Source organism: Allobosea sp. OK403, assembly GCF_900113835.1.
In the GTDB taxonomy this organism is placed as follows: Bacteria; Pseudomonadota; Alphaproteobacteria; order Rhizobiales; family Beijerinckiaceae; genus Allobosea.
This window is the reverse complement of the sequence record NZ_FOQV01000002.1, coordinates 1118567-1159948: the sequence shown is the minus strand read 5'-3', so window position 1 is coordinate 1159948 and position 41382 is coordinate 1118567. Positions and strand designations below refer to the sequence as shown.

The 41382-nt window shown below is 66.4% G+C and carries 36 protein-coding genes (1 of these 36 running past the window's edge); 20 read left to right on the top strand and 16 right to left on the bottom strand.

Going from position 1 to position 41382, the window contains the following annotated elements; all coding sequences use genetic code 11:
* Together BMZ97_RS11360 and BMZ97_RS11355 are read left to right on the top strand one after the other, a co-directional pair.
* Positions 1–351 (top strand): ABC transporter permease (locus tag BMZ97_RS11360; protein WP_139221198.1); only part of this gene is annotated, 351 nt, incomplete at its 5' end.
* 44 nt (positions 352–395) lie between these two features.
* Positions 396–782, top strand: a complete 387-nt coding sequence (locus BMZ97_RS11355; protein WP_210188233.1) for a GNAT family N-acetyltransferase — start codon at positions 396–398, stop codon at positions 780–782.
* A gap of 6 nt (positions 783–788) precedes the next feature.
* On the opposite strand, the gene BMZ97_RS11350 is transcribed toward BMZ97_RS11355, so the two are convergent.
* The 4 genes from BMZ97_RS11350 to murA all read right to left on the bottom strand — a co-directional run bounded on the left by BMZ97_RS11350 (position 789) and on the right by murA (position 4862).
* Positions 789–1556 (bottom strand): GntR family transcriptional regulator, encoded by a 768-nt coding sequence (locus tag BMZ97_RS11350; RefSeq protein ID WP_092168601.1) that lies wholly within the window; start codon positions 1554–1556, stop codon positions 789–791.
* Positions 1556–2449, bottom strand: coding sequence for an N-acetylmuramic acid 6-phosphate etherase (locus tag BMZ97_RS11345; RefSeq protein ID WP_092168598.1), 894 nt, complete (start codon positions 2447–2449; stop codon positions 1556–1558). Before BMZ97_RS11345 ends, BMZ97_RS11350 begins: the two co-directional genes overlap by 1 nt.
* 272 nt (positions 2450–2721) lie before the next feature.
* Positions 2722–3597, bottom strand: coding sequence for a glucosamine kinase nucleotide-binding domain-containing protein (locus BMZ97_RS11340; RefSeq protein ID WP_092169035.1), 876 nt, complete (start codon positions 3595–3597; stop codon positions 2722–2724).
* 5 nt (positions 3598–3602) lie between these two features.
* Entirely contained in the window at positions 3603–4862 is a 1260-nt protein-coding gene (gene murA / locus BMZ97_RS11335) for a UDP-N-acetylglucosamine 1-carboxyvinyltransferase (protein ID WP_092168594.1), read from the bottom strand.
* 98 nt (positions 4863–4960) lie between these two features.
* On the opposite strand from murA, the gene nagA reads away from it, so the two are divergent.
* The 7 genes from nagA (at position 4961) to BMZ97_RS11300 (ending at position 15396) form a co-directional block, all read left to right on the top strand.
* Positions 4961–6121: an N-acetylglucosamine-6-phosphate deacetylase gene (gene nagA / locus BMZ97_RS11330; RefSeq protein WP_348272109.1), complete on the top strand. Its 1161-nt coding sequence runs from the start codon at positions 4961–4963 to the stop codon at positions 6119–6121.
* Positions 6122–6195: 74 nt separating this feature from the next.
* The gene (locus tag BMZ97_RS11325; RefSeq protein ID WP_092168591.1) at positions 6196–7131 is read left to right on the top strand and encodes a 2-dehydro-3-deoxygalactonokinase; all 936 of its coding nucleotides are present in this window, start codon (positions 6196–6198) and stop codon (positions 7129–7131) included.
* A gap of 8 nt (positions 7132–7139) precedes the next feature.
* A complete protein-coding gene (locus tag BMZ97_RS11320) occupies positions 7140–7751 on the top strand; it encodes a 2-dehydro-3-deoxy-6-phosphogalactonate aldolase (RefSeq protein WP_092168588.1) in 612 nt (203 codons plus the stop codon).
* 439 nt (positions 7752–8190) lie between these two features.
* On the top strand, positions 8191–8940 hold the full coding sequence (locus BMZ97_RS11315) for an IclR family transcriptional regulator (protein WP_280141736.1): 750 nt from the start codon (positions 8191–8193) through the stop codon (positions 8938–8940).
* A 5-nt stretch (positions 8941–8945) separates the two neighbouring features.
* A complete protein-coding gene (locus BMZ97_RS11310) occupies positions 8946–12794 on the top strand; it encodes a hydantoinase B/oxoprolinase family protein (RefSeq protein ID WP_092168582.1) in 3849 nt (1282 codons plus the stop codon).
* Between the two features lie 53 nt (positions 12795–12847).
* Positions 12848–14518 carry an OPT/YSL family transporter gene (locus BMZ97_RS11305; RefSeq protein WP_092168579.1) on the top strand — a complete coding sequence of 557 codons (1671 nt, stop codon included), beginning with the start codon at positions 12848–12850 and terminating at the stop codon, positions 14516–14518.
* Between the two features lie 191 nt (positions 14519–14709).
* Positions 14710–15396, top strand: a complete 687-nt coding sequence (locus tag BMZ97_RS11300) for an AroM family protein (RefSeq protein WP_092168576.1) — start codon at positions 14710–14712, stop codon at positions 15394–15396.
* A 119-nt stretch (positions 15397–15515) separates the two neighbouring features.
* Here BMZ97_RS11300 and BMZ97_RS11295 read toward each other — a convergent pair whose 3' ends face one another.
* The 7 genes from BMZ97_RS11295 to BMZ97_RS11265 form a co-directional block, all read right to left on the bottom strand.
* Complete coding sequence (locus tag BMZ97_RS11295; RefSeq protein ID WP_092168573.1) at positions 15516–16487, bottom strand: succinylglutamate desuccinylase/aspartoacylase family protein; 972 nt, start codon at positions 16485–16487, stop codon at positions 15516–15518.
* Positions 16488–16519: 32 nt separating this feature from the next.
* Positions 16520–17341, bottom strand: a complete 822-nt coding sequence (locus BMZ97_RS11290) for an ABC transporter permease (RefSeq protein ID WP_092168570.1) — start codon at positions 17339–17341, stop codon at positions 16520–16522.
* A 76-nt stretch (positions 17342–17417) separates the two neighbouring features.
* Positions 17418–18353 carry an ABC transporter permease gene (locus BMZ97_RS11285; RefSeq protein ID WP_092168567.1) on the bottom strand — a complete coding sequence of 312 codons (936 nt, stop codon included), beginning with the start codon at positions 18351–18353 and terminating at the stop codon, positions 17418–17420.
* Between the two features lie 67 nt (positions 18354–18420).
* Positions 18421–20022, bottom strand: coding sequence for an ABC transporter substrate-binding protein (locus tag BMZ97_RS11280; RefSeq protein WP_175525509.1), 1602 nt, complete (start codon positions 20020–20022; stop codon positions 18421–18423).
* A 110-nt stretch (positions 20023–20132) separates the two neighbouring features.
* Positions 20133–21764: an amidohydrolase gene (locus BMZ97_RS11275; protein ID WP_092168561.1), complete on the bottom strand. Its 1632-nt coding sequence runs from the start codon at positions 21762–21764 to the stop codon at positions 20133–20135.
* Between the two features lie 89 nt (positions 21765–21853).
* Positions 21854–23326: a M81 family metallopeptidase gene (locus BMZ97_RS11270; protein ID WP_092168558.1), complete on the bottom strand. Its 1473-nt coding sequence runs from the start codon at positions 23324–23326 to the stop codon at positions 21854–21856.
* Positions 23327–23537: 211 nt separating this feature from the next.
* Complete coding sequence (locus BMZ97_RS11265; protein WP_092168555.1) at positions 23538–24662, bottom strand: saccharopine dehydrogenase family protein; 1125 nt, start codon at positions 24660–24662, stop codon at positions 23538–23540.
* A 122-nt stretch (positions 24663–24784) separates the two neighbouring features.
* On the opposite strand from BMZ97_RS11265, the gene BMZ97_RS11260 reads away from it, so the two are divergent.
* From BMZ97_RS11260 to BMZ97_RS11225, 8 genes are all read left to right on the top strand, one after another.
* The gene (locus BMZ97_RS11260; protein ID WP_092169029.1) at positions 24785–25216 is read left to right on the top strand and encodes an Lrp/AsnC family transcriptional regulator; all 432 of its coding nucleotides are present in this window, start codon (positions 24785–24787) and stop codon (positions 25214–25216) included.
* A 152-nt stretch (positions 25217–25368) separates the two neighbouring features.
* Positions 25369–26196, top strand: a complete 828-nt coding sequence (locus BMZ97_RS11255) for a phosphogluconate dehydrogenase C-terminal domain-containing protein (protein WP_092168552.1) — start codon at positions 25369–25371, stop codon at positions 26194–26196.
* Between the two features lie 415 nt (positions 26197–26611).
* Positions 26612–27304 (top strand): GntR family transcriptional regulator, encoded by a 693-nt coding sequence (locus BMZ97_RS11250; protein ID WP_210188232.1) that lies wholly within the window; start codon positions 26612–26614, stop codon positions 27302–27304.
* 49 nt (positions 27305–27353) lie between these two features.
* Positions 27354–28061, top strand: a complete 708-nt coding sequence (locus BMZ97_RS11245) for a type 1 glutamine amidotransferase (RefSeq protein WP_092169023.1) — start codon at positions 27354–27356, stop codon at positions 28059–28061.
* 28 nt (positions 28062–28089) lie between these two features.
* Positions 28090–29127 (top strand): ABC transporter substrate-binding protein, encoded by a 1038-nt coding sequence (locus BMZ97_RS11240; protein WP_092168550.1) that lies wholly within the window; start codon positions 28090–28092, stop codon positions 29125–29127.
* Between the two features lie 2 nt (positions 29128–29129).
* Positions 29130–30260, top strand: coding sequence for a M24 family metallopeptidase (locus tag BMZ97_RS11235; RefSeq protein WP_092169020.1), 1131 nt, complete (start codon positions 29130–29132; stop codon positions 30258–30260).
* Positions 30261–30270: 10 nt separating this feature from the next.
* On the top strand, positions 30271–31956 hold the full coding sequence (locus BMZ97_RS11230) for an ABC transporter permease subunit (protein ID WP_210188231.1): 1686 nt from the start codon (positions 30271–30273) through the stop codon (positions 31954–31956).
* Between the two features lies 1 nt (position 31957).
* Complete coding sequence (locus tag BMZ97_RS11225; RefSeq protein ID WP_092168547.1) at positions 31958–32956, top strand: ABC transporter ATP-binding protein; 999 nt, start codon at positions 31958–31960, stop codon at positions 32954–32956.
* 84 nt (positions 32957–33040) lie between these two features.
* On the opposite strand, the gene BMZ97_RS11220 is transcribed toward BMZ97_RS11225, so the two are convergent.
* From BMZ97_RS11220 to BMZ97_RS11210, 3 genes are all read right to left on the bottom strand, one after another.
* On the bottom strand, positions 33041–34234 hold the full coding sequence (locus tag BMZ97_RS11220; protein WP_092168544.1) for an ABC transporter substrate-binding protein: 1194 nt from the start codon (positions 34232–34234) through the stop codon (positions 33041–33043).
* 84 nt (positions 34235–34318) lie between these two features.
* Positions 34319–35359, bottom strand: coding sequence for an N-acetylglucosamine-6-phosphate deacetylase (locus BMZ97_RS11215; protein ID WP_092168541.1), 1041 nt, complete (start codon positions 35357–35359; stop codon positions 34319–34321).
* A gap of 9 nt (positions 35360–35368) precedes the next feature.
* Positions 35369–36112: a glucosamine-6-phosphate deaminase gene (locus BMZ97_RS11210; protein ID WP_092168537.1), complete on the bottom strand. Its 744-nt coding sequence runs from the start codon at positions 36110–36112 to the stop codon at positions 35369–35371.
* Positions 36113–36230: 118 nt separating this feature from the next.
* Between BMZ97_RS11210 and BMZ97_RS11205 the strand changes: the two genes are divergently transcribed.
* Entirely contained in the window at positions 36231–37415 is a 1185-nt protein-coding gene (locus BMZ97_RS11205; protein WP_092168534.1) for an ROK family protein, read from the top strand.
* A gap of 10 nt (positions 37416–37425) precedes the next feature.
* Here the strand turns inward: BMZ97_RS11205 and uxuA are convergent, their stop codons facing one another.
* Together uxuA and BMZ97_RS11195 are read right to left on the bottom strand one after the other, a co-directional pair.
* Positions 37426–38625, bottom strand: coding sequence for a mannonate dehydratase (gene uxuA / locus BMZ97_RS11200; protein WP_092168531.1), 1200 nt, complete (start codon positions 38623–38625; stop codon positions 37426–37428).
* A 55-nt stretch (positions 38626–38680) separates the two neighbouring features.
* Positions 38681–39376: a GntR family transcriptional regulator gene (locus BMZ97_RS11195; protein WP_092168528.1), complete on the bottom strand. Its 696-nt coding sequence runs from the start codon at positions 39374–39376 to the stop codon at positions 38681–38683.
* A gap of 377 nt (positions 39377–39753) precedes the next feature.
* Here BMZ97_RS11195 and BMZ97_RS11190 point away from each other — a divergent pair, with 377 nt between their 5' ends.
* On the top strand, positions 39754–40824 hold the full coding sequence (locus tag BMZ97_RS11190; RefSeq protein ID WP_092168525.1) for an ABC transporter ATP-binding protein: 1071 nt from the start codon (positions 39754–39756) through the stop codon (positions 40822–40824).
* Positions 40821–41382, top strand: partial view of an ABC transporter permease gene (locus BMZ97_RS11185; protein ID WP_092168521.1) — the 5' portion only. 329 nt of this gene lie beyond the right edge of the window; only the first 562 of its 891 coding nucleotides appear in the window; it begins with the start codon at positions 40821–40823; its stop codon lies off the right edge, out of view. Before BMZ97_RS11190 ends, BMZ97_RS11185 begins: the two co-directional genes overlap by 4 nt.

Below are 41382 nucleotides of genomic sequence, written 5' to 3'. Positions count from 1 at the left end.
GTGGCCGAGAGCGATTTCGTGATGAATGCGCGCGCGATCGGGGCCTCCGATGCGCGCATCATCTTCATCCATATGCTGCCCAATCTGGCGAGCGTACTCTTGGTGCAGACGAGCCTGTTGCTCTCGGCCGCAATCCTGGTCGAAGCCTCGCTCTCCTTCCTCGGGCTCGGCACGCAGCCACCGGCGCCATCGCTGGGCACCATGCTGTCGGAGGGGCGCAATGTGCTGCTGCTCTCGCCCTGGAGCGCGGTGTTCTCAGGGCTGGCGATCCTGATCCTGGCCTTCGCGCTCAACCTGCTCGGCGATGTCCTGCGCGACACCCTCGATCCGCGCCTGCGAGGCGAGCAGTGATCTGCCGAAACGCTACTGCCCGAGATCTCGCATGGCTGACAGAGGTGGCGCTCGACAATTATCGCGCCGTCTTCGCGCCGCTCTTGCCGGAATGCGATTGGTCGCCTTTCGACGAGGCGCATTTCCGGGCGCGCTTCAGCGAGGCCTGGCCGCGTATCAGGATCGTCGCCGATGCCGTTCCGCTTGGCTTTGCGCTGGTCACGGATGGGCATATCGACATGTTCTTCGTCGATCGCAGCGCGCAGGGCAGGGGCGTCGGGGCGAGCTTGCTCGGCGAAGCGCAGGAACGTGGCGCATGCTCGCTCGAAACCTTCGCGGTCAACCAGGTCGCGCGGCGTTTCTATGAGCGCGCCGGCTGGCGCATCGCGGCGCGCTATTCCCGGCCTTTCGCCGGGGCGGAGTGCGATTTCCTGCGCTACGAGCGGTCCTGACCGCCGTCAGCTCGCGCTCTCGAGCTTAACGCCCTCGCTGCGCAATTCACGGACCTCGACGACGAAATCGTAGCGGTCGCCGCGATAGGCCGAGCGGGTGAACTCGACTGGCGTGCCATTGGGCAGGAAGCCGCGGCGCTCGATCCGCAGGATCGCGGCGCCCACCGGCACGGATAGCAGTTTCGCTTCGGGCGCGGTCGCGAGCGAGGCTTGCAGGCGCTGCAGGCCGCGCACGGGCTTGGCGCCCCGCGCCTCCAGTGCGGCGTAGAGCGAGAGGCCGACCTCGTCGAGCGAGGGCAGATGACGCGCGGGGATGACGGCGCGCTCGATCGCGAGAGGCTCGTCATCGGCGGTGCGCACGCGCGTCAGGCGATGCACAGGTTGGTCGAGCGAGAGCGCCAGCGCCATGGCCTCGTCGGGCGTGGGCAGGCCGGTCGCTTTTTCGACCCAGATCGAGCCCGCAGCATGGCCGCGGATCGCCATGTCGGCCGAGAACCCGGCCAGCAGCGCCGCCGGCTGTTCGATGCGCGGCGCGATATAGGTGCCCGAACCATGCTTGCGCGAGAGCAGGCCCTCCCGCAGCAATACGTCCACCGATTTGCGCACGGTGACACGCGAAATCCCGATTGCGTCCGATAACTCGCGCTCCGAGGGCAGCGCGTCGCCAGTCTTGATCGCGCCGTCGCGGACCTGGGTTCGGATCAACTCGGCCAATTGCAGATAGAGCGGCGTCGGGCTCGCCTCGATGAGTTGGCCCTTGGTGATGCGCAGCATCAGAGCGCCCCATCGGCGATATCGGAGAGCGCGACGCGCAGATTGCCGCCGCTGCGCGCGAGAATGCCGGCCGCGGTCTCGGGCGCATAGCCGAGCACGACCAGCGTCGCGAGCTTGATGTCGCCATGCGTGATCTGCAGCGCGGCGGCCGCCTCCTCGACACCGCAGCCGGCGATGCGCGCGACCATCTGCTGCGCCCGCAGCTTCAGCTTGGCATTGGCGGTGCGCATATTGACCATCATGCCGCGATAGACGCGGCCGAGCCGGAGCATGATGCCGGTCGAGACCAGATTGAGTACGACCTTCTGGGCGGTACCGGCCTTCATCCGGGTCGAGCCCGCGATCAATTCGCTGCCGGTCTCGACCAGCACCGGAAACCGCGCCGCCGCCAGCAATGGCGCGCCCGCGTTATTGGCGATGCCGATCGTCACCGCACCGCGCTCCGTCGCGCGCTGGACCGCCGCGACGGTGAAGGGCGTCGTGCCGCTGGCCGCGACGCCGATCACCACATCGGCGGGGCCGATCCGCGCTTCTTCCATGCGCCGGATGCCGTCGGCGGTGTCGTCCTCGGCACCTTCGACGCTGGAGATCAAGGCGTCCTGGCCGCCGGCCATGGCGAAGACGATGCGTTCGAGCGGCCAGTCGAAGGTCGGCGGCAATTCGGCGCCGTCCTGCACCGCGACGCGGCCCGAAGTGCCCGCCCCGACATAGACCAGCCGCCCGCTCTCGCCGAGAACTTCGGCTGCCGCAGCGGCTGCTGCGGTCAGCGCGGGCAGGGCGCTGCGGACAGCGGCGACAGCGGCCATCTGGCCGTCCCACATCGCTTCCATGGCGCTGGCGAAGGGCCAGGCGTCGAGGTCTGTGAATCGAGGATCGACGTCTTCGGTCGCCATTTTGCGGCAAGCTCTCAAGATACCAGTTAAATGCCTTTTGCGAATTCAGAGATACCAATTAGTCCAAGCTATCGCAATCGCCAATCCGCTCCAGCCGGGTGTGATGCATCGCCAGGGGCAGCCTGATCGCTCGGTTTCCCTTCATCGTCGCCTGCTTCGACATGGCGCTGCTGACCGGCATGGACCGGGGAGACGCCGCCGCTCTCCGTCTGGCTTGGCATCGGCCTGATGATTGCGGGTTGTTTGGTTGTCCTTGGAGGCCATGACAACCTCTAAGCTGCCATCGTCCGCGCCAGGATGATCGCGCCAGAGACTGCATCGCCATCGGCGGGCTTGAGGCGATGGCGGACATCGGGCGAGAGCCAGGGTTCGATCGCGCTGGACAGGCCGCCGAGTAGCGTGACGCGCGGCGCGCCCTGGTCGAACAAAGCGCGCACGAGCCCGTCGATCTGCTCGGCCGCGCTTTGGACGATGCGCCGGCCGGCCACATCGCCCTGATTGGCATGACGCAGCACCAGGGGAGCGAAGGTCGCGTAATCCGTCGCCGTGGCGTGGTCCATCCAGGCGACAGCCTCCGCCGGCTCGTTCTGGAAGCGCTGCATCACCTCGCCGAGCAAAGCGGTGCGTTCATGGCGGCCGTCATGGGCGCGTAAGGCGAGCCTGACGGCTTGTAGACCGAGATCGGCGCCGCTGCCTTCGTCCGAGATCGGGAAGCCATAGCCGCCGACACGCAACTCGCGCCCTTCGACGCGGCCGATCCCCATCGAGCCCGTGCCGGCAATCACGATCGCGCCGTCCTGGCCGGAATGCGCGCCGAGGCAGGCGGCGAAGCCGTCGCTGGTGAAAGCGATGCCGGCGAAGGGGTGGGGCAGGGCCTGCAGAGCCTCCAGCGCGCCCTTGCGACCGAGCCCCGCAAGCCCGATGCCGGCACGGATGGCGCCACGTGCCTCACCGGCAATACCAGCCTCCTGCAGGGCGGCCTCGACCGCCGTCATGATCGAGCTCCAGGCCTTGTCGATGCCGAACCGCGTCGCCGCCGGTCCCGACAGACCCTGGCCGAGCACCTCGCCCGTGTCCGTCTCGAGCCGCGCGCGGCAGCCCGTGCCGCCGCCATCGACGCCCAGATAATGACGCGCTTGCCCCGACACCGCGCTCAATCCTTCAATCGGGTGATGTCGGCGCCGCAGCGGCGCAGCTTGACGTCGAGCTGCTCATAGCCGCGATCGAGATGGTAGACGCGGTTGATGATGGTCTCGCCCTCGGCGACCAGCGCCGCCAGAACCAAGCAGACCGAGGCACGCAGATCGGTCGCCATCACCTGCGCACCCTTGAGGGGCGAGCCGCCGCGCACCAGCGCGGTCGTACCCTGCAGCGTGATGTTGGCGCCGAGCCGCTGCAACTCCGGCACATGCATGAACCGGTTCTCGAATACGGTTTCGCGGATCATCGCCGCGCCGGCGGCCTGCGTCATCAGGACCATGAACTGCGCCTGCAGATCTGTCGGGAAACCCGGATAGGGCTCGGTGCTGATGTCGACGCTGGTGAGGGCACCGTCGCCGGAGACGATAAGGCCGCGATCGCCCGGCCAGATTCTGACGCCGGCTGCCTCCAGCACCTGCGCGACCGAGGCTATCTGTTCGAGCCTGGCATGGGTCAGTTCGAGCTGGCCGCCGGTGATGGCGGCGGCGATGGCATAGGTGCCGGTCTCGATGCGGTCGGGGATGATCTGGTGTTGCGTTGCGCGGAAATCGGTATCGCCGGCAATCAGGATGCGGTGCGTGCCGGCACCTTCGATGCGCGCGCCCATGGCGATCAGGCAATCGGCGAGGTCGGTGACCTCCGGCTCGCGCGCCGCGTTGACGATTTCGGTTTCGCCCTTGGCGCGGGTCGCTGCCATCATCGCGGTCTCGGTCGCGCCGACCGAGGGCGAGCCGAGCACGATGCGTGCCCCCTTCAGCCCCGCCTTCGCCTCGGCGACGATCGAGCCGCCTTCGATCTCGATCCTGGCGCCCAGCGCCATCAAGGCCTTGACGTGGAGGTCGACCGGACGCGCGCCGATGGCGCAGCCGCCGGGCAGCGAGACCCGCGTCGCGCCGAAGCGGGCGAGCAGGGGGCCGAGCACGAGCACTGTGGCGCGCATGCGCCGGACGGTGTCGTAGGGCGTCTCGCCGCCATTGGCGGCACCGGCGTCGATCGTGGCGGAATGGAGATCATGGCGTGTGACCGTCGCGCCATGGGCGGTGACGACCGCCAGCATGTTGTCGATATCACTCACCGCGGGAAGGTTGGTGAGCGTCAGCGGCTGGTCGCTCAAAAGGGCTGCCGCGATCTGGGGCAGACTCGCATTCTTGGCGCCGGCAATGGTCACCGCGCCTTCCAACCGCTTGCCGCCGATGATCCTGAGCCGATCCATGAGCTTCCTCTTGTGATGAGCTGAATGGTGTTATACTGGTCTTGTCAAGACAAGACCACAACAAGGCGGCATCGCGCCGCGCGAACGGTCCTCAGCCCTTGCATCGCGATCCCTCTCCTTCTTGGCAAGACCCCCATCTGATCGCGGCGCCGCAGCTTTTCGACGGCGAGCGGATGCTGGGACCGCGCTCGGTCGAGATCGCTGCTGGCATCATCGTCGCGCTGCATGAGCCGAACGAGGCGCCGGTGGGGCTGCCTACGAGGCAACTGCCCGCCGGCAGCCTGCTCGCGCCGGGCTTCATCGACATCCAGGTCAATGGCGGTGGGGGCGTCCTGCTCAATGACGATCCGTCCGTGGAGACGGTTCGCACGATGGCCGCCGCGCATCGCCGTTTCGGCACGACAGGGCTGCTGCCGACATTGATCACCGACGCACCGGACCGTTTGACCAGGCTCGCCGCGATCGCCGGCGAGGCGCTGGCGGTCCCGGGCGTGCTGGGCTTTCATCTCGAAGGCCCCTTTTTGAATCCGGCGCGCAAGGGCATCCATCCGCCACAGCATGTCCGTTTGCCGGGCGAGGCAGAGATCGCGCTGTTGACGCAGTTCAGCCTGGCGGGCCGTTCGTTCTTGACGCTCGCGCCGGAACGGGTCGACGGGGCTGTCCTGAAGCGGCTCGCTGCTGCCGGCCTGCGCATCGCGATCGGGCATAGCGATGCAAGCGCTGCCGAGGTTGCGGCTGCGATTGGCGATGGCGCGACGGGTGTGACGCATCTCTTCAATGCGATGTCGCAGATGACGCCGCGCGCGCCGGGCGTGGTCGGCGCGACGCTGGCGGATGAACGCCTCTTCGCCGGGATCATCTGCGACGGTCTGCATGTCGACCCGGTCAATCTGCGCGCTGCCTTCCATGCTATGGGGCGCGACAGGCTGATGCTGGTCACCGACGCGATGTCGCTTGTCGGCTCCGACAATGCATCCTTCCTGCTGCATGGCCGCACGATCACCTTGAAAGACGGGCGCCTGACCGATGCGCAAGGCACGCTCGCGGGCGCGCATCTCGGCATGATCGAGTCGGTGTGCAATGCGGTCAGGCTGATGGGCGTGACGATCGAGGATGCGCTCATCATGGCCTCGCGGACGCCAGCTTGTTTTCTCGGGCTGGACAAGGAACTTGGGCGGATCGTGCCCGGCTACCGGGCTGACCTCGTCGCCTTCGACGCGACAGGCGTGCTCGCGACCTGGATCGACGGCCGGCCCTGACGATCCGCGCTTGCGGCTTTGCCCGCAGGCTGCATAACTCCGGCCGCCTGATTTTCCGCCGGACCCTTACGCCCATGAGCCCAGCCTCGCATCTGATCGCCATCGACTGGGGCACCTCTTCGTTGCGGGCGGCGCTGATGGACCGCGACGGCGCCATCCTCGACCGGCTGCAATCGGGCGACGGCGTCATGGCGATGCTGGGGCGCGATTATGCCGAGCGCTTCGAGAGCCTGTTCGGCCCCTGGCTCGACCGCCATCCCACAGCGACCGTCCTGGCATCGGGCATGGTCGGCAGCCGACAAGGCTGGCGCGAGGCTCCCTATGTCGCCTGCCCCGCCAGTTTCGAGGATCTGGCGCGCGGCATCGCTTATATCGACGTGGAGGGGCGCGGCCGGATCGGCCTCGTGCCGGGCCTTGTCAGCGATCAGGCCGGGCCGGCGCCGGACGTCATCCGGGGCGAGGAGGTCCAGGTTTTCGGCGGCCTGCGCCTCAACGGGCAAGCCAGCGGCGTCTTCGTGCTGCCGGGCACGCACAGCAAATGGGTCGTGGTCGAGGAGGGGAAGATCGCGCGCTTCCACACCTTCATGACCGGCGAGCTTTACGGTTTGCTCAAGCGGCATTCGATCCTGGGCAAGCTGATGCCGGAGGATAGCGAGCCGCCTTTCGCTCCCGCAGCCTTCGAGGCTGGCAGCAGGCTCGCGCTCTCCGACGAAACGGGGGCGCTGCTGCACAGGCTATTCTCGGTCAGGACGACCGGGCTGTTCCACCGATTCACAAGCGAGGACTTGCCGAGCTATCTCTCCGGCCTGCTGATCGGGGAGGAGGTCCGCGAGGCAAAGGCGCTGATCGGGGGGCATGCACCGGGCCCCATTCAATTGATCTGCCGCGAGGATCTGGCGCGCTCCTATCGGCTCTGCCTCCAGGCGGGCGGGATCGACAGTGCCTGGATCGATGACGCGGCCTTTCTCGGCCTGTTCGACATCGCCCGCCGCAACGCTTTGATCGCCTGAGGTCCAGCATGAGCTTTCACGACGCGCTCCGCGCCTTTCCGTTCATCGCCATTCTGCGTGGGGTGAAGCCCGACGAGGTCGTCGGCCTCACCGAGGAGCTGGTCGCGGCGGGATTTCGCATCGTCGAGGTGCCGTTGAACTCGCCCGAGCCGCTGCGCAGCATCGAGGCGTTGGCGCGTGCCTTTCCCGACATCCTGATCGGCGCGGGCACGGTGATGAACGCTGACGCCGTGGCTTCCGTCCAGCAGGCCGGCGGGCGCCTGATCCTGATGCCGCATAGCGACGGGGCGGTCGTGCGCGCCGCCAAGGAGCGTGCCCTGACCTGCGTGCCCGGCGTCGCGACGCCGACAGAGGCGTTCGCGGCGCTCGCCAACGGGGCCGACGCACTGAAGATGTTTCCGGCCGAGCAGATGCCGCCTGCCGTGGTCGGCGCCTGGCGCGCCGTGCTGCCGCCGGGGACGCTGCTCGTCCCGGTGGGTGGAATCAGCCCCGACAAGGTCGAGGCCTATCGCAAAGCCGGTGCCGGCGGCTTCGGCCTCGGCTCGGCGCTCTACAAGCCCGGCATGACGCGCGAGCAGATCCGCGCCACAGCGCAGGCTTTTGCGCAGGTGTTGGCCTGAAGCGATAGGCTTGACGCCGGCCGCGAGAGCCGCGACGCCATCCTCCTTCTCCCGGATGGGAGAAGGTGGCGCGGAGCGCCGGATGAGGGTGTGCCCTTTCAATAGAAAGCGCAGCGGCGCAGTCGCGCTCTAATAATCAGCGGCAGGCCCTCATCCCTGCCCTTCTCCCATCCGGGAGAAGGGTTCCCCGCGCCCTTCGCTGCTACGCACCCGAACCTCGCGGCAGAATCCTGCAGAGCCGCGCGTCTCCTCGTGCGGCTTTTGCATGTGGCTGGCCGCGTGAAGCACTGCTGCGGGCGAGCGGGACATGTCGGGCCGTCATGGCTCGATTGACTCCCGATCGCAGCGCCGTGTATGTTCCTGTTATTGCAACTTAAGTTCCATTTAATGGAACTTTTTGAGATGCGCTCGATTGTCCATCCTGCTCGCAGCCGCTGATGTGCTTCGTTGCTTCTCCAGCACGCGTCACGATGTGACGGTGACGGATCTGGTTGCTTTGCTCGACATGCCGAAAAGCAACGCGTCGCGCCTGCTGCGGACGATGCGCGATGCCGGGCTTCTGGAAACGGTCGGCGACAGCAAGCGCTACCGGCCCAGCGTGCTCTTGCATCAGGCCGGGCAGGTCTACCGCTTCTCCGCTTCCTTGATCGATCGCGCCGACGCGGTCGTTGCGCGGGTCTCGGCCGAGATCGGCCATACCGGCTATATCAGCGTGCGCCAGGGCACCGATATCATCGGCGTGACCGCTCATCCCGGCCGCCATGCGCTGCGGGTGGTCACCGCGATCGGCGACAGGATCGCGGCCTTTGCCTCCAGCACTGGCCGGGCTTTGCTGGCGCGGCTGCCCGATGACGAGATTCGCCGCCTCTATGCCGGCGGTTTCACCCCGCCATCGGCCACGGCGCCGCAGGGTTTCGACGAGTTGTTCGCCCGCCTCGCGGCGGCGCGTGCCCGCGGCTATGCCGAATCCGAGGACGAGGCCGTCCGTGGCGTCGGAGCGATTTCGGTCGCGGTCGGCGATCCCGTCAGCGGCGACGAGGTCGCGCTCTGCATTTCCTTTCCGGCGGCGATGGCCAGTGCAGCCGAGCGGGCCGCCATCATCACCTCCCTTGGACAGGGGGCGGCCGAGATCGCCGCCATCACCAAGGATCCCCGCTTCATCCCCCTCTCATCCTCTATCGCGGAGTGAGCTCCATGAGCACGCGTTGGCGCATCGGCTTCGACATCGGCGGCACCTTCACCGATTTCATCCTCTATGACGCGCAGGAGCGTTCGGTCCGGCTGCACAAGCGCCTGACCACGCCGCACGACCCGTCCGAGGCGGCGCTGATCGGCCTTGAGGAACTCGTCGCCATGGCCGGCATAACGCTGGCCGAGATCGGCGATATCGTCCACGGCACGACGCTGGTGACCAATGCGGTGATCGAGCGCAAGGGCGCCAAGCTCGGGTTGATCACCACCCAGGGCTTCCGCGACATCCTCGAAATGGGGACCGAGCAGCGCTACGACATCTACGATCTGTTCCTGACCTTCCCGGAGCCGCTGGTCTCGCGCGAGCATCGGCTCGAAGTCGCTGAGCGCATCGATCGCGACGGCAAGGTCGTCACCGCGCTTGACGCAAATGCCGTGCGCAAGGCCGCCAGCGAACTCACTGCCGCCGGCTGCGAAGCGGTCGCGATCTGCTTCCTGAACAGCTATCGCAACACCGCTCATGAGCGCGAAGCCGGCCGCATCGTCCGCGAGGCCTTCCCGGAGCTGATCGTCTCGATCTCCAGCGAGGTCGTCGCCGAGATCTGGGAATATCAGCGCTTCGTCACCACGGCCGCCAACGCCTATGTCCAGCCCTTGATGGGGCGCTATCTCGAGCGGCTGCAACGCGAACTCGCGGCCCGTTCATTTACTGGTGCGCTGCGCCTGATGCATTCGGCCGGCGGCCTGGTCTCGCCGGAAACGGCACGCGCTTTCCCGATCCGCCTGCTGGAGAGCGGCCCGGCGGGCGGCGGGCTGGCGACGGCCCTGTTTGGTGAACTCGCCGGCCACAAGGATGTGATCTCGTTCGATATGGGCGGCACCACAGCCAAGGCTTGCATGATCGAGGACGGCCGCGCCGAGATCGCGCCGATGCTCGAGGCCGGCCGCGTCAACCGCTTCGCCAAGGGTTCCGGCCTGCCGATCAAGGCGCCGGTCATCGACATGATCGAGATCGGCGCCGGCGGCGGCTCGATCGCGGCGATCGACGAGGTCGGCCTGCTCAAGGTCGGCCCGCATTCGGCCGGCTCCGATCCGGGCCCGGCCTGCTACGGCATGGGCGGCACCAAGCCGACCGTGACCGACGCCAATCTCGTGCTCGGCTATTACGATCCCGGCTTCTTCCTCGGCGGGCGCATGGCGCTCGATCTCGAGGCCGCGCGCAAGGCCGTGGCCGCGATCGCGACCCCGCTCGGCCTTTCCATCGAGGAGGCCGCCTGGGGCATCCACAAGGTCGTGACCGAAAGCATGGGCGCCGCCGCCCGCGTCCATCTCGTCGAGAAGGGCAAGGACCCTCGCCGTTACGCCATGGTCGGCTTCGGCGGCGCCGGTCCGGCGCATGCGGTCGATGTCGCGCGCGTGCTCGGCGTCAGCCAGGTCATCATCCCGCCGGCCTCGGGCGCGGCTTCCGCGCTCGGCTTCCTGGCCGCGCCGCTGTCCTTCGATCTCGTCCGTTCGCTGCCGGTCGAATTCGCCGAGGGGTTTGACGCAGCTGCAGTCAACGCCATGCTGGCCGAGCTGGAGGCGGAAGGGCGCAAGCACCTTCTCGACGCCGGCGTGAAGCCCGCCGACATCGCCGTCGAGCGCTCGGCCGATATGCGCCTCGTCGGCCAGATGCACGATATCGCGGTCGATCTTCCGGCCGGCACGATCGACGCGTCGAGCCTGGAGGCCATCCGCGCCGCCTTCGCCAAGGCCTATTCGGCCCGCTACACCTCGGTCTATGAGGGCGCGCGGCTGGAGGCGATCAATTTCCGCGTCCGCTGCGTCGGCCCCGCGCCGACGCTCTCGCTCTCCGGCGCTGCCGGCGGGGCCGAGGCCAGCAACAAGGTCAAGGGCAGCCGCCAAGCCTGGTTCGAGACCGGCTGGAGCCAGGCCACGGTCTATGACCGCTATGCGCTGCGCCCCGGCGACCATATCAGCGGACCGGCCATCATCGAGGAGCGCGAGGCAACGACGATCGTGCCGCCGGGCGACACGGTGGCGATCGACGAGGTGTTGAACCTGTTGATCAGCGTCGCTAGCACCAGCGCGGCCGAGGTCACCATCACCGCCGACATGCCGATGGCGGAAGCGGCGCGCCGCATCGAGGCCGATCCGATCTCGCTCGAGATCATGTGGAGCCGCCTCGTCAACGTCGTCGAGGAGATGTGGCTGACCGTCTGCCGCACCGCCTTCTCGCTGGTGATCTCGGAATCGCAGGACTTCGCCTGCGAATTGCTCGATCCGGAGGGTGAGACGCTGGCGCATAGCCCGCGCGCCATGCCGGTGTTCAACCTGACGCTGCCGCGTGCGGTCAAGGCGCTGCTGGAGCGCTATCCGGCAGAGACGCTGAAGCCCGGCGATGTGTTGATCACCAATGATCCCTGGCTCTGCGCCGGCCATCTCTTCGACATCGCCATCGTCACGCCGGTCTTCCTCGGGGAGCGCGTCGTTGGCCTGATGGGCACCGTCGGCCATGTCTCCGATATCGGTGGCACCAAGGATTCGTTGCGGGCCCGCGAGATCTATGAGGAAGGCTTCCAGATCCCGCCGATGAAGCTCTACGAGGCCGGCCGGCTCAACGAGACGCTGGTCAGGCTGCTCGGCGAGAACGTCCGCAATTCCGAGCAGGTGCTCGGCGACCTGCACTCCTTCGTGGCGGCCAACGCCATCGGCGCCGAGCGCCTGCAATCGTTCATGACCGATTACGGCATGCAGGATCTGCGCGCGCTCGCCTTCGTGGTGCAGAACCGCTCGGAAAAGGCGATGCGCGAGGCAATCTCGGCGCTGCCGGACGGAACCTATCACGGTACCGTCTCGAACAACCCGTTGGGCACGCCGATGACCTATCCGCTGGCGCTGACGGTGAAGGGCGACACGATCCATCTCGACTTCGCCGGCGCACCGCCGCAGCTGGCGCAGGGCGGGCTGAACTGCACGCTGAACTACACCAGCGCGCATGCGACCTACCCGCTGAAATGCATGCTGACGCCGAATGTGCGCGGCAATGCCGGTTGCTACCGCGCCTTCACGCTCGATGTGCCCAAGGGCTCGATCCTGAACTGCGACAAGCCGCTGGCGGTCAATCTGCGCACGCGCACCGGCTGGTACATCGCGCCCAACATCTTCCGGGCGCTGTCGCAGGCCGCGCCGAAACAGGTCCAGGCCTTCACCGGCCTGCCCGTGGCGGCCAATGTCTATGGCCGGGACGAGGCCGGCAGCACCTATTCGGACATGCTCTTCGTCGGCGGCGGCCAGGGCGGCTCTGCCCATGGCGACGGCAAATCGGGCTTGCTCTATCCGACCTCGGCCGCCAACACCTCGATCGAGACCTTCGAGGCGCGCGTTCCCGTCCTTGTGGTCGAGAAGACCTATCTCCAGGATTCCGGCGGCGCCGGTCAGCAGCGCGGCGGCCTCGGCCAGCGCGTCAAGCTGCGCAAGCTCGCCGCCGACAGCCTGCCGACCTTGGTCTCGCTCTATCCGGAAGGCGTCAACAACCCGATCCCCGGCCTGTTCGGCGGCAAGCCCGGCGGCGGCGCCTCGGGCCGCGTGCTCAATGAGGCCGGCGACGTGCTCAAGGATGTCGGCACCGGCCAGCTGGTCCAGGTCATGCATCCCGATGAGATCGTCGAGCTCGTCCTGGCCGGCGGCGCCGGCTATGGCGCGGCTTCCGAACGCTCACCCGATGCCATCGCCCGCGATATCGCCCTGGGCTTCGTCTCGCCCGAGGCCGCCCGGCGCGACTACGGCGTCGCGAGTGGAGAGGCGCTGCAGGAGCAAGAGACCAAGTCCGGCGCGTTTGCCGCCGGCTGAGATCAGCGCCAATCGGCGTTCAAGCCCGAAAGGGGCAAAGAGGGGGACTACCTATGACTGAACCTACCGGGGCCGGGCCGCAGAAGCACCCGAGCCTGTTCGAGCCGGCGACGCTGATACTGATCGGCATCCTCAGCGTCTTTGGCGCCATCATCGGCATGCAGCTCCTGGTGTCGCTCGGCGTGACCGCCAACACCTCGCTGATCGGCGCGATGGCGGCGATGGCGCTGGCGCGCCTGCCGCTCGGGCTGTTCCTGCGCTACCGCTCGATCCATGTGCAGAACCTGGCGCAGAGCGCGATCTCGTCGGCGACCTTCGGCGCCGCCAACAGCCTGCTCCTGCCGATCGGTATCCCCTTCCTGCTCGGGCGCCCCGATCTGGTCCTGCCAATGTTCGCCGGCGCCTTCATGGCGATGCTGCTCGACGCCTATCTGCTTTACCGGATGTTCGACTCGCGCGTCTTCCCGGCGACCGGGGCCTGGCCTCCGGGCGTCGCCGCCGCCGAGGCGATCAAGGCGGGTGACGAGGGCGGCCGCAAGGCCGTGCTGATGGGTGTCGGCTTCGTCACCGGTATCGCCGCTTCCTTCATCAAGATCCCGCTGGCGGCGATCGGCTTCGTCGGCTCGACTGCCGTCTCGGGCATTCCGATGTCGGCTTTCGGCGTCGCCTTCATCGGCAATATCTGGGCGCTGACGATGTTCGGCGTCGGGCTGCTGCTGCGCGGCTATTCCGGCCCGCTCTTCAACAACGAGACCTTCGCCACGCTGATCCCCAAGGGCGATCTGATGGCGGCTTATATCCCGCACGGCTTCATGATCGGCGCGGGTGTCGTGGCGCTGTTCCAGGTGGTGCAGCTGCTGATGCAGCGCAACGAGGCCGCTCGGAAGGCCGAGGCTGCCGCGGGCACGTCGGACGCCGCAGTGCGCCGCGCGCTCGGGCTGGGCACCATCGGCTATCTCGTCATCGCGGTGTTTATCGCTATGGCCGGCGGGCTGATGAGCGACATGTCGATCGGCATGCTGATCCTGTTCGTGCTCTATGCGGCCTTTGCGGCCTATGTGCATGAATTGATCGTCGGCCTGGCGGCGATGCATTCCGGCTGGTTCCCGGCCTTCGCGGTGGCGCTGATCACGCTGATCATCGGCATGCTGATCGGCTTCCCCGTCCCGGCTCTGGCCTTGCTCGTTGGCTTCTCCGCCGCGACGGGGCCGGCCTTCGCCGATATGGGCTACGACCTCAAGGCCGGCTACATCCTGCGTGGCAATGGCGTCGATCCCGCCTTCGAACTCGACGGCCGCCGCCAGCAGCTCTTTGCGGCGATGTTCGCCTTCGTCATCGCCGGCATCGTGGTCCTGGTCTCCTACCAGAGCTATTTCGCCCAGAACCTCGTGGCTCCGGTCGATAAGGTCTATGCCGCAACGATCAAGGCCGGCGTCGCGCCGGGCGTCGCCTGGTCGCTGTTCATGTGGGCGATTCCGGGTGCGATCCTGCAGTTCATCGGCGGACCGAAGCGCCAGATCGGCGTGCTCTTCGCGACCGGCCTGCTGATCAGCTTCCCGATGGCGGGCTGGGCCGTGCTCACCGGCATCGTCTGCCGGCTGATCTGGGAGAAGCTGCGCGGCGCGAGCGGTGAAGGCGACATGGAGGTCTTTGCCGCCGGCGTCATCGCGGGCGATGCGATCTTCAGCTTCTTCGACTCCGTGCTGAAGGGCTTCAAGCGCTAGAGCAGGATGCGAAAAAGTGGGAACCGGTTTTTCGCATCGATCCTGCTCTAACTCTTTGATGAGAGACGGATTCAGATCTCAGATCGGATCACTTGGTGACCCGATCTGAAATCATCCGGCTCTAGCGCCTGAGCCTGCGTGCCGGGGCTCCTCCCGGCACGCAGGCTGCCCCATAACGACGAGATCCAATCATGACGATGACGGCCCGCAAACTCGGTACGCTCACCATCGGCCAGGCGCCGCGCGCCGACATCACGCCTATTCTCGACGCCGTCATCGATGCCGGGACGCCGCGCCGGCATGCCGGCGTGCTCGACGGCTTGAGCCGAGCCGAGATCGAGCGCGATTTCGCAGCCCGTCCGGGCGAGGCCATGCTGATCACCAAGCTGCTCGACGGCTCCTCGGTCATCATCGACAGGAGCAAGACGGAAGCGGCGGCGCAGGCCAAGCTCGCCATGCTGGAGGCCGAGGGCTGCAGCACGATCCTGATGCTCTGCACCGGCCATTTCGAGACGCTCTCCTGTGAGCGGGCGCGCCTGATCGAGCCCGACCGCATCCTGCCGCCGACGGTCGCTGCCCTGACGCATGGGGCGCGGCTCGGCATTATCGTGCCGATCCCTGAGCAGATCGCTAGCGAAGCCGGCAAATGGGCGGCGCTCGGCCGGGAGCCGCTCTATGGCGCGGCTTCTCCCTATGCGGAGCCCAGCTCGGCGCTGGCGCAGGCCGCGCGCGATCTCGCCGAGCGCGGCGCGCAGATCCTGCTGATGGACTGCATGGGCTTCGTCGAGAGCCATCGCCGCGAGGCGGCGGAGGCTTCCGGGCTGCCTGTCATCCTGTCCAACAGCCTGATCGCGAAGCTGGTCTCCGAGATCGTCTAGGACCGGCTGCCTGGCGGCTGGAGCATTTCCGCGTTTCTCCGAATCGCGGAAATGCTCCAGCTCCTTGTTTTATCGCATTTTCTTCACGCGAACCGGTGTCCACTTCGCTCGAAAATGCTCTAGGGGCGGCGCGCGCTCGCCACGCCGAGACAGCAGATGCCTTCGCCGAGCTTCGCAGTGGCGTTGGGAAAGATGGTGAAGCCGTCGCGGGCTGCCGCGACCGGGTCGCCATTGGCGCGCCGCGCGATCACTTGGCCGGCCGCGATGCGGTCGCCGGTCTTCCAGACCCCCTCAAGACGGTCGCCCTCTGCCTCGCAGAGCACCTGATCGACCATGTCGATCACCGTGCGCTGCAAGGGCGCTAGCGGCGGCGCATCGACCAACGCGAGATGGATGAGCGCGTTGCGGATCGCGGCATGTCCGACATTCGCCGAGTTGGGGTCGTCATGTCGGCCGCATTCCAGCGTGACGCCGTAGCCTCCAGCGAAGCGCATATATTCCGTGGTGCCGAAACCCTCCGTGACCGAGAGCGGCGGCAGGTTCAACCGTTCGCGCGCCGCGATCTGGCGGGCATAGATGGGAAGCCAGCCATGGGTCAGGATGTCTGGGCCGAGGCAAGCGGCGAAGGCCGCTTCCTCCGCGGCATGACGGAAGGCCTCGAGCTCGCCGGTGTTGTTCTCGGGCCCGAAGAAGACGAAGGGCTCGCCCTCGCCCTTGAAGGAGTGGATGTCGAGCAGGACATCATGCTGGCGCAGCAGGGCGCAGAGGCGGTTGCCGATCCGGTCCTCATTATTGGCGGGCAGCGGCTTCTCGCGCAGGTCGCGGTTGAGGTTGCGGTCGCCCTCGCGGGTGTTCTGCCGATAGGCCTTGGGATTGGCTACGGGCAGGAAGGTGACCTCGCCGCGCAGGATTGTCAGCCGGCCTTCCCGGCAGTCGGCAATGGCGCGCGCGATCGCGTTGGGGCCGCAGATCTCGTTGCCATGGACTGCGCCGAGCACGAGCAGCTTCGGGCCGGCCTTGAGGCCGTGGAAGCGCAGGCTTTCCAGCGGCGCGAGATCGATTGCGGCATCAGGGCTGGGTTTCGTCGTCATGGTCGGTCTCGGTTCCGGGAGTCGATGGCCGCTCAGGCGCGGCGCGATTGCGATTGGGGGTCGAGGATGTCGCGCAGGCCGTCGCCCAGCAGGTTGAGGCCGAGCACGGTCATGAAGATGGCAAGCCCGGGAAAGACCGAGATCCAGGGCGCGGTGGTGATCTGGTCGCGCGCATCCGAGAGCATCGAGCCCCAGCTCGGGAACGGCGGGCGGATGCCCAGGCCCAGGAAAGACAGGGCAGCCTCCGCCAGCACCGCGCCGCCCATGCCGAGCGTACCGATGACGATGATCGGGCCGGCGATATTGGGCAGGATCTGCTTGAGCATGATCCGGGTATTGCCGCTGCCGAAGGAGCGCGCCGCCTCGACATAGCCCTGCTGCTTGACCGACAGCGTCGCCGCGCGCGAGAGACGGCAGGTATAGGACCAGTTGGTCAGCCCGAGCGCGATCAGCAGGCTGGTCAGGCCGGGCTGCAGGATCGCCATGATGGCAAGCGCGAAGATCAGCGAAGGGATCGAGAGCATCAGATTGGTCAGGCCGTTGACGAAATCATCCCACCAGCCGCCCCAATAGCCCGCAGATAGTCCCAGTGCGACCCCGATCAGGGTGTTGATCAATTGCGAGACGATGCCGACGGTCAACGAGATGCGCGCGCCGTAGAGTACGCGGCTGTAGATGTCGCGGCCCTGCGCGTCGGTGCCGAACCAGAACTCGCTGCCGGGAGGCACCTCGGCATTCATCAGGTTGGCGTCCATGACCGGATCTGTATGCGCCAGCCAGGGCGCCAGAGTGCCACCGACGATCACAGCTGCGAAAAGCACGCCGCCGATCCAGAGATTAGCTCTAAATTTCATAGGTTTGCTCGACCTACCCTCTTGTTTTATCGCATTTTCTTCACGCGAACCGGTGTCCACTTCGCTCGAAAATGCTCTAGCTGTATTTGATGCGTGGATCGATCAACGCGCAGAGCACGTCCACGACGATATTGACGATGAGGAAGAACAGCACGAGCAGCAGGATGCAGGCCTGGACGACGGGTATGTCGCGCAACGAGACGCTATCGACCAGCAGCGACCCGATGCCCGGCCAGGCGAACAGCTTCTCGATCACGACGGCGCCGCCCATGATCGAGCCGAACTGCAGGCCGAGTGTCGTCAGCACGATGACGGCCGCGTTGCGCGCCACATGCCAGCGCATCACCCGGACTTCGCTGTTGCCTTTGGCGCGCGCGGTGCGGACGAAGTCTGCGTTCATCACCTCGAGCACGGCAGCCCGCGTGGTTCGTGCCAGCAGGGCCAGCGGCGCCACGCCGAGCGCGACAGCCGGCAGCACGAGATAGCGCGGATTGCCGTCGCCATAGCCGAAACTGGGGAACCAGCCGAGCAAAAGGGCAAAGGTGTACATCAGCATCAGGCCGAGCCAGAACTGGGGCAGAGACAGGCCCGAGACGGCGACGACCATCGACTGCATGTCGAGCCATCCGCCGGGCTTGAGAGCGGCAAGAAAGCCAAGCGGGACGCCGAATGCGATCGCAAACAGCATCGCGGCCATGGCAAGCTGCAAGCTGGGCCAGATCCGCTCCGACAGTGAATTGATCACGGGCTGACGTGTCCTGAAGGATGTCCCGAGGTCCAATGTCAGCAGTTTCGCGGCATATTTGCCAAAGCGCACATGCACGGGTTCGTCGAGACCGAACTGCGTGTTCATCCGCGCCACAGCCTCTGCATCGATGACCGAGCGGCCATCGGACGACTGCGTGGATGCGAAGTCGCCGGGGATCACGCTGAACATCACGAAGACCAGCGCCGCGACGGCGAGCAGGATCGGCACGGCCTGCAGCAGTCGTTTGAAGACATAGGGCAGCATGGGGAGCTCCTGGCCATGAACGCCCGGCGGAACGAGCCGCCGGGCGTAGGGATTTGGCGCGGGAGGGTTACTTCGCCGCCGGCGAGGAGGCGTCGACCCAGAGATCCTCAAAATATTGCAGGGCGAGCTCCGTCGCGTTCGGCTGCAGGCCGTGCAGCCAGGGCTGATAGGCCATCACCGCCTTGTTGTAGTTGAAGAACCAGACCGGCGCGTCGGCATAGACGATCGCATTGGCCTGCTTGATGAGGTCGAGGCGCTTGCCGGCGTCACCGGTGGCGCCGGCCTCGTCGAGCAACTTGTCGACTGCGGGGTTTTTGTAGGTGGTGTAGTTGCAGGCGCTCTGCGGCGTCGCCGAGTGGAAGCACTTCATCGCGGTCAGCGGATCGGGCCCCGAGGTGTTCGACCAGATATAGGCCTGGAAATCGCCCTTCGCGACGATGCCGCCCAGGGCCGACCCCTCGACCGGCTTGACCTTCACCTTGATGCCGACCTTGGCCAGCATCGGGATCGTCGCCTCGACGATCGGCATGCCCCAGCTCTCATTGGGCGTCGCCGTCCATTCGAATTCGAAGCCGTCGGGATAACCGGCTTCGGTCAGGAGCTTCTTGGCCTTCTCGGGGTTGAAGTCATAGGGCTGCATCGCCTTGTCATAAGCGGGCGAGGAGAGCGGCAGCCAGCCGGTGGCGCGATAGGCCTTGTCGCGGACGAGGCGCTTGATGATCAATTCGCTGTCGATGGCGTGGTTGATCGCCTGGCGCACGCGCTTGTCGGCGAAGGGCTTGAAGCCTGGATTCATGCCCATATTGCGGGTGAAGACCTCGGCGACCTCGAGGATGCCCTTCGACAGGTTGGGGTCGGCCTTGTAGGCGACATATTGCGTCGGCCCCAGGATCGAGACGTCGATCTCCTTGTTGCGGAAGGCGACGTCGCGAGCGGCAGCCTCTCCCATCGGCGAGATGACCAGCTTGTCGGCATAGGGCTTGCCGGGCTGATAGAACTTCTCCCAGCGCTCGAAGACCATGCGCGAGCCGGGAATATGCTCGACGAATTTGAACGGCCCGAGGCCGATCGGCTTGTTGAAGAAGTCCGGCGCCTGGGCTTCCTTGGCGGGGTAGATCGAGGTCGTCGCGGCGTTGAAAAGGAAGCCGGGCTCGGTGCGCTCGGTGAAGGTCATCTCAAGCGTGAAATCGTCGATCTTCCTGAGGCCCGCGATCTCCTTGGCCTGGCCCTTCTCGACATCGATCGCGCCCTTGAGCAGACGGACGTAGCGCGCGGCAGGATAGCTCTTCGAGCCGTCCATCAGGCGCGTGAAGGTCCAGATGATGTCGTCGGCGACCATCTTGCGGCCGTTATGGAAGAGCGCATCGTCCCTGAGCTTGAAGGTGTGGACGAGGCCGTCGGCCGAAATCTCGACGCTCTTGGCGAGCTCAAGCACCGGCTTGTTGTTGGCCGAATCCCAATTGTAGAGCGAGCGGTGCAGCGCCTTGCCGTAGATGTCGTCCTGGATCTGGTTGGAGACGTGGCTGTCATTGCTGACGAAGGAGGCCGCATAAGGCGCGGTGAAGCGGATGGTGCCACCCCGGCGCGGTTCCTGTGCCTGTACGGTGAAGGCCGCGAGCGTCAGCGCGGTCGTGAGTGCCAGTGTCTTGAGCATCGAATATCCTCCCATATGTGCCGTCTAACCCGACCGCTCATCGGCCTGGCTGCAGCTTTTCCGTGTTGCCGGCGCGGTTGGGGCCGGATCTCTCCGGCCTTCCGCGCCTGGCTGGTTTGGCGCAGTCAGCTCGCGGCGGACTCGCGCTCGAAGACGACAACGCCGCCGCGGATCGTCAGATCGCAGCGTGTGTCCTTCAGGATCTCATCGGGCGCTGCCGTCAGCAGGTCGCGCGAGAACACGGCGACATCGGCCAGGAAACCGGGGGCGAGCCTGCCCTTCACCGCCTCCTGCTTCTGCGAGAAGGCGCCGAATTCGGTATAGGCCTGCAGCGCCTGCTCGATCGAGACGCGCTGGGCTTCGTCCATCACCGTGCCGCGCCAGGTCTGGCGCGTCAGCATGGCGTGGAAGTTCGGGAAGGGATTTGGATCGCAGACCGGCGCATCGCTGCCGGTCGCGGGCTTCAGGCCGAGATCGAACCAGGTCCTGAACGGATAGCTCGGCAGGGCCCGCTCCGGTCCGAGTACCTTGACATAGGCATCGCCGAAATCATGGATGAAGACCTGCTGCGGGCAGGGGTAGATGCCGGCCGCGACCATGCGCTCATGCTGCCTGGGCGTCGAGAAACCGCAATGTTCGACGCGATGGCGCCGGTCCGGGTCGGGATGGGCCTTGAGTGCCTTCTCATAGGCTGTGATCAATTGCTCGATCGCGGCGTCGCCGATGGCATGGCAGGCGAGCTGGTAGCCCTTGGCATGGATATCCATGACCATGCGCTCGAGTTCAGCATCGTCCAGCATCCAGACGCCGGTGGTCTTGTCGTCGCCGAGATAGGGCTGGCTCATCCAGGCGGTGCGGCCGCCGGCCGAGCCGTCGAGGAAGAGCTTGACCGCGCCGATCATCAGCATGTCGTCGCCGGTGCCCGAGATCAGCCCGGCCGCATGGCATTGCGGCACGATCGAGCGCCCCTCGTCGCCGAGCAGGGTCAGCCAGCTGCGCACCGGCAGGCGGCCGTCGCGCTTGGCGCGGTGATAGGCGGCGATTTCGGCAAAGCCCGCCTTCTGGCCGACAGCGGCATCCATGCAACTGGTGATGCCGAGTGAGAGCAGGTAATGCCCGGCGCGCTCGATTGCGGCGACGATCTCGGCCTCGCTCGGCAGCGGGATCGCGGCCTGGATCGGGGCACGGGCGTTCTCGGCGAGCAGGCCGGTGAGCCGGCCGTTCTGTTGCTCGATCAGGCCGCCTTGCGGCGTCGGCGAGGATTCATCGATGCCGCCGAGCGCGAGCGCCGCCGAGTTGCAGATCGCGATATGGCCGCAGGTCCGCACCAGCATGACCGGATTGTCAGGGGCTGCGCGGTCGAGTTCCTTGCGGAAGGGATGACGGCCGGTGTCGAGCTTGGTCTGGTCGTAGCCGCGCGAGAGGATCCATTCGCCGGGCTTGGCCTTGGCGGCGCGGGCCGCGATGGCTCCGAGCAATGCCTCCAGCGTCGGCGCGGCGGCGGGCTTTGAATCGACCCAGTCCATGGTCAGCCCGAGCGAGACCAGATGGAGATGGGAATCGTTCAGGCCCGGCGTCGCCAGCCGCCCCTTCAGATCGATGACCCGTGTCCTGGGGCCGATCAGCGGCGCGATCTCGCTGTCCTGACCGGCAGCGAGCACCTTGCCTTGCCAGAGCGCGAGCGCCTGCTTGACCCCGTCCTCGCGGCCGCACCAGATCGGGCCGTTCCGCAACACGATATCGGCCTGCACGCTCATGGGGCGGGCCTCGTTACCACCTTGCTCGCCTTGGTCATCGCTGTCCTCCGGTTGGCTTATTGTCGCCGGCGCTTGAGGGCCGGTCGTCGTCAGATGTCGTCGAGCGGGAAGATCGGCCGGCGCACCTTGCGATAGGGCCTGGTCTTGAAGTTGCGGGTCGAGAGCGCGCCGGTGTCGACCTCCAGAACCTCGCATGCGACGGGCTCGAAGGCGGCGCGGAAATGCTGCATCGACTTGACGATCAGGGTCGATTTGCGGGCCGGATCGACGCCGAGCGAGGTGAACTGGGCGAGATCGGTCGCCTGGCCGTTATGGGTGATCACGATGATCTCGACATCGTCGACGCGCAGCAGCGCGGACAGTCCGTAATTGCGCCAGACGCCGCCGCCCATCGGGCCATAGGCGATGAAGTGGCCGTCGGTCAGCGCCACGACATGGGCGTCGAGGTCAAGCGGCGCTCCACCCGTCGATGGATCGACCTTGCCGCCGAGCTTGAGCCTGACCCGGTTGCCGACGCCGGCCGCCTGGGCGGCGAGCGCGGCCTGCGGATCGCGGATGGCGTGGAAGCCGACATTGCGGAGTCCGGCATCGAGCACGGCGCGCAGCAGATTGGTGGCGTCGCCATAGGCGCCTGAACCGGGATTGTCGGAATAGTCCGAGATCAAGAGCGGCTTGTCATGTCGCCCTTCGCCGGCCTTGGCGCGGGCCATCGCCTCCGCCAATGGCGTGAAGCTGATCGAGGAGAAATGCCGCTGCTCCCAGGCGTAGTCCATCAGCGCCTCGGCGATGGCCTGAGCCTGGCCGCGATCATCGGCGGTGACGGCGACGGAGGGGCCGATATCGTGGACGTCGGCGGAGGAGAAGCCGGCCTGCACGCTGACGACCAGTGCCTCGCCTGAGGCCTCCAGGGCGTCGCCCCGGCGCAGCAATTCCTTGAAGGGCGGCGAGGTCGTGCGGCCGCCGTCGAGCGCGTAGAGGATCGGGCGGCGGGCGACCGCGACCTTCGGCCTGATCTCGCCGGCCATGGCCCTTTCGAGCAAGCGCGCGCCCTGCCAACTGCGCTCGTACTGATCGATATGGGGATAGGTGCGGTAGGAGATCAGCGCATTGGCACTGTCGGCCATGAGTTGCGTCAAAGTGGCGTGGAGGTCGAGCACGGCGATGATCGGGATGTCGGGGCCAAGCCGCTTGCGCAGCCGGGCGAGCAACTCGCCCTCGCCATCATCGGAGCTTTCCGTCGCCATCGCGCCGTGGAGATGCAGCAGCACGCCATCGACGCCGGCGCTGGCGCCGAGAATATGGCCGGCGAAGAGCTCGAAAGCCGCGTCCAGGACGCGGCCGGAGGGGTTGGCACCCGTCACGAGCGGATGAACGAGACTCCAGCCGAAGGTTTCGGCGGCCTCGAAGGCTGCGCCCATCGCGGTTCGCGTGCCACGAAAGGCTTGCGGAATCGCGTTGCCGAGATAGACGCCATGCGCCTCGAAGGCGTCCTGGCCGGTGAGCTGAACACTGAAGGTGTTCGTCTCATGCATGAATTCCGCGATCAGTACGCGCCGCCCCATCGCCTCGTTGCCCTCCCAGAGCTGGATAAAGAGCAGGTTTCACGCGAAAGCCGATTCCGGCCTTCTCGCATCCTGCTCTGGTCGTTTCCTGTCCCAATACCCTTTTCGACTCTTGTGGCCGGTCGTTCGGGGTGCTGCCAATTCCCTTGCGTGCATGTGCTCCCTGCATCCGGGCGCTTGCCGAGCCCGGGCGGATATGCTCGCCGCCTTGTCAGGCGGCGCGGCTGGTCTCAGTCGCCGGCATGTCGCCATGGTCTCGCGCCCGGGCATAGACCTTGCCGAAACGGTTGGCGAGGAAGGCCTGAAGTGTGATGTCCTCCTGCCGGACGAAACCGCTTTGCGGGAGAGTTCCGTCGGCGAGCAGATCGAGCACCGTGCAGATGCCGGCCGCGGTGGTGATCTGGATGGCGCTGCGCGTCACGCCGTCGACCAGGCCGCTATAGATCTTGTGGGCGTAGGTCTCCTGCACGAGGCGACCGCCTTTGCGTCCGCTCACCGTGACGAAGACAATGACGACGTCCTGCAAGGTGCTCGGCAGCGCGTTCTCGAAGATGTCCTTCAGCAGGTTGCGACGATCGGCCAGGCGCAGATCCTGCAGCAGTACTTTCATGAGCGCGCAATGGCCGGGGTAGCGGATGGTGCGGTAGTTCAGCGTGCGGACCTTGCCGGCCAGCGTCTCGCAGAGCGTACCGAGCCCGCCCGAGGTGTTGAAGGCTTCATAGGTGACGCCGTCGAGCGAAAACTCCTCGCGTTCCTCCAGCGCCGGGACAAGCACATGCTCGCCATTGGCGATCGCCTCGCAGGGCTCGCAGTATTCGTTGATGATCCCGTCCGTGCTCCAGGTCAGGTTGTAACCGAGCGCGTTGGAGGGATATTGCGGCAAGGCTCCGACCCGGAGCTTCAGCGAGTCCAGCGTGTCGAAATCGCGTGCCAGATCGGCGGCCACGATCGAGATGAAGCCGGGAGCGAGACCGCATTGCGGGATCAGCGCGGCCTTGGCGTCGACTGCCAGCTCCTTGACGCGCTTCGTGCTCGCGACATCCTCGGTCAGGTCGAGGTAATGCACGCCGAGCGGGGCGGCGGCTTCGGCGATCCGCGTCGTCAGATCGTAGGGCGCGGCGCTCAGCACGGCGAAGCGGCCGGCGAGCAGGCGGTTCAGGGCATCGGCATCGGCGATGTCGATCGTCTGGGTCGAGACGGTCGCGCTCTTGCGGGTGCCGGCGAGCTGAACGTCGGAGCGATCCGCCACGACGACGCGATAATCGCCGCTTCCACCGAGCAGATCGGCGATCGTCGCCCCGATCTTGCCCGCACCAACCACCACCACGTCCCGCATCGTCTTCGCCCTCAGTCCCAGTTGTTGAAAGCGATGGTCGCTCGCGGCTTCATCGGATAGAAGCCACGAACGCGACGATTCATATGGTATTTTTCGGCAGATCGCCGTAAGCATTGCGCAAGATGACGATCGACCAGACTGACCGCCTCCTGCTCGTGCTCTTGACCGAGAACGCCCGCGCGCCGGTCGCCGAGCTTGGCCGCAAGCTCGGCCTGTCGCGCACCACCGTGCAAAGCCGGATCGAGCGGCTGGAACGGCGCGGCGTCATCGCCGGCTATACCGCACGCCTCTCCGACGATCATGAGAAGGGGATGGTCAAGGCGCATGTGCTGATCACGGCGATGCCGAAGCTCGCGCCTAAGGTCGAGACGGAGCTGCGCCGGATTCCGGAGGTCCGGATGCTGCATTCCGTCAGCGGGCATTTCGATATGATCGCGATCGTGGTGGCGCCCTCGATCGGCGAGCTCGACCAGCTCATCGACCGGATCGGCGGACTTGAAGGCGTCGAGCGGACGATGTCCTCGATCATCCTCTCGACGCGGATCGAGCGTTAGCTGCCGGCGTCCGGCGCTCCATGGCTTGCCAGGTGCGGGCGCAGCGGCTTTGATCCTGGGAGGCCGTCTCTCACGACGCGGCGGATTCAATCATACCAATCAGCTTGCATACCAAACAGCCTGTTCAAGCAGGCGGCTATCGGGAGAGAAGCATGACGGTCGTTGCATTGTTCGGCGCTGGCGGAAAGATGGGGATGCGGCTTGGGCGCAACCTGGCCGGGTCGCGTTTCCAGACGCGCCATGTCGAGGTCAGTCCGGCCGGCCGCGAGCGCGTGACGCAGGCCTATGGCGTGGATTGCGTCGACGCGGCCGAGGCCATCCAGGGCGCGGATGTCGTGGTGCTGGCGGTGCCCGATACGGCGGTCGGCGCGGTCGCGCATGACCTCGTGCCGAAGCTTAGCCCCGGCACCATGGTCGTCATCCTCGATGCCGCTGCCCCGCATGCCGGCCACCTACCTGAGCGCGCCGACATCAGCTATTTCGTCACCCATCCCTGCCACCCGCCGATCTTCAACGACGAGACCGATCCGGCGGCGAAGGCTGACCATTTCGGCGGCATCGCCGCCAAGCAGCATATCGTCAACGCATTGATGCAGGGGCCCGACGCGCATTATGCGCTCGGCGAGGAGGTCGCGCGCGCGATCTGGGCGCCGGTGATGCGTTCTCACCGGGTCACGGTCGAGCAGATGGCGATCCTGGAGCCCGGCCTGTCGGAGACCGTCTGCGCCACGCTGCTGGATGCGATGCGCGAGGCGATGGAGGAAGCGATCGCGCGCGGCGTGCCGCGCGAGGCGGCGCGCGATTTCCTGCTCGGCCATATGAACATCCTCGCCGCCGTGACCTTCGAGCAGGTCCAGGGCGTGTTCTCCGACGCCTGCAACAAGGCGATCGTCTTCGGCAAGGACACGATCCTCAAGCCGGACTGGAAACGGCTTTTCGAGCCGGAGGAGATCTCCGAGAGCGTGCGCCGCATCACCTGAGGGGATTGGCCTGAAATGAACTGAGCGATCTCAGAGGTTTGCGATCGCTTGACATCCCCGCGCCGTCATTCCGGACAAGCCGCGCAAGCGGCGCTGATCCGGAATCCATCGAAGGGCGACGCACTCTACGATGGATTCCTGGGTCTCCGCTTCGCTGCGCCCGGGATGACCGCGTGTTTGATTTTTTTGACTATATCATATTGAAATCGCGACACTTTCTGCTCTGCTCCTGACGATCTCGGTCCCGATCATCTCGTGCGCCGCTCATTCCCGACGCTGGTCACGCAGGCCTGCGCTCGCATCTCCTGCCTCAATTTTTTGCCGAACCCGCCCGTGGATTGAGCGCTCGCGCCTCGATTGGCTCTTGACGTGTCCCATTGGTATACCAAAAATATCCCACAAGGAGCCAATACCTTTGACCACGCCATCAAGCCTTTCCGACGCGAGCCTCGCCGACGACGTCGACGAGTCGCTTGCCGAGCGCGCCAAGCAGCAGATCCGGCAGATGATCCTCGTCGGGGAATTGCCTGGCGGCGCGGTCGTCCAGGATCGCCGCCTGGCCGAAAAGCTCGGCCTGTCGCGGACGCCGGTTCGTGAGGCGCTCGGCCGGCTGGTGGGCGAGGGCTATCTGCGCCGCGACCGGCGGATCCTCACCGTTCATTCGGTCTCGATCGAGGACGTCATGGAAATCCTGGCGACCCGTCGTGTCCTTGAAGGGGAGACGGCGCGGCTGGCGACCGGCAGGCTCGCGCCGGTGCGCATCGCCGAGATCCGCGCCGCCGTCGAAGGCATGGTCAGCGCGGCGGCCGTCTCGCATGACAAGCACTGGTCGGTGGACGATCTGGTGCATCTCTCCATCGCCGAGGCCGGCGGCAACGGGCTGATGGCGCGCATGGTCAAGGATCTGCGCGAGCGGACCCGGATGTTCGGGCTCGCCCGGATTCCGCGCCGCTTCGATCCGGGCAAGGGCGAGCACCTCGCCATTCTGGCTGCGATCGAAGCCGGCGATGCAGAGGCTGCCGCACGGGCCATGCAAAGCCATATCGACAATGCCCGCCAGGGCATCCTCGACCTGCTGGCGGGAACGCTGGCGAGGGATGCGCGGTGAAGCGGCTCAGCATCAGGTCATGGCGCGCAAGCCAGGAAAGGACGACAAGATGAGCGGACGGCTGCTCTTCCTGCAGAACGGACCCAGCCGGGACTCGGTCGCGCAACTCCCCGAGCGCTTCGCCTCATGGGGGCTCGATGTCGATGCGCGCTGGGCCTATGACGGCGACTTCCCCGGGGAGCTCGACGACTATGACGGCATCTTTCTCTCCGGCAGCCCGCACGGCGCCTATGAGGACGTGCCCTTCATCCATCGCGAGCATGAGCTGATCCGGGAGGCCGAGAGCCTCGACATCCCGATGCTCGGCGTCTGCTTCGGCAGCCAGATCCTTGGTTCGGCGCTTTGCGGGCGCGACCAGGTGTTTCGCCGCTCCTTCTGCGAGGTCGGCAACAAATGGCTCGATGTTGCGCCTACCGCCCGGACGGACCTGATCGCTGACGCGATCGGCGAGCGTGTCTACATGTTCGTCTGGCACAATGACGAGGTGCGCGCCGACCATCCGGACATGACGATCCTGGCTTCCAGCGATCTCTGCCCCAACCAGATCTGGCGTTACCGCGATCGCAAGGTCTGGGGCATCCAGGGCCATCCCGAAGTGACGCAGGCGCAGGCGCGGGTCTGGTTCGAGCAGAGCCGCGCCACGATGGAGCGCGACGGCGCCGATATCGAACAGCTCAAGGCGACCGCCGACGAGGCGCTGCCCGCCAAGACCATGCTCAGCAAATTCGCCGCCCTGTGCGGCGCCACGGCCGCGTAGCCCGCGTCCAATCTTGAGGAGAAGCGTGATGAAGAAGCTGCTCATCGCAGCGGCCGTGGCGGCTCTGCTCGCTCCGGTCGCGGCATCCGCCAAGGAGATGACCTTCGCCTCATGGGGCGGGGCCTATCAGGAGGCGATCCGCAAGGCCTGGATCACCCCGTTCTCGAAGGAGAGCGGCATCAAGGTCGAGGAGGATACCGGCCCCGATACCGCCAAGATCAAGGCGATGGTCGACACCAAATCGGTGACCTGGGACGTGGTGACCGGCGGTGGCGGCGGGCTGATGCGCGGCGTCAAGCTCGGCCTGTTCGAGAAGATCACGCCCGACATGGTCAAGACCGACCATGTCCTGCCCGGTGCGCGCAATGACTACGCCATTCCCTCCGAGATCTTCTCGACCCTGATCGGCTATTCGACCAAGGCCTTCCCGGCCACGGGTGCGCAGCCCAAGAGCTTCGCCGACTTCTGGGACACTGCGAAGTTCCCGGGCAAGCGCACGCTGCCCGATGCGCCGGAGACGGTGGTCGAGGCAGCGCTGCTCGCCGATGGCGTGCCGATGGCCGATGTCTACAAGACGCTTTCGACTGAAGCCGGCCTCAAGCGCGCGCTCGACAAGATCCGTGCCTTGAAGCCGCAGGTCGCGGTCTGGTGGTCGAGCGGAGCGCAGCCCGTCCAGGCGCTGGGCTCCGGCGACGTCGTCATGGCGCTCGGTTGGAACGGCCGCTTCCAGGCCGGCATCGATTCGAAGCTGCCGATCGCGATGGCCTGGGACCAGCAGATCCCGCAGGTCGGCTTCTTCATGATCCCCAAGGGCGCGCCCAACAAGGCGGAGGCTGTCGCCTTCCTGAACTACATGGTCAAGCCCGAGAACAATGCCCGGCTGAGCGAATATGTCGCCTATGGCCCGGTGACCGAACAGGCCTGGGCCTCGATCGATGCGGCCCGCGCCGCCAACCTGCCCTCCACCCCGGAACGCCTCAAGAACGCGCTCTTCCTCGACATCGAATGGTGGGCCGAGAACGGCGCGAAGGTGACGGAAGCCTACAAGACGATGCTCAAGGAATGACGATGGCGACTCCCAGCTACTGGTTCCCGCGCGAGGATTATCTCGCGCGGGTCGACAAGATCCGTGCCGAACTCGTGCGGACCGGGCAGGATGCGTTCATCGCCTTCCTGCCGGAGACGGTGACCTATCTCACCGGCTTCTTCACGCGCGGCTATACGAGCTTCCAGTTCGCGATCATCCCGGCCGATGGCGAGCCGGTGCTGTTTTGCCGCGATGTCGAGGAATATTACCTCGACGCGACCTGTGTCTTCCCCAAACGGGTGATGTGGACCGATTCTGACGATCGCCATGCCGTCGCGGCTCGCGCGATCAGCGAGGCGGTGGGCGCCAAGGCGCGGCTCGCCGTCGAGATGCAGGCCTGGCCGCTGAGCGTGTCGCGTTATGACGCCTTGCGCGCGGCCTTGCCGGAGGCGCAATGGAGCGACGCCTCGCGTTTCGCCACAGAAATGCGCTTCATCAAATCCCGCGCCGAGATTGCCTATCAGCGCTCTGCCGGCAAGGCTGCGGAAGCCGGCATGGCGGCCGGCATCGCCTCGGCCAAGGCCGGCGCGAGCGAGCGTGAGATGGCGGCCGAGATCTGCGCTGCGATGATCCGCGCCGGCAGCGACCTGCCGGGGCCGGGCGTGCTCTCCTCGGGCGAGCGCGCCTATCACCTGCATGGCGGCTATTCCGATCGCGTGCTCGAGCGGGGCGACATCGTCCAGTTGGAGACGACGCCCAATGTCCGGCACTACCACGCCCGCTTCATGCGGCCGATCAAGGTGGCGCAGGCGACCGATGCCGAGCACGCCATCGTCGAGCAGCTGATCGCCATCCAGGACGCCGCGATCGCCGCAGTGAAACCCGGTGTGGCGGCAACCGTGCCCGATACGATCTATCGCGAGGGCGTGCTCGCGGCCGGCCTGCGCGAGACCTATACCAACAAGACCTTCTACTCGGTTGGGCTGATGCTGCAGCCCAATGGCGGCGAGCCGCTGGAGGCCGAGCCCAAGGCGAGCTGGTCCTTCGTGCCCGGCATGACCTTCCACACTTATGTGCTGGCGAAGGGGTTCGGCATGTCCGAAACCATCGCCGTGACGGACAAGGGCTGCGAGCGACTGACCAACTTCCCGCGCCGCTTGTTCGTGTCGTGAGGCTGGCCGCGTGACCGTGATCGCCACCAGCGAAGGGCGTGGCCGCAGCGCGGTCGGGCGGGGTTTCCCCGTCTGGCTCGGCCTCGCGCCCTTCGCGCTCGTGCTCGCCGTCCTGTTCGCCGCGCCGGTCCTGTCCCTGCTGCGGCTCGCCTTCGGCGAGGGCGCTTTCACGCTGGCGCAGTTCCAGCGCTTGATCGACGTGCCGGTCTATCGCTCGGTGCTGGGCACGACCTTCGGCATTGCGGGTCTGGTCACCGGGCTCTCGGTGCTGGCGAGCTATCCGCTCGCCTATGTCATGGCGACGGTTGGGCCGCGCACGCGCAACCTGCTCCTGATCTTGGTCCTGCTGCCGTTCTGGACGAGCGCGCTGGTGCGCACCACGGCCTGGATCATCCTGCTGCAGAGCAATGGCGTGGTGAACCAGCTCCTGATGGCGGGTGGTTTGACCTCGTCGCCGATTGCCTTCGTCTATAATCTCTCGGGCGTGCTGATTGGCATGACGCATGTGCTGATGCCCTTCGTCGTGCTGCCGCTCTATGCCGCCTTCCGCAGTCTCGAACTTTCGACGGTCCAGGCGGCCGAGGGCCTGGGCGCCGGGCCGCTCACCATCTTCAGCCGCATCATCCTGCCGCTGACGGCGCCGGGCGTGGTCGCGGGCGCGATGATCGTCTTCATGAACGCGATCGGCTTCTACCTGACGCCGGCGCTGATGGGCGGGCCGGGGCAGACGATGATCGCCCAGATGATCGCCTCCAACATCAACAAGGAGCTCGACTGGCCTTTTGCGGCGGCGTTGGCGAGCGTCCTGCTGGTTGCGACGGTCTCGCTGCTGGCGCTGTTCCAGCGCCGCTTCGGCCTCGATCGCCTGATCGAGGGCGGCGGCGGCAAGGCGGGCGAGCCCTTCACCGTGACCTCGCGCGGACGCTCATGGGGCGGCTGGGCGACGGTCGCGACGGCGGTGCTGGTCGCAGCCTTCCTGATCGCGCCGATCGTCATCGTCTTCCCAATGAGCCTGGGCTCCTCGCCCTTCCTGAGCTTCCCGCCCGACAGCTACAGCCTGGTCTGGTACGAGAACTTCTTCTCGACCAGCAAATGGATGGCGGCGCTGACGCGCTCGCTGCAGATCGCGGGGCTGGTGGTGGTGATCTCGGTCGGGCTCGGTACGCTTGCTGCGCTCGGGGTCTCGCGGATGCAGCCGCGCTGGCGCGCCTTGGTCGAGACGCTGTTCATCCTGCCGATGATCGTGCCGGTGATCATCCTGGCGGTCGGGCTCTACTACCTGCTCGCGCCGACGGGCCTCGTCGGCTCGATCTGGGGCGTGACGCTCGGCCATGTCGTGCTGGCGACGCCCTATGTCTTCATCACCGTGCGGGCGGCATTGAAATCCTTCGACGGCAATCTCGAACTCGCCGCTCTGGGCCTGGGCGCCTCATGGCCGACGATGTTTCGCCGGGTCATGCTGCCGGGCATCGCGCCGGGCATCGCGGCGGGCGCCATCTTCGCCTTCATCACCTCCTTCGACGATGTCGTGATCGCGCTGTTCCTGACCAATATCCGCAGCCGGACCCTGCCGAAACTGATGTATGAGGGCGTCGCGAACGAGATCGACCCGACCATCATCGCCGCCTCCTGTCTCATCATCCTGGTGACGATCCTGGTTCTGGGCGCCAACCTCCTCGTCTCGAAGCGCACATGACATGACCATTCCCGCTCTCGGCAAGGCCGTCTCGATCCGTACGCTCGACAAGCATTACGGCCGCACCAAAGCCCTGGACGGCGTCTCTCTGGAGATCGCGGCCGGCGAGTTCTGCACGCTGCTCGGCGCCTCCGGCTCGGGCAAGACGACCCTGCTCAAGACCATCGCCGGCTTCGAGAGCTATGATGCCGGCGCGATCCTGGTTGGAGGCGCGGATATCGGCCCGGTACCGGTGTCGAAGCGCAATATCGGCATGGTCTTCCAGAACTACGCGCTGTTCCCGCATATGAGCGTGCGCCGCAACGTTGCCTTCGGCCTGGAGATGCGGCGCCTGGCGAAGCGGGAGGTCGATGCCCGCGTCGAGGAGGCGCTGGCGCTGGTCGACCTTGCGGCGCTGGCCGAGCGGCAGCCGCGCCAGCTTTCAGGCGGGCAGCAGCAGCGTGTCGCGCTGGCACGCGCGCTCGTCATCCGCCCGGACATCCTGCTGATGGACGAGCCGCTCGGCGCGCTCGACAAGAATCTGCGCCAGTCGATCCAGCTGGAACTGAAGCGGCTGCACGCGGCGGTCGGCGCGACCGTCGTCTATGTCACGCATGATCAGGAGGAGGCGCTCTTCCTCTCCGACAGGATCGCGCTGATGGACAAGGGCCGCATCGTTCAGACGGCGAGCCCGCAGGAGCTCTATGCGAAGCCGGCAAATCGTTTCGTCGCAAGCTTCCTCGGCGAGTGCAATTTTATCGCGATGGAAGCAGGCGAGGTCGCGGTCAGGCCGGAGAAGACGCGCCTCGGCGAGCAGGCGAGGGTCTGCGACCGGACGATTCAGGCCGAGATCATGTCGGTGATCTTCATCGGCCGGGGTTACCGCATCCTGCTCAGCGCCGGCGGGCGCGAGATCATGGCGCTGGCCGAGGGCAGCGACGAGATCGCCGCGCTCAGGCCTGGCCAGAGCGTGGCGGTCGGCTTCGACCAGGGCGATGTCATGCCGCTGGCCGCGGCCTGACGAGGCGGCTGCCCAGCTTCGGCAACACGCCGTCATCCCGATTGTCCGGAATGACAGCGAGGGTCCGGGCAAGATTGGAAAGAGCTACCGCGCGCGCTTGGCGCCGACCAGCTCGTCCCACTTCCGGAAGGCTACGACCATCTTCTCGGGCTTCAGCGGCAGCTCGATCGGGTTGTTGGCGATGAGGTCGGCATATTCCGGCCGGCCGAATTCGGCGATGACCTTCTGGCTGCTTTCCGGGGCGAGCGAGAGCGGTACGTTCTTCACCGCCGGGCCCGGATAGAGATAGCCCTCGTCATAGGCATAGGCTTGCGCCTTGGGAGTGAGCACATAGGCCATCATGTCGAGCACCACGGCGAGGCGGTCGTTGGGGACGCCCTTGGGCACGCACATGAAGAAGGCGTCCGAGACCCAGTGGAAGCCTTTCAGCGTCTGGATCTTGGCCTCTTTCGGGACGATGCCGAGCGCGCGCGGATTGATGTCCCAGCCGGTCGTCGAGATGATGATGTCGCGCGAGCCGTCGCCGAACTCCTTCATCGTCGCGCCGGTACCGGTCGGGTAATATTCGACGTATTGGCCGAGTTCCTGGAGATAGGCCCAGGTCTTGTCCCAGCCACCCACCGGGTCCTGCGGGTCCTTGTCGCCGAGGATATAGGGCAGGCCCATCATGAAGGTGCGGCCCGGTCCCGAATTGGTTGGGCGGGCATACATGAAGCGGCCCGGATTGGCTTTGGCCCAGGCGAGCAGCTCTTCGGCCGTCGTCGGCACGGCCTTCACCCGCTCGGGGGCGTATTCGAGCAGCGGGCCTGACGGATAGTAATTGACCACGACGCCGAAGCCGTCGCCCTGGACCTTGTGCAGGTTGAGCGCCGCGGGCTCGTAGTTCTCTTCGATCTTTGGGAACTTGTCGGCGAAATCGGGCAGGATCTTCAGCCAGAGCTTCTGGTCGAGCCCGGCCGCGAGGCCGTCGCTGCCGGTGAGGACGAGGTCGAGATCGGCGCGGCCGGCTTCCTGCTGCGCCTTGATCTTGCTGGCGAGCTCGGGAGCGGGCGCCTTCACGAAGGCGATACGCGAGACCAGCTTGGGGTTGGCCGTACGATAATCCTCGAAGGCCTTCTGCATCAGGGCGAGTGCGCCGCCGACATCGATGATGCTGATCGCGACCGGCGCGCTCGGCAGCGCCGGCGACGCCGCGAAAGCGCCGGGCGCGCCGGCTGCGATTGCGCCCAGACCGCCCAGCACCGCGCGGCGGTTGATGCGCGTAAGATCCTGTTTCATCCGGTCTCTCCCCTGTTGTTGTGACTGGCTAGTTCCAACGCGTTTTCTTCACGCGAACCGGTATCCACTTCGCTCGAAAACGCTCTAATGCACCGTCTCGATCGTGCCGAAACGGCGTTCGATTCTGTCGACACGCGCGCGCCGGACCCTAAGATCGTCGGACCATTCGACCTCGCTGTCCGCGAGTGCGATGCCGTGAGCGGCCAAGGCCGGCGCAAGCACGGCGAGCGGGTGGCGCGAGCCCATCGCGATCGCTTCATCCGGGGTTGCGAGCCCCCAGGCGACGACGTTGCGGATTGCCGCATCGAGGCACAGCGCCGAGCCCGCGAGCAGGGCGGTGCCAGTCTGCCGGACCGAGCCGTCGGCGAGGCGCTCGACGCTCATGCCGGCGAAATCGTAGCGGCCCGGCCTGGCTGCCGCGCCGACCACCGCGTCGGTGACGAGGATCGAGCGCGTCAATCCCTTGGCCCGGATCAGCGATTGCAGGGCCTTGGGATGGATGTGGATGCCGTCGGCGATGAAGCTCGCCCACATCCGGTCCTCGGCGAGCTGGGCGAAGATCGGGTTGGCGAGCTTGTGGGCGGTCTGCGGCATGCCATTGCCGAGATGGGTCGAAAGCGTCGCGCCGGCTTCGGCTGCCGCCGCGACCTGATCGAAATCGGCGGCGGTGTGGCCGAGCGCGACGATGCGCCCTTGCCGGATCATGGCCTCGATCAATGCTGTGGCGCCCGCGATTTCCGGCGCGACCGTTACCATCAGGATCGGCCGCTCGAGCGCCTTCTCCAGGCGCTCGACGAGCCCGGAATCGGCTGCTGTCATGGCATCGGGCGGGTGGCAGCCGGCATAGCCGGCGGCGGGATTCAGGAAGGGGCCTTCGAGATGGTAGCCGGGGCACATCGCCGGCCCCAGCCGGCTGGCCGAGACCGCGGCATCGAGCGCCCTGAAGCGCGCCTCCAATTCATCGGGATGAGCGGTGATGATCGTCGGCAGGCAGGTCGTGACGCCGGTCGCGAGCATCGCTTCCAGCGCCTGGTCCAGTTCTGCGGCGGTGATCGTGCCGGAATTGAAGTCGACGCCGGCGAAGCCGTTGACCTGGAGATCGACGAGACCGGTCGAGATCAGCATCGCGCCGCCTCAGGCCTTGGCCAGCAGCGACGCCGCCGGCGGGTCGAGGAACAGCACGGTGTTGGGGTGGGTCTGCAGGATCGAGGCCGGGTGCAGCGGGCTCACAGGGCCTTCGACGGCGTCGCGGGTCGCCCTGGCCTTGCGCTCGTCGGGCACGGAGAGGACGATCAGCTTGCTCGTCATGATCTGCCGCACGCTCATCGAGATCGCGCGCTGCGGCACGGCCTCAAAGCTCTCGAACCAGCCTTCGCCGAATTGCTGGCGGCGGCAGGCTTCGTCCAGCGTCACCACGATATAGGGCTCGGTCGTCTCGAAATCGGCCGGCGGGTCGTTGAAGGCGAGGTGGCAGTTCTCGCCGATGCCGGCGAAGCAGACATCGATGCGCCGGCCGGCGATCAGCGCGTTCAGCCGCTGTGTCTCCGCCTGCGGGTCGTTTTCGCCATCGACGGGGACGAATGTAACCGCTCCACCTAGGGGAGCAACGAAACGCTCACGCAGATAGCGCCGGAAGCTCGCCGGATGGGCCTCGCTCAGGCCGACATATTCGTCGAGGTGGAAGGCCGTGACCTTCGACCAGTCGATGCCCTCGGCCGCGACGAGATGCTGCAGCACCTCGAACTGGCTCGCGCCGGTGGCGACGATGATCGTCGCCTCGCCATGGCGCGCCAGCGCCGCGCGGATCGCATCCGCGCCGAGCGCGGCAGCCTGTGCTCCGAGGGTCGCCTTGTCGGGAACGATGCGGATATCGAGCATGGTATTTTTGAACCGTTTGCGTTTGTTTTTGTTTGAAATTCTATCATTCGAGTTTAGAAAAGCACGCGATAAAGGCAATCGATATTTTTGAACGGTGTGGTTCTAAAAAGGGAGCGCGATGGCGCTTGCGAGCCTTGATGAGAGTATCTTCTCCAATGCCCATGAGCGCGACCGCGCCCGGGTCTATGGGCTGGTCGCGACGGGGCTCGCCCAGTCGCGCGCCGAGGCCGGGCGGCTTTCGGGTTTACGCTCCAGCACCGTCTCGCGTGTCGTCGCCGATCTTACGGTGCGCCGCCTCGTCGTCGAAAGCGTTGGGGAAACGGCGGGGCGAGGCCGGCCGGCCGGCGTGCTGCTCGCAAATGCGCGGCGCATTGGCGGTAGTGTGATCCATGTCGTCAGCCAGTCGCTGATGGGTGCGTTGGTCGACCTTAACGGCCAGATCATCGCCGAGCGCGCGGTCGCGCTCTCGCCCGAGGCCGACAACGAGGCGATGTCGCGCGCAATGTGCGGTCTGGCGGCCGAGTTGAAGGAGGCGACGCCGCTGGGCATGGCCCATGCCGGTACCGTGGTCTCACTATCGGGCCTGCTCGATCTGCGGGAGAAGCGCTGGCTGATGGCCTCGCGATGGCCGCGCATGCGTAGTCTCGACATCCAGGCCCTGCTCGATCCCGTCGCCGGTCCGGTCGAGATCTGCCGCAATCTCGACGCCGAATTGCGCGCCCGCGTCGCTCACGATCCCGGGCGTTTCTCGGGCGGAACGCTGCTGCTGCATTGGGGCTGGGGCATTGGTCTCGCCCATGCGGTCGATGGCGAACCCCTGGCGCCGGCCGGGGGGCCGTTCGGGGAGATCGGCCATTGGCGTTTCTCGGTGCTTGGCGAGCGGCGCTGCGGTTGCGGCAACACCGCTTGCCTGGAGACCGGTGCGGCGCTGTGGGCGCTGCTGCCGGTCCTGCGCGGCCATTGGCCCGAGCTTGACGAGGACGAGGCCGATCTCGCCGAGCGGTTTTCCAGCCGCGACCTGATGAGCGTGCCCGAGATCGATGCGGCCGCGCGCATCCTGGCGCGGGCGCTGGCCAATGCCTGCCGCCTGCTCTTTCCCCAGCGCATTATCGTCAGCGGCCCGCTGGTTGCCAATGCGCGGCTCTGGGCGCATTTCGATGCGCTGTTTCGGGCGGAGGGTGCGATGGAAGGGCTCGCTGTGCCGCAACTGACCAGTGTGCGCGCGAGCCAGGATCACGAGATCCAGGGCGCGGCGGCGCCATTGCTCCGCCGCGCCACCGAGGCGCTCCTGAAGGGGCCGTGATAAGAGAGCCTCAGGACAGCGGCCAGCCCTTGGGCGAGGATACGGCCCGCATCACGCCGCGCAATTCCGCCAGGCCTTTCAGCCTGCCGATGATCGGGTAGCCGGGATGGGTCGGCCTGCCGATATCGTCGAGCAGTTCATGGCCATGGTCGGGCCGCATCGGGATGCGCCAGCTTTCGTCGCCCGCGAGGCGGCGGCGCTCCTGCTCCTCCAGCAGCACCGAGACCAGCGCGACCATGTCGGTGTCCCCGTCGAGATGGTCGGCTTCCATGAAGGAGCCGTCCGCTTCCTTGGCGACATTGCGCAGATGGGCGAAATGGATGCGGCTGGCGAAGCGCTTGGCGATGGCGGGCACGTCGTTATGCGGGCCGGCGCCGAGCGAGCCCGAGCACAGGGTCAACCCGTTGGCGATGCTGTCCACCGCGCCGAGCACGAAGGCGATGTCGTCGCCGCCCGAGACGATGCGCGGTAGACCCATCAGCGAGCGTGGCGGATCGTCGGGATGGATGGCGAAGCGCATGCCGAGTTCCTCGGCGGTCGGGATGATCTCGCGCAGGAAGCGCGCCAGGTTCTCGCGCAGGATCGCCGGCGTGATGCCGCTATAGCGGCCCAGCATGCGCCGGAGACCGGGGATGTCGTAGCGATCGAAGGCGCCGGGCAACCCGGCCATGATCGTCGCCAGCAACTGCGCCTTGGTGCTTTCGGAAGCGGTCTTGGCCCAATGCCGTGCGGCTTCCAAGGTGGCGGGAGCGAATTCGGCTTCCGCGCCCGGCCGCTCCAGCATGTAGCAGTCGAAGGCGGCGAATTCGACGATACCGAAGCGCAAGGCGCGGCCGCCGCCGGGCAGGGGATGGGCGAGCTCGGTGCGCGTCCAGTCCAGCACGGGCATGAAGTTGTAGCAGATCGTCTTGACGCCGCAGGCGGCCAGATTGCGCATCGAGGCGCGGTAATTGTCGAAAAGCGGGGTGAGGTCGCCTTCGTTCAGCTTGATCCGCTCATGGATCGGCAGGCTCTCGACCACGCTCCAGCGCAGGCCGAGCGACGGGTCGGCTGCGATCAGCGCCTTGCGCTCCTCGATCGCGGCAATGCTCCAGACCTCACCATAGGGGATGTCGTGCAGGGAGGTGACGATCCCGCGCGCGCCCGTCTGCCGGATCTGCGACAGCCCGACCGCGTCCTTCGGGCCGAACCAGCGCCAAGTTTCTTCCATAACGTCTCTCCCTGCGGGCGCTTGCTGCGCTGCCAGTGTCTTGCAGTGTCTCGTCTCAGTCCCGTGGCGGGCCGAGCCGGCTCTTGTCGAAGGCGTCGACATGCGCTTGTGCGATCGCTTCGATCGCGTCGAAAACGGTGCGCAGATGGGCGCGCATTGCAGCTTCCGCGCCGCTCGCGTCGCCGCGGCCGACACAGGCCGCGATCTCGCGGTGCTCCCGGAGGATCATGTCCGACCAGGACGGCGTCTCCAGCGAGAGGCAGCGCACCCGGTCGAGCTGGGCCTTGACGGCTTCGATCATGCTCCAGACCGAAGGGTGGCCGGCAAGGCGCGACAATTCGGCATGGAAGCTCTCATCCAGGCGAAAGAAGCTCTTGCGGTCGCCTGCCGCCATGGCCTGGCCCTGCTGCGCGACGAGAGCGTCGAGCCGCGCCTTGCCGGCGGCGTCGATGCGCTCGGCCGCCAGGACGACAGTGCGGCATTCCAGTGTTTCGCGGACGAACTGGCTGTCATGGACGGCTGCGAGGTCGATCGGCGCGACGAAGGTGCCGGCTTGCGGCCGCACGAGCAGGAAGCCCTCATCGACCAATCGCTTGAAGGCTTCTCGCACCGGCGTGCGGCTGACCCCGAATTGCGCCGCCATGCGCGCCTCCGACATCGCCTTGCCCGGCAAGATCGCGGCGTCGAGGATATTGGCCCGAAGCGCACGGTAAATCTGATCGGCGCTTTGTCCCGCCGTGGAGAAGGTCATTGCATTCTCACTCGCTAGTATACTAGCATACCAATGCCGCGATCAGAGCGTCAACCGTCGTCAGGCGGAAGGCGTCACGGATGTTGCAAAGGGGAGACCCGGCGCGATGTCCGAATGAAACAACACAGCGGTGGACATTGTCGGGGAAGAGGCCATGGCACGGGACAGGACCAGCGCAGACGCATCTCGACTCGAGTGCGGTCTCCCAGCAGCAGCGCTCGCCGCCTCGCTTCTCAGTGCATGATCTTGGCTGTGTTTCCGCTCGGCCCCATTCCTTTGTTAGACGCTTGGCCCTTGTTCAACACTTGGCCCTTGTTCGACGCCTCGCTCCCGCCTGCTCCAGGCGGCCTGCGCCTGCCCTCAATCCTGTGGCTTCCATGACAATACACGCAGCGAATTTCCACGAGCTCAGGCTCGATCGACTCAGTCGCGATTTCGGCACGCACAACGCGCTGAAGGACGTCTCCCTGACGATCAAGAAGGGCGAGTTCATCGCACTTCTCGGCCCGTCGGGTTGCGGCAAGTCGACGACACTGAACCTGATCGCCGGTCTTCTGCCCGCCACGGGCGGCGGCATCTGGCTCGACGACAAGCGCATCGACCCGCTGCGGCCCGAAGAGCGTGGCTTCGGCATGGTGTTCCAGAACTACGCGCTGTTTCCGCATATGAATGTCCGCCGCAATATCGGCTTCGGGCTCAAGATGCGCGGCCTGCCCAAGGCCGAGATCGACAAGCGCGTCGACGAGGCGGCCGCTCTGGTGCGCCTGCAGAGCCAGGTCGACAAGCTCCCCGGCCAGCTTTCAGGCGGCCAGCAGCAGCGCGTCGCGATCGCCCGCGCCATCGTGGTCGAGCCGCCGTTGGTGCTGATGGACGAGCCCCTGTCCAATCTCGACGCCAAGCTGCGCCTCGAGATGCGCGCCGAAATCCGCCGCATCCACAACACGCTCGGTGCGACCACGATCTATGTCACGCATGACCAGGAAGAGGCCCTGTCGCTCGCCGACCGCATCGTGGTGATGCGCGATGGCGAAGTTCGCCAGGTCGGGGTGCCGGAGGATTTGTTCTCGCGGCCCGACCATCTCGACGTCGCCGAGTTCATGGGTTTCCGCAACGTGGTGGTCGGGCGCGTCACCTCCGTCGATGGCGGCGTGGCGCAAGTCTCTGTCGGCTCTGCCAGCGTGACCGGGCGGGTTCGCAGCGCGGTCGCTGCGGGTGCGGCCTGCCATGTCGCGATCCGGCCGGAAGACCTGAACCCGAGCACCGAAGGCGGGCTCAAGGCGACGATCATCTCGACCGAGTTCCGCGGCCGTGAATTCGTCGGCTTCGCGCGCATGCAGGATGGCACCGATCTGTCCTTCCTGGCTCACACCAAGCTGGAACCCGGCACGAGCGTCACGCTGGGAGCCGATCCCGAACGCGTGCTCGTCTTCGGCGGGGGGGCGGCATGAGCGCTGTTCCCGACACGATCCCGCTGCAGCAGCGGCTCGCGGCTCGCGGCGTCGATGGCTTGACCCTGCTGGTCCTGCCGGCGGTGCTGTTCCTGCTGGCGCTCTTCGTCTACCCGTTCCTTTACGGGTTGGTCTTGTCCTTCAATCCCAAGAGCGGCGGCGCGCTGGCGAACTACACCAAGTTCTTCTCCGACTCGTTCCTCTACGGCACGATCGCGACGACGCTCTGGCTCGCTCTGCCAGTGACGTTCCTGACCTTGCTCTTCGCGGTCCCGATCGCATTCCGCGTCAGGCTGCTGCAGCATCAGCGCCTGCTGACAACGCTGCTGGTGATCCCGATCACGCTCGGCACCGTGCTGGTCGCGCAGGGGTTGTTGAACTATCTCGGCCCGCAGGGCTGGTTCAACCGGACCCTGCTGACGCTGGGCCTGATCTCGACCCCCATCAAGCTCCTGCACAATTACTGGGGCGTCGTGATCTCGCTGGTGATCACCGGCTTCCCCTTCACCTTCCTGCTGACGCTGTCCTATCTCTCGGGCATCGATCCGGCGCTGGAGC

Coding starts and splice junctions, on each gene's coding strand:
- BMZ97_RS11350 (WP_092168601.1), bottom strand. CDS start 1,556: ATGCTGCGCATCACCAAGGGCCAACTCATCGAGGCGAGCCCGACGCCG.
- BMZ97_RS11345 (WP_092168598.1), bottom strand. CDS start 2,449: ATGGCGACCGAAGACGTCGATCCTCGATTCACAGACCTCGACGCCTGG.
- murA (WP_092168594.1), bottom strand. CDS start 4,862: ATGGATCGGCTCAGGATCATCGGCGGCAAGCGGTTGGAAGGCGCGGTG.
- BMZ97_RS11325 (WP_092168591.1), top strand. CDS start 6,196: ATGAGCCCAGCCTCGCATCTGATCGCCATCGACTGGGGCACCTCTTCG.
- BMZ97_RS11320 (WP_092168588.1), top strand. CDS start 7,140: ATGAGCTTTCACGACGCGCTCCGCGCCTTTCCGTTCATCGCCATTCTG.
- BMZ97_RS11310 (WP_092168582.1), top strand. CDS start 8,946: ATGAGCACGCGTTGGCGCATCGGCTTCGACATCGGCGGCACCTTCACC.
- BMZ97_RS11305 (WP_092168579.1), top strand. CDS start 12,848: ATGACTGAACCTACCGGGGCCGGGCCGCAGAAGCACCCGAGCCTGTTC.
- BMZ97_RS11300 (WP_092168576.1), top strand. CDS start 14,710: ATGACGATGACGGCCCGCAAACTCGGTACGCTCACCATCGGCCAGGCG.
- BMZ97_RS11295 (WP_092168573.1), bottom strand. CDS start 16,487: ATGACGACGAAACCCAGCCCTGATGCCGCAATCGATCTCGCGCCGCTG.
- BMZ97_RS11290 (WP_092168570.1), bottom strand. CDS start 17,341: ATGAAATTTAGAGCTAATCTCTGGATCGGCGGCGTGCTTTTCGCAGCT.
- BMZ97_RS11285 (WP_092168567.1), bottom strand. CDS start 18,353: ATGCTGCCCTATGTCTTCAAACGACTGCTGCAGGCCGTGCCGATCCTG.
- BMZ97_RS11280 (WP_175525509.1), bottom strand. CDS start 20,022: ATGGGAGGATATTCGATGCTCAAGACACTGGCACTCACGACCGCGCTG.
- BMZ97_RS11275 (WP_092168561.1), bottom strand. CDS start 21,764: ATGAGCGTGCAGGCCGATATCGTGTTGCGGAACGGCCCGATCTGGTGC.
- BMZ97_RS11270 (WP_092168558.1), bottom strand. CDS start 23,326: ATGGGGCGGCGCGTACTGATCGCGGAATTCATGCATGAGACGAACACC.
- BMZ97_RS11265 (WP_092168555.1), bottom strand. CDS start 24,662: ATGCGGGACGTGGTGGTGGTTGGTGCGGGCAAGATCGGGGCGACGATC.
- BMZ97_RS11260 (WP_092169029.1), top strand. CDS start 24,785: ATGACGATCGACCAGACTGACCGCCTCCTGCTCGTGCTCTTGACCGAG.
- BMZ97_RS11255 (WP_092168552.1), top strand. CDS start 25,369: ATGACGGTCGTTGCATTGTTCGGCGCTGGCGGAAAGATGGGGATGCGG.
- BMZ97_RS11245 (WP_092169023.1), top strand. CDS start 27,354: ATGAGCGGACGGCTGCTCTTCCTGCAGAACGGACCCAGCCGGGACTCG.
- BMZ97_RS11240 (WP_092168550.1), top strand. CDS start 28,090: ATGAAGAAGCTGCTCATCGCAGCGGCCGTGGCGGCTCTGCTCGCTCCG.
- BMZ97_RS11235 (WP_092169020.1), top strand. CDS start 29,130: ATGGCGACTCCCAGCTACTGGTTCCCGCGCGAGGATTATCTCGCGCGG.
- BMZ97_RS11225 (WP_092168547.1), top strand. CDS start 31,958: ATGACCATTCCCGCTCTCGGCAAGGCCGTCTCGATCCGTACGCTCGAC.
- BMZ97_RS11220 (WP_092168544.1), bottom strand. CDS start 34,234: ATGAAACAGGATCTTACGCGCATCAACCGCCGCGCGGTGCTGGGCGGT.
- BMZ97_RS11215 (WP_092168541.1), bottom strand. CDS start 35,359: ATGCTGATCTCGACCGGTCTCGTCGATCTCCAGGTCAACGGCTTCGCC.
- BMZ97_RS11210 (WP_092168537.1), bottom strand. CDS start 36,112: ATGCTCGATATCCGCATCGTTCCCGACAAGGCGACCCTCGGAGCACAG.
- BMZ97_RS11205 (WP_092168534.1), top strand. CDS start 36,231: ATGGCGCTTGCGAGCCTTGATGAGAGTATCTTCTCCAATGCCCATGAG.
- uxuA (WP_092168531.1), bottom strand. CDS start 38,625: ATGGAAGAAACTTGGCGCTGGTTCGGCCCGAAGGACGCGGTCGGGCTG.
- BMZ97_RS11195 (WP_092168528.1), bottom strand. CDS start 39,376: ATGACCTTCTCCACGGCGGGACAAAGCGCCGATCAGATTTACCGTGCG.
- BMZ97_RS11190 (WP_092168525.1), top strand. CDS start 39,754: ATGACAATACACGCAGCGAATTTCCACGAGCTCAGGCTCGATCGACTC.